Genomic DNA, 56,768 nt, shown 5'->3' with positions numbered 1-56,768 from the left:
CCTGTTCGGTGAGGACAATTTCCTTGGGGCCGTCGGCAACCACCCTGCCGTTCTTGAGCAGGACGATGCGCTTCATTTCCGGGGGAATTTCGTGGATGTGATGGGTGACCAGGATCACGGTTTTCTCCTGGCGCATCAGTTCGCGAATCGTATCCAGGTAGAAGAAGCAGGCCTTGATATCCAAACCGGACGTCGGTTCATCCAGGAGCAGGGCCTGGGGATCGTTCACCAGGGCCCGCGCCAGCAGCAGTCGGCGTTGCTGACCGGTGGACATGGAACGGAATGATTTCCCCGCCAGTTCAGTAACGGAAAGGGCTTGCAGAAGCTGATCGGTCCGCAGCACCTCCTCCCGGCTGAAATGGTGATGAGCATAGGTGCCGATGGAGGATCTGAAGCCGGAAAGAACCACTTCACGTCCCGAAACATTGCCCGGATACTCCTGCTGCAAGTCCTGTGACACCATGCCGAGGCGGGAGCGCAGATCCCAGACGTTCCACCGCTCCTGGCCAAAAAGGCGCAGAACCGTGTCCGTTCCCGGCATGGGATAAATTTCCCGGGCCAACAATTTGAGGAGCGTGGTCTTCCCGGCGCCGTTGGGGCCGAGTAGGGCGGTGTGCTGCCCCCTGTCGATGTTCAGGCACAGGTTCTGGAAAACCCGGTTTCGTTCCCTGTATACCGTGGCGTTGTGGATGTGTAATATGTTTTGCATATTCCCGGCACCCTAGCTTCATGATGCAATTTTGACAAATTCGAGGCCTTGTTGCCATTTCTCGGGATATGATGGCAAATCGACTGCAGGCTTCCACCATTATTTTTTCAACAGGAGTTGTCATGAGAAACGTGAGTCTGGTCATCATCGGTCAGGGACCGGCAGGCTTGTCCGCCGCCATTTATACAGCCAGAGCAGGAATCGGAACGCTTGTGCTCGGATGCGCTCCGAAAATTGCAGGGGATTATGATATCGACAATTATTTCGGCTTTGCGGAAACCATTTCCGGCATGGAGTTAATCCAGCGCGGGATCAGGCAGGCTGAGCGTTTCGGGGCCGAAGTGCGTAACGAACGCGTGCTCTCCATCCATGCGGTGGCGGAAGGGCGCTTCCATGTACGGACGGAGCAGGAGGAGTATGAAACCTGCGCGGTGATCCTGGCCACCGGCGTTTCCCGTGTCCGCCCGGGGATTGACAATCTTCAGGATTATGAAGGCAAAGGAGTTTCGTATTGCGTGAGTTGCGATGGATTTTTCGTCCGGCAGAAAAAGGTGATGGTTCTGGGCGAAGGAAATTTCGCCGCGAACCAGGCTCTTGAATTGCTGCACTACACCCCCTTTGTGCGGATCTGCACCCAGGGCAAGACCCTGGATATGGCCCAGGAATTTCAAGACAAACTGCTGCGCTCCGGAATCACGATCGTCCAGGATAAGATCCTGTCCCTCGGAGGCAGCGACGGCCTGGCCACGGTTCATTATGCCGGAGGCGAACAGGAGGAGGTAGATGGGCTGTTTATCGCCATGGGACAGGCCAGTTCCTCAGATTTCGCCGCCAGTCTGGGATTGGTGAAACGCAAACAATTCATCGCCGTGAACGAGCAGCAGCAAACGAACATTCCAGGAATCTATGCCGCCGGCGACTGCGTCGGCAGGTTCCTCCAGATCAGCGTGGCCGTAGGGGAAGGCGCATTGGCAGCCCGCTCGGCCATCGAATACGTAAAGAAGGAATGCGCCAAAGAATAACGGGAATTGCTTTGACTTTCGTCCCCAACCCTCCTTCACCCTAATCGAAATCGAAATCGAAATCGAAACCGTCCTTGTCATTTTCGAAAACATTCGACTTGACAGGGGCCATCGGTGAAAGGTAATTATATCCTCTTTTGCAATTTCAAAAGGGCCTATAGCTCAGTTGGTAGAGCCACCGGCTCATAACCGGCAGGTCCCAGGTTCAAGTCCTGGTAGGCCCACCAAAGAGGAAACTGGTGCCTCAGGCGCATATCTACTTAAACCGCATCGCTGAAAACATGTTCGCCGTTCTTATGAGAGGTGTTTCTTGGAAAAGTTTATCCGGGAAACACCTTTTTTTGTTATTTTGTAACTTTTCTGCACATCTTTACTGCGAGACAAGTCGGACAGCAGGTGAGGAGTTACGTTCTTGCGGAATGCGCGACAACTCAGAATGTCTTGATGCCCGCGGCCCGAACAACGAATGATTTCGGATTATGATATGCATGTCCACGATTTGATAGCAAAAATTGAAATGGAGGCGCCGCCGGAGTGCGCGGCCTCCTGGGACAAGGGCGGTGTTCAGGTTGCGGGTGGTCGGTCGCAGGTTCACAAACTGGCCGTCGGGCTGGATCCGACACCGGGGCTGATTGACCAAGCCCTGGAGTGGGGCGCTGATTTTATCCTGGTGCACCATCCATTGGCCATGAAGCCTGATTTTCCGTCCCGACCGGACAGCAGGTATCACCATGTACTCGGAGCTCTTTTTCGCCATGATGCCTGGCTCTATGCGGCTCATACCAGTCTGGACACGCAGCCTGACGGCCCGGTGCAGTGGCTGGCCAGAGCGCTGATCCTTCAACATGTCCGCGTTCTGGAGCAGACAGGAAAACAGGTCGGGCGTTGGTTCAGGATTCTTGGAGCAACGGATGCCGTTGCCGGAGTCGGGCGGGCACTTGCGGTCCAGTCGGGAATCGAAATCTTCCAGCAGCATGCCCAGACCTTGGAGGTCGTTTGCGGTCCGGCGCAGAGTGCGCTGGTCCGGAAGGCAGTTGATGATGACGCGAGCGGTACGCTGCGCATGATTTCCCAGGAACTGGACACCCCTTCCAAAAATGTCGGTTTCGGCTTTGTCGGCGAATTGCCGTCGGCATTGTCATGGTCTCAGTTTGTCCAAACTGTTGAAGGGCTTATCGAAGAGCCTTTGCGGACCGTAGCCGGTGTTGTTCCGGACCAGGTACGCAGGGTGGCCTGCTGCCCGGGCTCCGGAGCGTCATTGCTTGATCGGGCCGCGAAGTCAGGCGCCCAGGTCTACATTACCGGTGATTTCAAGTACCATGATGCTCAGATGGCTGAAGAGCTTGGTCTTCTGGTCGCGGATGTGGGCCATTTCCGTCTCGAAGAACGGATGATGGCTTTTTTTGCCAAGGATTTGCGGCTCAAACTGGAAGAATTTGCAATTGAAGTGGCTTTTATTCCCGGACACGACGCATTCACGCATCGTTTCCTCGAGGAACGCCCGGCGTGATGTTGCTGCCGCGGCAACGAAAAATGGATCAAGTTGAACATGGGTTTTTGCCTGCAAGGAGGGGAAGACATTGAGCTTGTATATGAAACAGATCGAGCAGTTGGTCGCTCTGCAGATGATCGACGACGAAATGATGCATTTGAACGGATTCTTGAAAAATGCTCCCGCTGAACTGGAGCGGATGGAGGCCCGGCACCTTGAACTCAAGGACGCGGTGGCCCAGGTGAATGCAAAGATCGCTATCATCACTAAACAACGGGATGATCTGGGCCGGGAGATTGAAGATACCGCCATGAAGATCAAAAAAAGCAAGAACAAGTTGATGATGGTCAGCAATTCCAAAGAACATCAGGCCATGATGCGGGAAATCGACAACCTGGAAAAAACGAATCGCAGCCGGGAAGAGGAGAAGGTTTCCCTGCTGGAAGAGTTGGCCCGCCAGGAGGAAAGACTGGACATGGCACAAGGGGAATTGAAGTCCCTGCAACAGGAGATTTCCCAGAAAAAGAAACAGATCAACCAGAAACTGCAAGCATCCAAAGCCCGCCTGGAGGTTTTGCAGAACCTGCGCGGCGATGCCGAGGAAGTGATTCCCAAGCCGATCCTGAGCCGGTATCAATTCATCCGCTCACGGTTGTCCCAGCCTGTCGTGGTGTCCGTCGGCGAAGGAGTCTGCAAGGGGTGCAACATCAGCATTCCGCCGCAGACCTACAACGTTCTCCAGAAAGGCGAACAGATCCTGAGCTGCCCGAACTGCCAACGCATCATTTACTGGTCTGAACATTTCGCGACAGAGGAAGAGGAAGCGGAAGCCGTATAATTGACCACGGATGATTTTGTGAGCGGAGCTTAATCATCCGGCGAATGCTGGTTTTCAAGTTTCAGTGCTGCTTTGACCTTCATCGGACACTGTCATATATAACGTTCGTGCGGGAGTTGGGCAGGCTGTCGCTCCGCGCTTACTTTGCCCTGGAAGATGAGACTCTTGGGGTTGATTTTTCTGGGCAAAGCGAGTGCGGGGAGGAAAGTCCGGGCTCCACAGGGCGGGACGCTGGATAACGTCCAGCGGGGGCGACCCCGGGAAAGTGCCACAGAAAGCAAACCGCCCCGCGCTCACTTTGTCCTGAAATCCATCTGGTAGAGATGCGTTTTCAGGGCAAAGTGAGCACGGGGTAAGGGTGAAACGGTGGGGTAAGAGCCCACCAGTTGCCGCGGTGACGCGGCAAGCTCGGCAAACCCCGTTCGGAGCAAGACCAAATAGGAGGACGCTTGAGGCCGGCCCGGTCGAAGTCCTCGGGTAGGTTGCTTGAGGCAGGGAGTAATCCCTGTCCCAGAGGAATGACAGCCGCCCCGCGCTCATTTTTCATGCGACTTAAGCCTCCTTGAGGTTCGGGTCTGATGAAAAATGAGCGCGGGGAGACAGAACCCGGCTTATCGCCCGACTCCCGCATATTCATTCAACACATACTCATGTCATCCACTTCCGAATCCCCCCAAAAATCTCTCCCGCTCCGGTCTGCCTGGGCCATTGTCGCGGCGGCCGGTCAAAGCTCGCGCTTGGGTCAGGCCGGACTTCCCACCAAGAAACAATTCCTGATCTGGCAGGATGTGCCGCTGTTCTGGCACAGCGTGCGCGTTTTTGCGCGCGTACCCGCCATGCGCGGAGTGGTCGTGGTCTTTCCGGAGGCGGAACTTGAGGCGGGAAAACAGTGGGTGCAGCGACTCATGGCCGAGGATGATCCCGGCGTGCCGGTGCTGGCCGTCCAGGGCGGAGCGCTGCGCCAGGATTCAGTGCGCCTCGGTTTGGCCGTCATCCCGCGTGAATGCGGTGCGGTCCTGGTCCATGATGCAGCCAGGCCGTTTTTGAGCCCGACCCTGGTCCAGGCAATGCTGGAGGCGCTGCGGGAGCATGCCGCCGCGGGAACCGCGGGAGTTGTTCCGGGAATTCCCGTGACGGACACGATCAAAGAGGTCGCGGACGGACAGGTAATGGGAACCCCGGACCGTGGATCGCTTGTGGCGGTACAGACTCCCCAGGCTTTTGTCCGGTCGATCCTGGAACAGGCACATCAGCATTGTGTCCGGGAGCAGTGGGCCGTGACGGACGATGCTTCGCTGCTGGAACGCCTGGGTTTTATCGTCCGCATCGCGCCCGGCGATCCGTGCAACACCAAGATCACTAATCCGGACGATCTCAAATTTCTCAAGGATTCTTCCGCCATGAACGTTCCTGTGCCCTGTGTCGGTTTCGGTTATGACGTGCATCGTTTCGGTCCGGGGCGGCCCATGAAGCTGGGCGGGATCTCCTTTCCCGGTGGGCCGGAGATTATTGCCCATTCCGATGGCGATGTCCTGTTGCACGCCCTGGCCGATGCCCTGCTGGGATGCCTGGGCCGAGGGGACATCGGCGACCTTTTTCCGGACACGGACCCGCGGTTCGAGGGCATCGACAGCGCGATTCTCCTGTCCGAGGTTCTTGAGCTGGTTCATCAAGGCGGACTGACCCTGACCCATGTGGACGTGAACATCATTACCCAGATTCCCAAAATAGCACCGAGGCGAGAGGAAATCCGGCGCAACCTTGCCCGCTTGCTTCAGCTGGACCCGTCTCAGGTCGGCGTCAAGGCCGGTACCGAGGAAGGGATGGGCTTCACCGGCGCAAAGCAGGGAATCAAGGCCATGGCCGTGGTCACGGCATTGAAGTCTCCTGTCAACTGTCCAGTTGATCCATGTCAAAGATACTGAACCCGATGACCGTCTTATAGCTAAAGTGAGAACGTATGCTTTTATACAACAGCCTGCACGGCAAGAAAGAAGAGTTCCAGCCCCTGCGTGACAACCATGTCCGTCTCTATGTCTGCGGAATCACGGCCTACGACTACTGCCATATCGGCCACGCCAGATCCGCCGTGGTTTTTGATGTTCTGGTCCGGTATCTGCGCCATCGGGGATGGGAGGTCACTTTTGTCCGCAACTTCACGGACATCGACGACAAGATCATCAAGCGGGCCGCCACCGAGGGACTGAGCTCCGCCGAGGTGGCCGAGAAGTATATTGCCGCCTTCTATGAGGATATGGACCGGCTGGGAATCCTGCGCGCCGACTACGAACCTCGGGCCACGGAACACATTCCGGGGATGATCCGGCTCAACGAGTCGCTGATTGAGCGGGGCTATGCGTATGCCACGGATCAGGGCGACGTCTATTTCCGGGTCCGGGCCTTCGAGGGCTACGGACGTCTGTCCGGCCGCAACATTGAAGAACTTCGTTCCGGCGCCAGGGTCGAACCGGGAGAAAGCAAGGAGGATCCGCTGGATTTCGCCTTGTGGAAGTCCGCCAAGCCTGGAGAGCCGTCCTGGCCCAGCCCCTGGGGACCGGGCCGGCCGGGCTGGCACCTGGAGTGCTCGGTGATGAGCGAACAACTGTTGGGCCTCCCCCTGGATATTCATGGCGGGGGCCAGGATCTGTCATTTCCGCATCATGAAAACGAAATGGCCCAGTCCATGGCCGCAACGGGCGGCGAGTTCGTCCGGTTCTGGGTCCATAACGGATTTGTCCAGGTCAATGCCGAAAAGATGTCCAAGTCTTTGGGAAATTTCGTGACCATCCGGGATATTCTGGCGAAATTCAACGCCGAAGTGTTGCGGTTTTTTCTGCTGACCAAGCATTACCGCAGTCCTTTGGATTTTTCCTTCTCCTCCATGGAAGAGGCGGAAAAGGCTTTGCAACGAATCTATCAGACCATGGCCCTGCTTTCCGAGCACGTCTCCGGCGGCAAGTGGAACGACACGGCCCTGCCGGCGGAGCTGGAGACCGAGCTGGCCGCAATGGAAGACGATTGGATCAGATCCATGGAGGATGACCTGAACACCGCCGGTGCCCTGGGGCATGTTTTTGGGGTGGTCAGACTGGGCAACAGGATGCTGGAGAACAAGGCCTGGCGGAAAAGCGCCGCAAGCAGGAATCTGGGCAATCGAATTCTTGAGGATTTGCAACGCTGGGGGCAGGCCATGGGTCTATTCCAGGCGGAGCCGGCCTCATGGCTGGCGGCGCTGAAGGACATCCGGGTTCAGCGCAGGGAACTGAGCGTGGAGCGCATCAATGAACTTCTCGCCGCCCGCCAAGATGCCCGTCAAGCCAAGGATTTCCAACGTGCCGATGCCGTGCGTCACGAATTGGCGGAACTGGGCGTTGAAGTACGGGATACGCCCGGTGGCCAGGTTTGGGATGTGGGGTAGCGAAACCGGATGAGCCGGAACATGTCACGAAGTTTATTTACACTTGGCTCCGCAAGGCCGGGGTGGCCCCATTTGTTGAACCATTGCCTTTCCATGCGGTAAAGGTTACGCAATTTCTATTACGTCCCGGTGATATTGTACCCGCTGGATGCATCCCCTGCATACCCTACAAAACGGAATTGACCTGAAGCCAATTCGGAATGATCCTAATCCATGGATGAAGATCAACGCGGTGCACCCCGAGTGGATGTCGTACCGGACTTTTGCATCCTCCAGACCTCCAGTGGCGAGCGATTCTATGGTATTGTCTACAACATCAGCAGGATGGGAGTTTTGCTGGATGTTTCCCAGAATGATGCAAAACAGCTGCAGCTCACGGAGAAAGACACCCTGGAGTTTTTGAAAACTCCTGATTTCCTGCGCCCGGCACTAGACGGTGTTCGGGGCAGGATCGTGCGGCGGAACTCCGGACATTGGGGGGTGCAGTTCGAGGAACCGCTATCGCTGTCCCAGGATGAACTGGATCGGCTCCGGGATTACCTGGAAATGCCTGAAGGCGGAGAATGGAGCAAATATTAACCTGAAGTAACCAATATTCCGGCCTCCTGCCTGATTGTCGTGATTTCAGATCCCCGGCAGCCGGTGCACGGCCCAATCAGCATTGAAGTCATAAATTCAGATATGAACAGGCATGTTTGGTCAACAGGCCGGATACCCAAACATCAAGACAATCAGGTCTCGAAGGCATCGGACAAGTGGTTACTCATTGAATCTACGCCATGAACCAACGACGTATTTTTTTTCTCTCTCCTCGCTTCCCTTGGTGGGGCTGGATCTTATTGCTGCCCCTGGCGATCCTCGGAATATTTCTGGGGGCGATCTTTTTTCTGGTGTTCATCTCCTTCGTGTTTACCGCTGCTTTGGTGATGTGGATACGCTGGAAATGGATGCTGCGGAAAATGGGCAAGCAGGGACAAGAAACCGTACACAGGGAATTTGAGGCTCGAAAAACCTACGACTATGAGATCAAGCGGTTGGATGATTCGCGAGACCATCGCGACTCGTGATCTTCCTTCGCGTTTGTTGTTTGCCTTGATTTCTACATCGTAACTACCCAGTTAAGGTCCGGCTTGCCTTGATTTTGCGGCCTCGCAAACTCCTTCGCCGGCTTCGTAACATCGAACCATTGCTTTGAATAAACTTCATTTTGTGCTCCAAATGTACGGCAATGGTTCGATGAACGAATCCTGGCTCAGTCAAACTTGCGAGATCCGCAAATCAAGCAAGCCGGACCAATCCCGTGTACGATTAGAATTTGCTGAATTGTTGCTCTACATCTTGTTTTTCATGGAAGCTAGCCAGACCGCCGATGAGCCAGTCACTACGTTCACGGTGTGATCCCGACAACATCTACCAACTTTAAAACATGAAAGATCGATACGAAAGGCTGTACCATATTTCCTGGGAGCAACTGCACCGGGATTCCAAGGCACTGGCGTGGCGGTTGCTGGACATCGGCCCCTGGAGCAAAATCGTGACCATCACCAGGGGCGGACTGGTGCCCGCGGCGGTGATCGCCAGGGAGTTGGAAATTCGGGTCATAGATACGGTTTGCGTGTCCAGCTATGCTTGGCAGGATCAAGGCCAGAGCAATGTGCTCAAAAGCTTTCAGCCCATTACGGACGAGGACGCTACCCGGACCTTGATCATTGATGATCTCGTGGACACCGGCCGCACCGCTCGTATTGTCCGGGACATGCTGCCGAAGGCTCATTTCGCCACGGTTTACGCCAAGCCGGACGGCCGTCCCATGGTGGATACCTACATCACTGAAGTCAGCCAGGACACCTGGATTCTCTTCCCCTGGGACGCCGAATCCCGCTTTGTCGAGCCGATGGTGGATCAACGGAGCAAATCGTCGACTTGATTGCGGTGTCCTTTTATGGGGCTTTTTTTCTTGCAAGTTCACTGTTGCTGGACTATTTCCGCTGAATAAATTTTCGCCAACCATTTGGAGGATCCCAGAATGAAACGCAATTTGACAGGTCTTGTGCTGTTATGCCTGATGCTGATCAGCATGCCGGCAGCGGTCGCGGCCAAAGAGATCAGGGCCGGTTTCGTGTACGTATCACCCATCGGCGATGCCGGCTGGTCCCATGCGCATGATCAGGGCCGTCTGGCCATTGAGGCGCTGGAGGGCGTGGAAACCACGTTTGTCGAATCCGTTGCTGAAGGTCCGGATGCGGAGCGGGTGCTGCTGAACATGGCCCGGCGCGGGCACAACCTGATCTTTGCCACCAGCTTCGGCTACATGGACCCGGTGCTCAAGGTCGCCGCCCAGTTCCCGAACGTGGTGTTCATGCACTGCTCCGGCTACAAACAGGCGGAAAACGTCGGCACGTATTTCGGCCGGATGTATCAGCCCCGATACCTTTCCGGAATGGTCGCCGGCTCGATGACGAAATCGAACATTCTTGGATACGTGGCCGCGTTCCCCATTCCCGAAGTCATTCGAGGCATCAATGCCTTCGCTCTGGGCGCCCAGGCCGTGAATCCGGATGTCCAGGTTCGTGTTGTCTGGAGTTCCACCTGGTATGATCCCGCCCTGGAAAAAGAAGCGGCCAACAGTCTGCTGGACGTGGGAGCCGATGTCATCGCCATGCACCAGGACTCTCCCGGTCCCCAGGTCGCGGCGCAGGAGCGCGGCGTCTATTCCGTGGGCTACAATTCGGACATGAGTTCCTTTGCTCCCCGCGCCCACCTTACCGCTCCGGTCTGGAACTGGGCCGAGGTGTACAAGCATGTCGTGCAGGCCGTGCGGGAAGGCACCTGGGAAAGCGAGAGCATCTGGTGGGGCTTGGATCGGGGTCTGGTGGACCTGGCGCCCTTCGGCCCCATGGTGCCCCAGGAGGTTCAGGACAGGGTCCTTGCCAAGAAGGAAGAAATTCGCTCCGGTGAAACCGATGTTTTCGTTGGCCCCGTGCTGGACCAGAAAGGTGAAGTTCGCATTCCGGAAGGCGTTCGGGCCACGGATGAGGAAATGCTGTCCATGAACTGGTTCGTGAACGGAGTGGTGGGAACCACGCAGTAAAATGCATTTCAGAGCAAGCTCTGCTTCCTGAACTGTTTCCATTGACGGCATGAGGTTATTTCGCGTCAAGAAAAGGACCGAGCCCCTGTACTGGGGCTCGGTCCTTGTTTTTTTAACTGCCCTGGCTTTTTCACTGGGACTGGCATGCTTGGCGCTGCTGGTGCAGGGCATTCCTCCCTTGCGGGCCATGGCCCTGCTCTGGGAAGGCGGCTTCGGCCATACATGGTCCCTGGAAGACTCGCTGCTCAAGGCGATTCCCATTTACCTCTGCGCTCTCGGCGTCTCCTTCACCTTCCGGATGCAGATCTGGAACATCGGGGCGGAGGGACAGTTCGCCCTGGGCGCCATCGGAGCCGCCTGGGCCGTGCTGACCTTCCCAACCTTGCCCGGATATGTTCTGCTGCCCTTGATGATGCTCTGTTCCGGCGCGGCAGGCGCAGCGTGGGCCCTGCTTCCGGCCTGGACCAAGGTGCGCCTGGGCGTGAACGAGATCATCTCCACCCTGATGCTGAACTATATCGGCATCCTGCTGCTGAGTTATCTGGTTTACGGCCCCTGGAAGGATCCGCGGGGAATGGGTTTTCCCATGACCATGGAATACCCGGCGGCAGCGCAGATCGGCATGATCGGCGCCGGTCGGCTGCATTGGGGCCTGGTGTTGTGCGTAGTCCTGAGCATTCTGGCCTGGGTTTTTCTGAACAAAACCCGATTGGGATACGAGATCAAGGCCAGCGGGGAGAGCCTGCGCACGGCCCGCTATGCCTTCATGCCCTACGGCTTTCTTGTTTTTCTGGTCATGGGCATCTGCGGCATGATCGTCGGATGGGCCGGGTTCGTGGAGACGTCGGCGGTGGCCCATCGCCTTCAGCCCAGCGTGATGGTCGGCTACGGCTACACCGCCATCGTCGTGGCCTGGGTCGCCCGCCTCAAAATCGGCCCAATGGCCCTGGCCGCCTTTCTGCTCGCCGGTTTGCGGGTCGGGGTCGAGGTTCTCCAACTTGAACTCCGGGTCCCCGCCGCCTTCGGGTTCATCCTGGAAGGATTGATCCTGCTCACCGTCCTTTCCGGCCAGTTCTTCACAACGTACACTCTGCGCATCGAAAGACGCACAACAAATTGATGATCAATACATCTCAATCAAAATCGAAATCGTAATCGCAATCGCAATCGAAAATATCGTGTTTACCGATGGCTTATTTGATCGACTGGATGATTTGGCTGAGTCTTCCCCGTTACGGATTGATGGCGATGAGGCGTGCGCTTACAATTTGGTTCTGATCGATTTCGATTTCGGTGGCGATTTTGATTGCGAGGGGAGAATTAGTTGCTGTTAATCGAGGATACAGTTCATGCCCATTGAACTCATCATCGCTTTGCTTGCCGCGGCCGTGCAGTCCGGGACGCCGATTCTGTATGCGACGCTGGGAGAGATGGTTACGGAGAAATCCGGCGTGCTCAACCTGGGCGTCGAGGGGATGATGATGGTCGGGGCGTTGGGTGCGTTCTGGTTCAGTCTGACCACCGGCAGCCCCTGGCTGGGGTTCTTGATGGGCGGTTTTTGCGCCGCGATGTTGGCCGCGTTGCACGGCATGGTCTGCTTGGGGTTCCAGGGCAACCAGGTGGTTTCCGGCCTGGCCCTGACTATCCTAGGAACAGGCTTGGCCAATTTCTTGGGCACGCCCCTGATCGGATCCCAGGGCATCGGTTTTTTCAGGGTCCCGTTGCCCGTATTGTCGGACATTCCCGTTCTGGGACCGATTCTTTTCAACCACGACGTCCTGGTCTACCTTTCCTTCGGGTTGCCGGTACTGATCTGGCTGTTCTTTCGCCATACCCGGCTGGGGTTGCATCTGCGCTCCGTGGGCGAAAACCCGGCAGCCGCGGCCACGGCCGGATTGAACGTGATCGGCCTGCGCTGGCTGGGGATCATCATGGGTGGGTTTCTGGTCGGATTGGGGGGAGCCTATCTGTCCCTGGCCTACATTCATCTCTGGACCAGCGGGTTGACCGCCGGGCGGGGATGGATCGCCGTGGCCCTGGTCATATTTTCATTCTGGCGACCGGGGCGGGCCGTATTCGGCGCCTATCTCTTCGGCGGCGTGATGGCCTTTCAATTGCGCCTGCAAGCCACGGGAACGGATATTCCGTCCTCATTCCTGCTGATGCTTCCCTATGCCTTGACCATTCTGGTGCTGGTCGCCTCCACCATGACCGGCCGGGGCAGCGCGGCTCCTGCTGCCCTGGGCGTGAACATCCCACCTGAGGAATAAATTTGTGACCTCCACCGCGGAAATCCCTTTGATACGCCTGGAAGGCCTGACCAAGTCCTTCGGGCCGGTGCGGGCCAACAACAACATCAGTTTCGACATCCATGGCGGTCGAATCCTGGCTTTGCTCGGCGAGAACGGGGCGGGCAAAAGCACGCTGATGAGTATTCTGGCCGGACGCCTGCACCCGGATGCCGGTCGGATTCTTGTCCGGGGCCGGGAGACCCGGTTCGCCTCGCCCAAGGACTCCATCGCGGCGGGCATCGGCATGGTGTACCAGAGCTTCATGCTGGTCAATGCGATGACCGTGGCCGAGAATGTGCTTTTGGGCCAGGAGAAATCGTTCTGGCTTTCCCGCCGGGCCATGGAGCGAGAAGTGGGTGATCTGGCCAGCCGGTTCAACCTGGCCATTGATCCCGGCTCCAGAATCGCGGATCTGTCCATGGGCGAGCGGCAGTTGGTGGAAATTCTGAAGCTGCTGTACCGTCAAAGCCAGATCTTGATTTTCGACGAACCCACGGCGGTTCTCACTCCGGTGGAGGCGGCGCATCTCTTTGAAGCTTTGAGGAACATGGCTGAGCAGGGCAAGGCCATCATTTTCATCAGCCACAAGATGGAGGAAGTGATCGCTGTCGCCGACGACGTGGCTGTGTTGCGCGGCGGAGAAGTGGTCGGCCAGTGGGAAGCCGATGAAATTCAGTCCAAGGAAGAGCTGGCCAGTCGGATGATGGGGCGCAGCGTCTCACTGGACATTGACCGGACGGAATCGATTCCCGGTGAGGAAGTCCTGCGCATCGAGCATCTCAGTGGTCCTCGCCTGGATGACGTGAACCTGGTTGTGCGCGAGGGAGAGGTCATGGCCCTGGTGGGCGTGGCGGGAAACGGGCAAAAGGAACTGGTGGAAACCGTGGCCGGACTGCGTCCGCCGGGAGCAGGGCGGGTGGAGGTCCTGGGCAAGGAATGGGCTGATTTTTTCGCCAATCCCTCTTGGAAGGAGACCTTGAGCTATATCCCCGAAGACCGTCTGGGCCTGGCTGTCTGTCGGGAAATGACCCTGACGGACAATTTTTTATTGACGACCCGCCAGGGATTCTGCAGGGGAATGTGGCTGCAACGTAGGGCGGCCAGGGAGACAGTTGTCCAGAAGGTCAAGGAATTCAACGTACAGCCCGGCAGGCCGGATATGACCGCGGGCCGGTTGTCCGGCGGGAATCTGCAAAAGCTGGTCCTGGCCCGGGAATTCTATCGCAACTCCCGGCTAATCGTGGCCGAACAACCCACCCAAGGTCTGGATATCTCTTCCACCGAGGAAGTGTGGCGTCAGCTTCTGCAGGCCCGCGCCCATGCCGGAATTCTCCTGGTCACCGGAGATTTGCGCGAAGCCGTGACTCTGGCCGACCGCATCGCAGTCATTTTTCGAGGCCGGATCATGGATGACTTTTCCGTGGACGACAAGGAACGTATGAAACGCATCGGCATGCTCATGGCTGGAGCGCAGTAGCGGTTGCATGGGAGATCTTACGGACCAGCGATCGTTTGGTCGTCCTCCAGTCTTTTTCAGGAATGAAAGACTTCTGCGGGAAAATATTGTGCAGTAGATCATAAACGTAGAAGCCCCCGTCGTTGTCGCAGTGCATTCAAGTCTTGTTGTGTTGCTTTATGTGGGCCGATTTACGCCAAGTTCTTGTCAGGCATTGCGGAAATAGTTATGGTCCAATCTTCATCAATCAATACATGAGGTGAAAGGTCCATGAGAAAAGCAAAAAATTCGCGAATGGTGTATGCCGTCGCTTTGGTTCTGTTTATTGCTGGTTTCGGGACGTTGCTGATGACTGGTTTGAAGCAAAACAGTATCTATTTTCTTAATGTTTCCGAGGCATTGGCGATGCCTGTCGAGGATATTCGACAGATCCGCCTCTTTGGCACCGTGGCCAAGGAGGGACTGGCGTACGACGCGGATTCCATGGGTGTGCAGTTTCTTCTGGAGGACAGCGACGATCCTTCTAAGCGAATTCCCGTACAGTTTCGCGGCGTCGTGCCGGATCTCTTCGAGCCCGGGGCCGAGGTGATCCTGGAGGGCGGGTACCAGGCCCAGGCCGAGTACTTCCATGCCAAGACCCTGATGACCAAGTGTCCGTCCAAGTATGAAGCGGAGAACCGTTCCGGCTGATATCTTTCCCCATTCTTTTGCAGAAGCGGTCCGCGGATGAGATGAGCGGGCCGTTTTTTTTGGAGATTGTTCATGCACATCATTCCGTATTTTTCTTTGCTGGCAGCTTTGCTGATCTCTTTACTGGGAGCCGCGGCCTGTATTTATCAGGCATGGGAAGGCAGATCGCGCCTTCTGTCCTGGGTGGAGAACTCCCAGATCGTCGTCTGCACCCTGGTGACCATCAGTTCGTTGTTTCTGTTCTATGCATTCTACAGCCGTGATTTTTCGCTGGTCTACGTCAGCCGCTATTCCGATCTGACCCTGCCGATGTTCTACACCCTGACCGCCTTCTGGGCCGGCCAGGCCGGTTCCATGCTGTTCTGGGCCTGGATGGTGGTCATTTTCGGTACGGTGTGGGTCTTCTCTCCCAAGTACCAGGGGCTGGGGAGCCAGACCAAGGTCTTTTTCTGGATTTTTTTTCTCGGCGTCCAGACCTTCTTCATGTACCTGCTCACCGGGGTCCAAAACCCGTTCATTGAAATTTCTCCCGCTCCCCTGGACGGCCAGGGGTTGAACCCTCTGCTCCAGCATCCGGGGATGATCATTCACCCGCCCACGCTGTTTCTGGGATACGCCGGGTTTACTATTCCGGCCTGTCTGGCCCTGGCCAGCTGGATTGCCGGAGAAAAACAATCCTGGATTCAGGTCGGCCACAACTGGACCCTGACTTCCTGGATCTTTCTCTCCATGGGCATCATCCTCGGCGGATGGTGGGCGTACCTGGAATTGGGCTGGGGCGGCTACTGGGCCTGGGATCCCGTAGAAAACGCTTCCCTGATTCCCTGGCTCAGCGCTACGGCCTTCCTGCACACCGCCATCGTTGGCCAGGGCCGCAAAGCCCTGGGCAAGACGAACGTGCTCCTGATGGTCCTGACTCTGGTCTTGTGCTTCATGGCCACCTATCTGGTGCGCAGCGGAGTAATCGATTCCCTGCATGCCTTCGGCGACGGCGGCGTGGGAACCCCGCTGATGCTGTTTATGATTTTCAGCATGATGCTCACGGGTTTGATCCTCTTTTTCGGACCCAGTCGTGATAATCAGGAGCTGAGCGGCCTGCTCAGCCGACAAGGTCTGCTCGTGATCACGGCCTGGATCCTGCTGACTCTGGGTCTGGTGGTCATGATGGGAACCTTCTGGCCGGTGATCAGTTCCCTGTGGAGTGAAAATCCCATGGGTCTGGATGCAGGCTTCTACAACCGTGTCTGCCTGCCGCTCTTCGCGCTGATCGCCGTCATCCTGATGATTTGCCCTTGGGTGCAGTGGAAAGAGGGCGTTCGCCACGGCAAGTGGTTGGCGGCATTGATCGGAATCTGGGTGGCTCTGGGCGTGGTGCTCTGGTTCGGCGGCATCCGCATGCCCCTGGCGCTGATCGGAGCAAGCGCCGGTCTGGGAATTCTGGTCAGCATCGTGATGCTGTTTGTTCTGGAGCCCGGGCTGCGCCGGCGACGTACCGCGTGGGGCGCATACGGAGTGCACTTCGGACTGGCGCTGATGGTTTTGGGCATTGCCGTTTCCGGACCCTACAAGACCGAGGTCGATGCGATCCTGTCTCCCGGCGAATCCATGACCATCAGGGATTACACCATAACCTACCAGGGCATGGAGACGTGGAGCACTCCGGCGATGATGGTTTTTGCCGCACGACTGGAAATTTCCAGGGACGGCGAAGTCATCGGCGAGATCAGGCCGCAGCGGCGCAGCTACCGCACCTGGGATCGTCCCCATGCGAAAATCGCCACCCGGTTCAGCCTAGGCGAGGAACTCTATGCAACCCTGCTGGGCTTTACCGAGGATGACATCATCAGCCTGAGGATGAGCACGCATCCGCTGGTGAACTGGGTCTGGATCGGCGGGACCTTGCTGTGTCTGGTGGGGTTTGTCGCATTACGCACATCTCGAGGCGTGCGGCGGGAAACCGAAACAGCCACCGCCTGATCAGGCCGGCGGCCATCACGTCATGACATCGGACCAGGGCATGGAGCGCGAAGACACAGGGCTGGTCGATCTGCGTAAGGTAAGCCATTTTTTCGGCTCCCGACTTGTGTTCCGGCACGTCAGCCTGCGCATCGCCCCCGGGGAGGTGCTGCTGGTTCTGGGCCCCAACGGGGCAGGGAAATCCACGCTCCTGCAGATTATCGCCGGCCTGCTGACGCCCACCGGAGGCGAGATCGACTGGTCCATGGAAAGCGGTGAAATCGGCTATCTGGGACACGGCACCTGCGTTTACCCGTTCCTGACGGCCATGGACAACCTTCAGTTTTGGGGACGCATGCACGGCCTATCGCCGACTTCGGACGCCATCATCGGCGTCCTGGACCGGGTCGGGCTGAAAGTCGCGGCCCTGGAGCGGGCGGGAACCTTTTCGCGGGGTATGGCCCAGCGGTTGAGTCTGGCGCGAATACTGCTGCTGAACTCCCGGCTGTTGCTCCTGGACGAGCCGGCCACGGGGCTGGATACCGCCTCCCGGGACATCCTGGACCGCGAGATCAGTCAGGCCAAGTCCCGCGGAGCGGCCGTGGCCTGGGTCAGCCATGACGCTCAGCGCGATCTTCGGTTGGCGGATCGGGTGCTGGTCCTGGAAAACAAGGGGCAGGCGTTCTTGGGAAGCACTGCGAACTACTCCGAATGGGTCGCCAATGCCTAGATTTTTGATCCTGACCTTCAAGGATCTGCGACTGATGCTCGGATTGGGGCTGGGGCTGGTGCAGACCGTTTTACTGGGGCTGTTGATCATTTTCGTCTTCAGCCTCTCCCTGCCCATCGGAGAGACCATGAGCGGGCAGGCCGCCGCGTCCATCTTTTGGCTGGCTTCGGTTTTCGGTCTGGTCCTGCTGTTCAACGCGCTGTACCACATTGAAGAGGGAAACAGCGTCCGCCTGGGTTTGCTGCTGGCGCCCATCGCTCCGGGAACCGTGTTCCTGGGCAAGGCCCTGGCCGGGGCCGTACTTCTCTTTCTGGCCCAGATCTTTTTCCTGCTTGGACTCGTGGTCTTTCTCGGCCAATCCCTGCACGGGCAATGGCTCTGGGCTCTTGGTCTCGTCGCGGCCATGAATCTGGGCCTCGTGGTCATGGGATCGTTGTTGGGCGCGTTAAGCCAGGGGCAGGCCGCCAGGGAATCCCTGCTCAGCGTGATCCTTTTTCCACTTCTGGTTCCCCTGCTTCTCGGCGGGGTGAAAGTCGGCGGCAGCCTGCTCGCCGGCGTGGGTATCCAGGACGAAACCCAGTGGATGGTCCTGATTCTGGCTTTTGACGCACTGTTTACCGCTGTGGCGCTGATTCTTTTTCCCCTGGTTTTTCGGGAAGGTTGACGGTTGTCCGGTTTGAGCCGTAATGCCGTTCACCGATCAATAATATGAAAAAAACTCCTTATCTCCCGTATCTGGCCGTGATCGCCGCGCTTCTTCTGGTGATCGCCCATCTGGTCATCTGGCTGCATGCGCCCGTGGAACTCACCATGGGCCTGGTGCAGAAGATTTTTTATCTGCACCTGCCCATGGCGTGGTGGGCGCTGCTCAGCTTCTTTCTGGTCTTTGTGGGCAGTGTCGGAGTGCTTCTGCGCAAAACCGACTTCTGGGATGCCCTGGCCGGTTCGGCAGCGGAACTGGGTGTCCTGTTCAGCGGCCTGGCCCTGATCACCGGCTCCCTGTGGGCCCGCCCGATCTGGAACGTCTGGTGGACCTGGGATCCGCGCCTGACCACGGCCCTGATCATGTGGTTCGTGTACACAGGTTATCTGGTTCTCCGAACGTCGCCGCTGCCCCACATCAAACGCCGCACCCTGTGCGCGGTTTTGGGGATCGTGGCTTTCGTGGACATTCCGCTGGTGTTTTTTTCCACCCGCTTGTGGCGCAGTATTCATCCGTCCGTGATCTCCTCCTCCGGCGGGGGCATGGAGCCGGAGATGTGGCACGCCATGGGAGCGTCCCTTGCCGCCATGGGCGTGCTCTGGCTGGTCCTGCTGATCGTCCGTACCCGTCAGATTACCGCTACCCAACGGCTGGACAGTCTCTGGTCGGCGCGACTTTGATTTCTTGGTTGTCGGCATCAGCAGTGTTCTTTCTTGTGAAATATCTCCTCACCTCCGTTCACTCCTTTAGTTTAGAGAGTTTTTCATGTTATTTCCCACCATGGACGGTTCAGCCGGTACCTGAGGTCGGCTCTACAACCGGTCTCCGCGTTTTCGGGCTATCTGGAACGGCCGTCACCTCCATGAAATCAGCCGCCCGCAGCCAGGATGCCAAAGCTGTCGAGGATGTCCTGCGGCGTATGGGACCGGAGTACAATGTTCAGGATACAAAGCGTCTACTGGATGAACAAGGGAGCGGTTGCAGCGCAGAAACAACGAAAACACTGAACGCTGCTTCGCGACAAATACCAGAGGAGGCGGCATGAGCGGGAACACGTTCGGGCGGGTGTTTCGCCTGACCACCTTCGGCGAATCCCATGGCCCCGGATTGGGCGGCGTTGTGGATGGTTGTCCCGCGGGCATTGCCCTGGACGAAGACGTGATCCAGCATGAGCTGGATCGCCGCAAGCCCGGCCAGGGATTGGGGACCACCAGCCGCAGCGAATCGGACCGGGTTCGGATATTGTCCGGTGTTTACCAGGGCAGAACCACGGGCACGTCCATCGGTTTTTCCATTCCCAACGAGGACCAGCGTTCCCGGGACTATGGTCGTCTGGAGACCGTATATCGGCCCGGCCATGCCGATTTCACCTATCAGGCCAAGTACGGTATTCGCGATCATCGCGGCGGCGGGCGCTCCTCCGGGCGGGAAACCGTCTGCCGGGTGGCGGGCGGCGCCATTGCCGGCGCATTGCTGGCGACCATGGGCATTGCCGTGACGGCCTACACCGTCGAACTCGGCGGGATTGCCGCCGGTTCCGTGGATATGGAGGCCGCAGCAAATCGACCCTTCTTTGCCGCGAACAGGGACGTTGTTCCCTTATGGGAAGAACGGATCAAGGCCGTCCGGGACGCGAGCGACACGCTGGGCGGGGTGGTGGAGATTGTTGCCCGGGGCGTACCCGCGGGACTTGGCGAGCCGGTGCTGGACAAGCTGGACGCCCGCCTGGCCTTCGCCCTGATGGGCGTGGGCGCGATCAAAGGCGTGGAGATCGGTTCCGGTTTCCAGGCCGCCCGCATGCTGGGCAGCGAGAACAATGATCCGATCCTGGCCCAGGGATTTGCATCGAATAATGCCGGCGGCATTCTCGGCGGCATCAGCACGGGGCAAACCGTGCTGATCCGGGCCTCGGTCAAGCCCATTCCCTCCATCGCCAAGCCCCAGACCACCATCGACACCCAGGGCCGGGAGCAGGAACTGCGTATCGGAGGCCGCCACGACATCTGCGCCATCCCCCGAATCGTCCCCGTGCTCAAGGCGATGGTCTGTCTGACCCTGGCGGACATGCTGCTCCTGCAACGCATGCAACAGCACCCATGAGGTGGGCTATGCCGGGTCTGGTTACCCCTCGCTGAAATCCCTCGCTTGAACCGTTTCTGAGACCCACAACGAAACGCCTTCCCGCTCATGAAGCAGGAAGGCGTTTTTTCGTGATCATGTCGATCACCGGGTTGTCAGCGGATAATTCGCGGCATCTTCACGCCGCCTGGCCTTCCTCCTCGCCAACATCTTGAACCACGCTCAGTTCCTCCGCGGAAAAGATCTTGTCGATGTTCAGGATAATGATGAATTGGTCTCCGCTTTTGCCCATGCCCTCGATGAATTCGGTCTTGATCCTGGTGCCCAGACGGGGCGCGGGCTCTATCTGGTCTGGCTCCAGGTCGATCACTTCCTGAACCGAGTCGGAGAGAGCTCCCAGAATGGTCGATTCACCATCCACGTCCACTTCCACGATGATGATGCAGGTGTTCACGGTTTGAGTGGTCTTGCTCAACCCGAACTTGAGGCGCATGTCCACCACCGGAACGGCCCGGCCGCGGACATTGATCACTCCGCGCAAAAATTCCGGCGTTCTCGGTACGCGGGTAATTTCCGTATATTCAAGAACTTCGCGCACCTTGGCGATGTCCATGGCATACAGCTCCCTGTCCAGCGTAAAGGTCAGATATTGACTCAACATCTTGCCGATTTTTTCGTTCATTTCATGCCTCCCGAATAAATATCAACGCATAACTCAGAATGTAACTGCTTTACACATTTTATGGCAAGACAAGCCGGAACACGCAGCTGGGGCAGTTACTTAGAATTTTTTTCGTAACTACTCAGCTCATCCGAGTAAAAACGGAGTGGATACGCCCTCGCGGGTATGACTGACTCGGAGACGGGATTGGAAAAATCAAGTCATTCCCGCGAAGGCCTGGAATCCAGGTCATGCTTGCCACAAGTTTTTAAAAGCCGCCATTTTTACGCTCAAGCTGAGTACTTAGAATTTTCAAATTCTTCGTCCTTCTCAGAAGCCATGTCCAACGCAAATCCGGCATTATTTGACTGCTTGATCGCGGGTGGTTTTGCCGGAAGGATGTTTCGAGCCGACCTGGTGACGCTTCGCGCATGCTGGGAGCGGCCGCGGTTTCCAAGATCTCCGCGCATTTTGAAGAAGGCCATTGTGGTTTGCAGTTCTTCGGCCTGACTGGAAAGTTCCTCGGAGGTGGAGGCCATTTCCTCGGCTGCGGAGGCGTTCTGCTGGCTGACCTGATCCAGCTGCTGCACGGCCTTGTTGATCTGTTCCACACCGATGCTCTGCTCCCGGCTGGCGGCATTGATCTCCTGGATCAGTTCGGCCGTGCGCTGGATGTCCGGGACGATCTTGACCAACATTTCTCCGGCCTGCTCGGCCACCTGTACGCTGGACGTGGACAGCTCGCTGATTTCCGTGGCTGCCGTGCCGCTGCGCTCGGCCAGTTTGCGAACTTCCGCGGCGACCACGGCAAAGCCTTTGCCCGCGTCTCCGGCCCGAGCCGCCTCGATGGCCGCGTTCAGGGCCAGGAGGTTGGTCTGGCGGGCGATCTCCTCAATGATGGAAATCTTGTCCGCGATCTGCTTCATGGCCGTGACGGTCTGGGCCACGGCCTTGCCACCGCTTTCCGCGTCCTTGGCCGCCTGCAGGGCGATTTTTTCGGTCTGGGCCGCATTATCTGCGTTCTGCCTGATGTTGGCGGTCATCTCTTCCATGCTCGAGGAAACTTCTTCCACGGCCGCGGCCTGTTCCGTGGCGCCCTGGGACATCTGTTCGGCCGAGGCGGAGAGCTGCTCGCTTCCCGAGGCCACGTTCTCCGAGGCCGATTTGACCTCGCCAACGATCTCCCGCAACTTGTTCTGCATATCCTGCATTGCCTTGCCAAGGATGCCGATTTCATCGTTCTGGTTCACGGCCAGCTTGGCGTCCAGCTCGCCCTGGGCGAGTTCCTTGGAAAAGAAAACACCCAGCCCCACGGGCAAGGTTATGGCCCGGGTCAGGAATATGGCGATGATGATTCCTAAAACAAGAGCAATGCCCAGGCCGATCAGCATCATGAAAGAGGCCTGCCCGAGGTTGGTAACGGCATTGTTGGCAATACCTTGGGTCTGGTCCATCCCCAGTTGGGCGGTTTCCTGAGCCACTGTCAAAACTTGGTAACCCACCTCAGTGCGTCTGGTCCCAAGCTGGTCCAGAGCTTGCCAGTTTTTGATCAGAGAGGCCATGGCATTGCGATAGATATTGGCCGCTTCACGGATCATGGCCAGCTGGCGAAGATTGGCTTCCTGACGGGTTGTGGTCTGGATGGCCTCCAGATGACGTTCAATGACACCAAATTGGTCCATGGCCTGTTCCACCTGGGTCACGTTGCGCTCGGCCTGAGCTCTCCAGACCTGGATTCGCAAAGCATTGCCGGCGTCAATGATTTCGTTGATCTGGTTTATCTTGTCCAGACGCTCGCGCAGGGCCGCGGGAGTTGCTTCCTGGGTAATTTCACGGACCATGGCCTCATTCTGGGAGTTCAGAAAGTCCTCGGCGCTCTGCATGAATTGGGCAGCTCCGGTGTTCAGGGCCTGCCGGTCGGCATTCATGGCCTGAATGGTGGACGCTGTCTGCTCCACCAGCCCGGCATATTCCTTGACCCGCTCCTCCGCGGTCCGGGCTTTGTCACGCAGGGCAGGCAAGTTTTGCTGTTCGGACAGCGTCAGGGCGTCAGCCAGGGTCTGACGCAGTTCCTCCAATTCCCTGCGTCCCTCATCCAGATAGTTCGTTTGCTCGGTGAAACCGTAGCCGCGGATAGCGTACATGACTTGCTGCGCGTTGCGCTCCAACTCGTTGGCCACAGCCACTTCCGGCACATAGGCATTGGCCAGTCGCTCGGCTTCATGCTCCACGCTGTTCATGTTCCAAACAGCCATGCCGCCCAATAAACAAGATATCAGGATCAACAAGCCGAACCCCATGCCAATCTTCAGCCCAAGCTTCATGTTTTTCATGCCACCTTCTCCTGTTAGACGTGTTTACGGCAAAGAAACCGGGTATTCGCCCCCACTCAAGGCAGAGGCAACTTCACGCAACAACTCGTCCGCATCAAAGGGCTTGTTAATGATTTTCCAACAGCCCATGGCTCGCATTTTCGGCGCATATTCATTGTGGTCATAACCGGTCATGACGATAATTTTGGGTGCGACGGCTTTCCGGGACAGGGCTTCCATCAGTTCGATGCCGCTCATCCGCGGCATTCTGATATCCGTGATGACCAGATCAACGTTTCGATTGCTTTTCGACAGTTCACCCAGGATTGCCATGGCTTCCATTCCGTGTCCGGCCTCGTAAACGGCATATCCCTGCTGACGGAGAACAAGGCTCAAGGAAAAACGAAACTTCGGTTCGTCTTCGACAATCAGGATGCACTTTGAAGCCATGGCCACTCTTTGGGATTGGAGAAAGCTGTCACGATTTGGAAAGGTACTGGTCCGCTTTCAGGCACGATCTGCATTGCAGGTACTTGAGTGCGGGGCGACCAGGATAGGATCTCTTGAGCATGGATTGTACCAATCATGCATGCTTGCCTATCATTCTGAAATTATGTGCTATTTTTGTGGAGGCTGGGGGGGGAGGAAGGGATGCTGTCAATCTATGTTGACGGATGAGAGAGGATACAGCTGATTCGGAAACGGCATAGAACAACAAGTTCATTCCCGTGAGGCAGGCACGTTGCTACAATCAGATGAGGATGTCCGAGTTGTTGAAAGAATACGGCTGGTCGTCAGTCTATGTTGACAGAGGGTTTGTCAATATGAGTTGACTGGAGGCTGTTCGGCTGATTTTCCAGCGTTACCTAGTGTACGCGCTTGTGCATGGCTTGGCGGGATATGCCGAGCATGCGCGCTGCCGCGGCCTGATTTCCGTGAGCACGGCGCATGGCTTCCCGGACCAGCAATTCTATGGCTTGATCCATGGTCGGCAGAGGATCGGGAAACAACATGATTTTTTCGGAAGGGGGATTGTCCTGCAGGACGGGAGGGTGAGAGGTTTTGAGGAGTCGGGACAGACTGCGGATCAGGATTTCCTGTCCACCGTGGGCCACGGCGTTGAAGATCAGGGCGCGCAGCTCTCTGACGTTGCCCGGGAAATTGTAGGCCTGAAGAAAATTACTTAGTTGCGGTTCAATATGCCGGAACGAGCTTTTGAATTCTTCGGCAGCCTGGGCGAGGTAATAATTGGCCAGCAAGGGGATGTCTTCAGGGCGTTCCCGAAGCGGGGGCAGATGCACGTGATAGGTGTTGATTCTGTAGAAAAGGTCCTTGCGAAACCGGTTGCGGCGGACTTCATCTTCCAGGTTCCGGTTCGTGGCCAGGACGATCCGGGCCCTGCTTTGGCGGGGATTGTCAGCTCCCAGGGGATAGAACTCACGATCCTGGATCAGCTTGAGTAGCTTGATTTGGGAGGATAATGTCAAGTCCCCGATTTCGTCCAGAAACAAGGTGCCGTTTCGGGCCTGTTCCACCATGCCCTGACGTGCGACAGCGGCATCGGTGAATGCGCCCTTGACATGGCCGAACAGCGTGTCCGCAAAGATGTTGTCGTCCAAGCCGGCCGCGTTCAAGGCGACCAACGGACCGTCCCGGCCGCTGATCTGATGCAGGGCTGAAACGATCAGATCCTTGCCCGTTCCGGTTTCTCCAGTGACCAAAACCGGATCCGATGCCGGAGCGACGACTTCCAGGTACTGGAAAATCGTGTTCATTTTCCGATTTGCGGTAATGATTCCGGCAAAGGCTTCGGGATGATCCAGTTTGCCTGTAAGAAGTCGTTGGCGCAGATTAAAATTCTGGCGAATCAACACGGCATGGCTCAGCGCACGACGGACCGTGGCGATAAGCTGCTCCGGTTCCACGGGGTTGACAAGGTAGTCGAATGCTCCGGCCTTCATGCAACGTACGGCGGTTTCCGTTTCGTCCACCCCGGTGATGACCACCACCACGACATGTGGACACTCTTCGCGAAGTCTCAGCAGTACTTCCTCTCCGGAAACGTCCGGCATGTACAAGTCCAGCAGGACCAGAGAGCATTCGAGATCGGGAAGAAAGGACAGGATGTCCCGCCCGTTGTTGAATGTCGCAACGTCGTCATATCCGGCGGAACGCAGCGTATAGTTCACTCCTTCCAGGAGCCGCTGTTCATCGTCGACGATAAATATGGGATGCTTGGAGGGGATATGAGGCATTATTCGAGAACGTTCAGGTAGACGGTGACGGTTGTGCCCAGATCCGGTGCTGAATGCAAAAAGCATCTGACCTCCATGGTCCTGGACCACGGCCATGGAAATGGTCAGGCCCAGCCCGACGCCGCCGTGGTCCTGCTTGGTGCTGAAAAAAGGGTCGCAGATTCGGCCGACGATTTCCTGAGGGATGCCGCAGCCGTTGTCGGTGATGCGCATCGCGATTTTACTCCTTTTGGTGCAAGGAAAGGTTTCCAAGGCAATCCGGTGATCTTTATTCGGCAGGGCTTGGCATGCGTTGATCAGCAGATTGACGACCACTTGTTCCAGCTTCTGAAAGTCTCCCCGGATCAACGGCAGATTTGGGGCCAATGAAAACAGTGAAATGATGCGTATGCTGGGTGATGGTTTTGCGAAGCATGACCAGGGCGGCTTCGATCACCTGATTCAGTTGGATTTCCTGATGCATATCAGGGGGGGATTGCCTTGCGAAATTTTTCAGCTCGGACACAATGCGTTTGATTCGTTTGCTGCCTTCGTTAATTCCGGAAAAAGTTCCGTTACATATTCCCGCATCTGTAAAAAGGGAATTCCGGCCAAGGTGAATTCCGGGTGTCGTTTCTGATGCGCCTCCAGAACGGGCACGGCGTCATGCCAGGATTTTTCCAGGAGAGGGGAGTTGAGCATGATGAAATTGTTGGGATTGTTCACCTCATGGGCCATGCCGGCCACAAGTGTGCCCAGCGCGGTCATTTTCGCGGCCTGAAGCAGTTGTTCCTGTTGCTCGCCGGCTTTCAACACAGCTGTCTTGTGCTGGGTGATATCCTTGGCAAAGCCGATGATTCCTGCTGGAGAATTATTATGATTCCGAAAAATCATGCGATCCGTGAGCCTCCAGCCGTGCACGCCTGATATCGAGGCGTACTGTTCCTCCATGCCCATCTGCTCCGTGCCCGTACGCAGCACTTCCAGGTCAAGTTCACGAAATTTGTCGGCAATCTTTCTCGGAAAGATGTCATGGTCGGTTTTGCCCAGGATGTGATCCTGAGAGATTCCGAGCGTCTTACAAAAGGTTTGGTTCACCTGGAGGTATGTTCCGTCATGGTCCTTTTGCCAGATCAGAGCTGGAACCGTATCCACGATCAGGCTGAGATGGCGCTGCGTCTCCCGCAACATAGCCTTCTCACGCTCCAGTTCCCGGAACAGAAGATCATAAGGATTGGTCAGTCCGCACCTGATCAGGGCCAGGTAGATGAACATGTAGGAGATGATTTTCAGGAAATGGCCGACGATATTGGAAATATCAAAGACCCCAGGTAGGTGGTGAACGTCAGTTCCGCGGCGACGCTCGCGGCCATGGATCCTGCCATGAGCCTGTAGACCTTCGCGTCCAGCATGGCGCGCTTGCGATACAGAATGCCAAAGGCAGCCAGCAGTACAAGGCAGATGACGTACTCGCTCCAGATTTTGAAGGGCGTCAGACCGATGCTCTCCAGATGGCAATCGGGAAAAATGCACCAGAAAAAAATCATGCCCATCAAGATCGCAGCCAGGCCGGCCCAGAAGGTCAATCCGATCAATGGGTGAATCCTGCGTCCCAACAGGAGTGAGAAGAGCAGCAGGGCGAGGCCTTCCATGTATCGCCCCGCAATCCAGAGCTGGGTAGGAAGGTTGGTGCTCCATGCATCGGGAAAGAAGCCCATGTCCTTGAAGGCCAGGGTATGCAGAAGGTCCATGAACCCGATAAACAAATAGGCGGATCCGAGCAGAAGCAGGGCATCATTGTTGATGTAGCTCCGAGCGTTCCAGACCAGCATGAACACGGCCCAGGCAACGGCAATGGAGAACAATTCGGCCATGCCGTGGAAAAGCAGAAAATTGTGCCTGCTGACGATGAACAGCATGGCCAGCGTCGCCGCTCCGAGACCATACCAGATGAAATCGGATGACTTGAAGATCGTCCGCGGAATGGTTTGCGGCGCAATGCCTTGGATACTATTCATGGGGACAATTGAATTGCTGATTGGATTGCTTTCGGTTGTCGTGGAGATTGGAAACTACCCGCCTGTCTCGATTTGTCCTGAGATGAACATGACCGGAACACGCTGCGCAGGGCCAAAGTCGGGTCATAATCTTGAATGCAGGCAGTACGACACTATTGAAAGCCTGACAATGCAGCGTCTGGTCGAAGGCAAAATTGGCCTACTTGTTATTGGATATGCAAATACCGCCCCCCCATCGCTAACGCAATCGCAATCGCAATCGAAATCGATAAAATGACAATGGACTACTGCGATACCGGTTCGGTTCCGATTTCGTTTTCGATTGCGATTTTGTAAGAATGTAAGTTGAATTGATCAGTATCTTCCTGGAAGCAACTTGGAATACCCACTCGCCGAGGTCCGGCTTGCGATGCGTGCCGGTTCATGAAAATATCTCTTCCAATTCCAACCAAAACCAAGGAGGCAGCCATGGATCTTTTCGAAGCGTTGCATACCAGGCGGAGCATCCGCAAATTCGATCCGAACAAGCAGGTGAGCGATGAGGATCTGAACAAGATTCTCGGTGCCGCCATGATCGCACCCAGTGCGGGAAACGCCCAGCCATGGCATTTCGTGGTGGTCACGGACCTGGTCCTGAAGGAGGAGCTGAGTCGGATTCATCCGTATATCGGCATGCTGCGAGACGCACCGATGGGGATCGTGGTGTGCGCTGAACTGGCTTTGGAGAAGTATCCCGGGTATTGGGTGCAGGATTTGGCCGCCGCTGTTCAGAATCTGCTCCTGGCTGCGCGCGGCTTGGGGCTGGGAACGGTCTGGACCGGGGTCTGCCCAATCCAGGAGCGTATGGATGCCGTGCGCCGGATACTCCAACTGCCGGCCGGGATCGAACCCCATGCCGTCGTTCCCTTGGGATGGCCGCTACAGGAATTCAAACTCCAGGACCGATTCAAGGAAGAGCGGGTGCACCGCAATGGTTGGTAGGGTTTTTCTTGTATCATGATTTGAGAGCGAGTAGAGGCAGATGGATTCATCTCGGGATGCATCTGCCGAGATGAAAACCGGCTGAGGACCAGCTTTCACACTTTGCGATGGCCGTGAACACGAAGGACATGCCTATGTTGACCTTTGCTGAAGAAATCCTGCTTTTGGCTCTGGATGACCAGAATGGAAAAATCAAGCCCCTGCCGCCTCAGGCCCTGCGCTACGCCCTGGTCGGGGCTCTGCTCACGGAATTGGCCCTGCTGGACCGAATCGACACGGATCTTGATGCACTCAAGGTGATCAATACCGAGCCCACGGGCGATGAACTGCTGGACCTTGTTCTGGAGCGGCTGGCGTCTTCGCGTACGGAGTGCGGCACCACCTATTGGCTGACGGAGCTTGCCTGGCATATGCGGGATTTGCAGGATCATGTTCTGCAACAGCTTGTGAACAAAAGCGTGCTGAAGATTGAGGATCGCAAAATCCTGTGGGTTTTTGCCGTTCGTCGCTACCCGCTGATGGATGATCGCGAAGTCAAGGAAGTGAAAAGCCGCCTGCGCGAATTGATCATGAGCGACAACATACCTGACCCGCGGGAGGCGGTGCTGGTCAGCCTCGTCAGCGCGTGTCAATTGTTTGATGAAATCTTTACCCCGGAAGAGTTGAACCGCCTGCGGCCTCGTATCGCTGAACTGGCCAAGCTGGATCTGATTGGCCGTGAAGTATCACGTTCCATCAATGAAATCTCCCTGGCAGTAGCCGCATCCATGCCGGCAATGATGTAACACTATCATTCCTATATTTGATAATCGCCCTTTTTGGCCTTGCTCTTGCAATTATCCGACTGAATGCGTCGAGATTCCAAACCAGGAGAGGCGATTATCATGCAAGGGAATCAATCCCATAGCCGGACCGAAGTTTTGGCCATAGGGCTTGGTCCACGTGAAGAAGAGGAAATGCAGGGAATTCTGGGACCGGAATTCTCTCTGGAACGTTTTGTGTTTCCCTGTTCCGGGAACGGTCGTCCAGAAATGGACAACAAGTTGATGGCACTTGTTTCCTGGCGCGGAGTGAACGGACAGATCGCCAGATTGACCCGATATTCTTTCTCTGATGAGAATTTTCCTCCACGTGTGCTGGTCCTGGATGCGCCTGTTGCCCAGTGCGACCTGGAACGTGTCGTGGATGCCGGCTTTTCCAGCGTACTCCGTTATCCCTTTGAGCCGGAGAAGGTGAAGGCGCTTGTGGACCAGCTTATGGAGTCTCAGGGACTCTATAAGGACTTGTATCACATGGCCAGGGAGATATGCCTGGAGCGGGAAATTCTTTCACGTCAGGCGGATCTGCTGCAGTTCTTCAACAAGATCCTCACCAATGCCAGTTTTTCTTTGGATACAATTGAAATTCTGCACCAGGCCCATGAAGATTTGCGCATCCTCTTGCCAGTCAAAAGCGTGGATGCAATCTTCTGGCAAAGCAATCAGAACCAGGAATTGGAGTCGGAAATCTTCATACATGAGCATTCAGGCAAGCAGATCCAGGATAGAATGATCCAGTTTCTGCTCGAACATGCCGAAAAACATGCTGATCAGAAGATCATCGGCTACCATGTTAATTTCATGTCCAAAGTCGAGAGCATGGAAGTCATCGAAGATGTCCGCGAGGATGATGTTCTCGTCCTTCCGTTACGTTTCGGCGGAAAAAGTTATGGATGCATCAGCATCGCCTCGGAAAAAATTTCCCGCTTGGGCCGCGACCGGTTGCAGACCATCCTGGCCGCGGTGAACCATCTGGCCTTGGCATTGCGCAACGCCTTGCTCTTCCAGCAAATGCGCACTCGGGCTGACAGGGACGCCTTGACCCGTTTACCCAATCGTCACTATTTTGACGAGCGGATGATCCAGGAGGTGAAGCGCCATCAACGCTACCGGATTCCGCTCAGCCTGATGATGATGGATCTGGATTTTTTCAAAAGCATCAACGACAACTATGGTCACCAGGCCGGGGACATGGTTTTGCAGGATATCGGGCGACTGCTCCGGGACATTCTGCGTAGTTCAGATATTCCGGCCCGGTTTGGCGGAGAAGAGTTCGTGGTTTTGCTCCCCCACACTACGCAGGAGCAGGCGGGCATCCTGGCGGGGCGAATCCTTGAATCCATTGCCAAGCGTCGCTTTCACTTCAAGGGAAAATTTTTCAAGGTGACGGCGAGTATCGGCGTTGCATCAATGGAAACCGGTTTTTTTGCAAAAAATGAGGACTTGCTGGGCGAGGCGGATGCCGCGTTGTACAGGGCCAAGGCAAGCGGCCGCAATATGGTCTGTCTGGCTGGTGAGGAGGATGCGGAGGAGAGCCGCCGGCAGTATGCGTAAGCACGTGCATGGTCTTTGAACGACTCCAAAGCATATGTCTGGTAGTGAGCATGCTCGGCTTTAGCCGGCATGCTTTTTTTTTCGTAATTTCTCAGTGCGGTCCGGCTTGATGCAACCTGGAAAGGTTGTCCAAAGTGAGCCTGCTTGTTAGAGTGTGCGTTTATCTTCATGGACATCTTTAACCTCAGTCTGAAAATGATCATCCTTTTGGAGGAAAATATGGAAGTGTGCAGTGTCTATCCTGAAAAACGACTGAGCTTTCCCGATGCCGAAGCAAAGCTCACCTGGCTGTCCCGACTGTTGGACGCCTACTCCATTGTGGATCAGGGGGTAGACGAGGGAATTTCGAAGGAGATTTCCACGAACGCAAGGGCGCTGGCATGCAAAAAAGGTTGTGCCAGCTGTTGCCGCATCCATGCCGCTGTCCCGATTTATCCCTTGGAAATGGCGGGAATGGCTTGGTACTGCACGGAACAGGTTGACGGTGAGGAGCGGGAGTTGCTGGCAGCCCAGCTGGAAAATTTTCAGGAAGGGCAGCCTTGCCCGTTTCTGGTGCATGACGTTTGCGGCATCCACGCTTTGCGTCCCATGGCCTGCCGCCAATTCAACGTCTTCGACACCCCCTGCGCTGAAGACGAAGATCCTTTTTACAATCGGCGTGAGGATGTCTTCACTCCTCTGGATTCCTACAAGAACAAGGCCTTCTGGGTGACGTTGCCTTTCTATGGAATCACTGATGAACGGGACAAGGAGATCGCCATCAACGAGAACCATATCCATCGTCAGGTCCGGGTGCTGCAGCAGTGCAACTGGAAGGAGTTGGCCAAGAAAATGCGACTGTTCGATGCGCAAAGAAAATTGGGCTAAGCCCATTGCATGAATGAGCAGCATGGCGCGAGGCACCCAAGGTGCTGAAGCCATGCGTTTCGCTTATGGAAGGGAATGACGAGATATGCTGGATCTGAACGCGGTACTGAATGATTTCTGGGAAGTGGACTGGTGGGGGCTGGGCGTAGCCGTAACCACCATTCTTGTTGCCCTGTCAATCGGGTTGTTCCTGCACGGGGTGCTGTTCCACATGCTGCACCGCCTCTTTCCCGAAGCTTCGGACAAGCTCCTGGCGCTTGTGCCCAAGCATTTGACCGCGCCCTCGCGATTGCTTTTCCCGCTCCTGGTATTGATGGTGATTGCACCGAACCTGGTCATGCCGGAGGAAATGCTGGAAACGTTCCGGCATGTGCTGAGCATCCTGTTCATCCTGGCCATTGCCTGGTCCTTGATCCGCTTCACGTCGCTGCTGCAGGAAGCGGCCTTACGGGGCTTTCAGATCAATACAAAGAACAATCTGGCCGCCCGAAAGATGCACACGCAGATCGGCATCCTGCGTCGGATACTGATCTTCATCATTTCGGTGATCGCCATTTCATCAATGCTGATGACCCTGGATAATGTCCGCCAGATCGGGGTCAGCCTGCTTGCTTCCGCCGGCGTTATCGGCATCATTGCCGGTTTTGCGGCCCAGCGCAGCATTTCCACCTTGTTCGCCGGGGTCCAGGTCGCCCTGACTCAGCCCATTCGGCTGGACGACGTGGTCATCGTGGAGGGGGAGTGGGGTCGGATCGAGGAGATCACCCTGACCTACGTGGTGGTCCGCATCTGGGATCAGCGACGGTTGATCGTGCCCATAACCTTTTTCATGGAGCAGCCGTTCCAGAACTGGACCCGGGTTACCTCGGAAATATTGGGCACGGTTTTCTTGTACACGGATTATACAGTTCCGGTGGATGTCCTGCGGGCCGAATTGCACAGGATACTCAAGGAGAGTCCGAACTGGGACGGGCGGGTCTGGGGCCTGCAGGTCACGGATGCCACAGATCGGACCCTGGAACTGCGTGCCTTGATGAGTGCCGAGGATGCCGGAGCGGCATGGGATCTGCGCTGCCATGTTCGCGAGAAACTGCTGGAATACGTCCAGCGTGAACATCCCCAAGCTCTGCCAAGAGTACGGGCCGAAATGGATAAAGGTTTGCATGATAAACCCGAATTGTCTGCCTGAGATTGCTTGTCTCGTCTCCTCGCCGGATGGCGATTTGCCGGTGACGGAGGACAATCTGCGCATTCCTCTGGAAGGCTGCGATCAGGGCACGAGCTATGGTGAATACTTTGCGTTCATCCGGCAGGCTCTGCTCCGCGACGACTGTCGGCTTCTGCGGTCCCTCGGAACTTTCCTGGAAGTTGAAGGCGAGCCGGCGATCGTTTCGGTCCGGGCGGAAAAGCATGGCGCATTGTACCATCCGGCTAGCCTGAGCATAACATGGCGTGGTGGCGCTGCCGCCAAATTCGCTCTGCTGGTGGCCATTTCAAAGCGTGGCAAGCAGGCGTTGCGGCACGAATCGAGGGTGCTCAGCATTCTCCAGGACAAACCCGGTACTCCCTTTTTGCCCCGGCCGCAGTATGCCATGGCCGACGAGACCGCATCGCTTCTGGTCGTGCCCTGGTTTTCCGGGTTTCACGAGTTTCATGTCTGCGGCGACGGAAGCTTTTTACTGTGGGACCACGACCAGGGGATTCGCCGCCTGGGTCAATCGGAGCTGGAAAAGGTATTCTTTCAGGTCGGACGCATTCTGACGCTTTGCCTCGACCCAAAGACCGGGGCCGGTATTCATCCCTGGAGCCATGCGGCCGGAGATTTTATTGTCCGCTGGGAAGGACAGGACGTGGATGTCAGATTGACCACGGCCCGGGACTATGGCCCCCTGGTTGAGACGGACAACCTCCTGTCGTCCCTGTTTGCTTTTGTTCTTGACCTGGCCCTGCGGGTACGCCTGGACAGGGAGGACGGAGTCGGCGAGTGGGTCTGGATGGATCGAAATGTGATGGAAAGCGCGGTTCGGGGATTCTCTGCCGCGCTGGGGGAACATGGGGCCGAAGGTGAAGCCCTGACCGCATTGGGACGTCTGCTGCCGTCGTTTTCCCCGGATGAACTTCTGGACGGCTACGAACCGCTTCTGGACAGATTTTCCCGTGCGGAATTGATGATCATTCTCCCGCGCCTGGAAGAACATTGCCGGGAGCTGAGCATGGCGCTGGGGGCGGTTTCGGAGCGATGAAGTCCTGGTAAGCCAGCGAATCGTTCATGTCTTGATTTCGTCAGCGTGAATTGAACCGCCCGCTTCGCTTAAGGCACGAATGACGCCAAGAAAACATTTTGGAAAGCAGGGAAAGGGCTGCTTTCCAAAAGGATTGCCGCTCCCTGCGGGAGTGAAAGAACTTCTTCTTGGGCGAACTCTGTGCCTTCCATGAGCGACCAACGGGAGCGGGCGGTTCATATCAAAGCATGATCCAACCGAATGAACAACCTTTTTCGATTGTTAACCAACGCGCTGAACAATTTACCGGACCTCAGCAAATTCGCGGAAGCTGCTCTCCCTCAAGCATGTCCAGGAGCCGGTGGCCGCCCAGGGGCGTCCGCAGGACGACCCGGCCCGGATGCTCGTCGGTGATGTCGCCGATGTGTGCTGCGTTCCGGCCGAATTCATCCTCGCGCATGATGGAGAGCGCCTGTTCAGCGTAGCGGGCGGGCAGGATGCAGATCAGCTTGCCCTCATTGGCCAGATACAGGGGATCCAGGCCGAGAAAGGAACAACCGGCGGAGACCACCGGGTTCACGGGCACGGCGTCCTCGCGGATCAGACATTGGACCCCGGATTGTCCGGCAATTTCATTGAGCGTGGTGGCCAGTCCGCCGCGGGTGGGATCGCGCAGGACGTGTATCTCCGGAATGGCCTGCAGCAGCTTGGCGATCAGGTGTCCGAGTCCGGCACAGTCGCTCTGGATCGGAGCCTCGAAGCTCAATCCCTCCCGTGTGGCCAAGATGGTCAGGCCGTGATCTCCCATGGTCCCGCTGACCAGAATCGCATCGCCCGGTGCGGCCCGGTGTCCCTGGGGGCAGGGCTGGACCATGATTTCACCGATGCCCGTGGTGTTGATGAACATTTTGTCCACGGCTCCCCTGGGCACGACCTTGGTATCCCCGGTCACGATCTTCACTCCGGCCTTGGCCGCGGCCTGGGCGGTGGACTGCACGATTCGCTCCAGATCCGACATTTCCAGGCCTTCCTCCAGAATAAAGGCACAGCTCAGATAGAGCGGCCTGGCTCCGAGCATGGCCACGTCGTTGACGGTCCCGTTCACGGCCAGCGATCCAATGTCCCCGCCGGGAAAAAACAGCGGCGTCACGGTAAATGTGTCCGTGCTCATGGCCAGCGGTCCGGTCACGTTGATCAGGGCTGCGTCGTCCATTTTGTCCAGCACGTCGTTGCTGAAGTGCTTCACGAACAAGTCCTTGATCAGGCGATGCGAGGCCTTGCCACCGCTGCCGGTGTCCAGAAGAAGTCGCGTTGTTTGCATAGGAAGTAGAGGTAGAGGAGAGTGTTGTTTATTCCCGCCGGAGACGCGAAGTGGCGGAAGGTTGATTACAGTGCGTATTTGTAATACGCCGCGCAGCTTCCTTCCGTGGAAACCATGCATGGCCCGACCGGACTGGCGGGAGTGCAGGCTTTGCTGAACAGGGGACAGGCGCTGGGTTTCATTTTGCCCTTGAGCACGTCCCCGCATCTGCAGCCGGGCAGAGGAGGCAGGTCTTGGACTTCCACGCCGAGGACCTCGCGGGCGTCGTAGCGCCGGTAGTCGCCGTGAAAGGTCAATCCACTATGCGGAATGGTGCCCAGGCCGCGCCACAGGGCATCGGATACGGCGAACACCTCGGACATGATTTTCCTGGCCTGGGGATTGCCCGCATCCGCGACGGCCCGGGAATACTGATTGACCACGGTCGGTTGGTTGGTCTTGCGCTGCTCAATGATCAGCAGAAGAGCCTGGAGAATGTCCAGGGGCTCGAACCCGGTGATGATGGACGGCACGCCGTGATCGGTTGCCAAGAATTGATAGGGCTCGGTGCCGATGATCGTCGAGACATGGCCGGGCAGGAGCAGGGCGTCGACCTTGACGTCCGGGTCCTGAAGCAAAGCGGACAGGGCAGGGGGGACCAGCTTGTGCATGGCGAAGACAAAAAAATTGTTCAACCCTTGTTCGGCGGCAATCTTCACCGTTGCGGCCACTGTCGGCGCGGTGGTCTCAAAACCGACTCCCAGAAAAACGATCTTGGCCGTGGGATGTTTTTGGGCCAGGGCCAAGGCGTCAAAGGCGGAATAGACGACCTCGATCCGGCAACCCTCGGCTTGGGCGAGCTTGAGACTGGTTCCCCGTGGTCCGGGGACGCGCATCAGGTCGCCGAAAGTGGCGATGATCACGTCGTCCTTGCCGGCCATTTCCAGAAAAGCCGCCACCTCGCCCTCGTGGGTCACGCAGACCGGGCAGCCGGGGCCGGACAGATGCCGGATTTCCGGCGGCAGCAGGGAGTGCAGGCCGCTTTGGAAAATGGCCATGGTGTGCGTTCCGCAAACTTCCATGAACGCCAGGGGGCCGTCCAGTTCAGCCCGGATCCGGTCCAAAAGATTTCCGCACAGAGCCGGATCCTTGAACCTTGCCAGGGTATCAGTTGGTTTCAAAGTTAAAACCTTCCTGAAAGAGCTTGATGGTTTCAAGGGCATCCTCCCTGTCCAGTCGGCGCAATGCGAAACCGGCATGGATGATGACGTAATCGCCCACCTTGGCCGGGTAGTCGATGATGTCCAGGCGTACCTTGCGGTTGATCCCGGAGATTTCCACGTAGGCTATATTCAGATCTTGATCGATGGACTTGATTTCCATGGGTACGGCTAAACACATGAGGCAGCTCCTTTTGCATTTTCATTGCGCTGTTGATAAGCATGTTGGCTTTGGGTGTCAAACGAGCAAGCTCCGGAACGATCATGAATCCAAGCCAGATCGAAATATCCATCAATCCTCTCGAGGACGAACGATTGGGTGCGACACCTGGCTGGACTCCGACCGTGGCCGAATGCCGGAAGATGTGGGAGCTCTGGGATATGCCGGAGCACATTCAAAGCCACAGTCTGACGGTGACCAGGGTGTCGCAGTGCATTGCCGAACTGATGAAAAAGACCCTGCTGCCCGATCTCGATGTTCAGGTCGTGACCGCGGCGGCCATGCTTCATGATCTGGCCAAGTTCTACACCATTCTTCACGGCGGCAGCCACAGCCAGATTGGAGCGGCATGGGTTCAGGAACAAACCCGCAATCCTGTCCTGACGCGGGCCGTGCTGCATCATGTGCATTGGCCGTTTGCAATGAATTTACGAAGTTACCCGGTATCCTTGATTGTTTGTTACAGCGACAAGCGGGTCATGCACACGGAAATCGTCACCCTTGAAGAACGATTTGCTGATCTGCAAACCCGTTATGGAATGAACGCCACGGCAATAAAACATATCCAGGAATCCCTGGAGCAGGGGCAGTCCATTGAACGACTGCTCTCCGCGGAAATGAAGGTGGAATTCAATGCGTATTCTTTTGATTGCCGGCGGATGGTCTGACGAGCGACAGGTCTCCTTGGCCGGAGCCGGGCCCATTGAAGTCTCCCTGCGCCGCCAGGGTCACTCCGTGGCCATGTTCGACCCTTTGGCCGGCCTAGGCAAGCTGCCGCATCTTGTCGAGGATTTCGACTTTGTCTTCATCAACCTGCATGGGGCTCCCGGTGAGGACGGCCTGATCCAGGCCATGCTGGATCGATTGGGAAAGCCATACCAGGGCAGCGGCCCGGCGGGCTCCATGCTGGCCCTGAACAAGGCTGCCTCCAAGTCGCTGTTTCATCAGAACAATCTGAGCACCCCCCCATGGTTCTTCATTCCTCAAGGCCCCTCGGCTGAAGAAATCCTACCCTTCAAGCCCCCGTACGTGGTCAAGCCGAATCTGGGCGGCTCCAGCCTGGGCATCGAGGTGGTGCGGCTCCAAAGCGAGTTCATGCCGGCCGTGGAACGGATTCTGGCGCAGGGGCGGGAAGTTCTGGTGGAACAGTATCAGCCCGGCCTGGAGGTCACCTGTGGGATTCTGGGCGATGAAGCCCTGCCGTTGATCCTGATCCGACCGGGAGAAGAGTCGTCCTTTTTCGACTACAAGAGCAAATACGTGCCCGGGCAGGCCGAGGAGGTTTGCCCTGCGCCCCTGGCGGGGGACATCTGCCGGGGCATCCAGGCCATGGCCTTGCATGCCCACCGCATCCTCGGACTGCATGGCTACAGCCGGGCGGATTTTATCCTCCATGAAGGGCAAGCCTATCTCCTGGAAGTGAACACCCTGCCCGGAATGACCGCCACCAGCCTCCTGCCCCAGGCCGCTGCCGTCCATGGGCTGGACTTTGACCATCTTCTCGCCCGGTTGATCGAGCTGGGCCTGGAAAAAAAGCCGAAAGAACAACTCTCTTGATTTTCGAGAAAGCAACAAAACGCACCAACCCCGGCCGTAAGGCGCGGGGCCAAGGAAGCGACGCATGAGCGCAAGCAAACTAGTATTTTTGATCGCGGACGGCATGGGCGACTGGCCCGTGGATGAACTGGGAGGCATGACACCCCTGGACGCCGCGTCAACCCCGCATATGGACGCACTGGCCCGCGAAGGCGCTGTCGGCCTGTGCCGAACGATTCCAGACGGCATGCCTCCAGGCTCTGACATTGCCAACATGGCCCTGCTGGGCTGTGATCCCGCGCAATTCCACACCGGCCGGGGGCCCATCGAGGCCGCGGCCCAGGGGCTTGCACTCCAGACCGAAGATCTCGTCTGGCGCTGCAACCTGGTTCGCGTCTCCGCCCTGGAGCCGGATGGTATCATGCTGGACTACTCCGCGGGCCATATCGATACGCCCACGGCAACCCAACTGATCAGACTGCTACAGGATCGTCTCGGCGGCAAGGGCGCGGACTTTCATCCCGGAGTCCAGTACCGGCACCTGGTGGTGCAGCCGGGAAAGGTTTCCGCCCCGGAAGCCACGCTGGGCATTCGACCTCCCCATGACATTCTGGATCAGCAACTGGGGCCGGACATTCAGGCCTATCAGCAGTGCCCGGAGTTGTGGCGTCTGGTTCAAGAAGCGGCCGAACTGCTGGACAACGGCGTGAACAACAGCTCCCAGGCCAATGCCATCTGGCTGTGGGGCCAGGGCCGTCCCCTGCACCTGCCGCACTTCACAGAGCGCTTCGGCCGGACCGGAGCGGTCATTTCCGCGGTGGATCTGGTCAAAGGGCTGGGACGGGCCATGGGCATGGCGGTTCTGGAGGTGCCCGGGGCCACCGGCTACCTGGATACGAACTATGCCGGCAAGGTGGCCGCGGCCCTGCAATTCCTGGAGCAGGGCGATTTCGTCTTCCTGCATGTCGAGGCGCCTGATGAATGCGGCCACCAGGGCAGCCTGGAAAACAAGGTCCGGGCCATTGCCGATTTTGACGCCCAGGTCGTCGGACCGGTTCTTTCCGGCCTGCAGGGTCGGGACGTGGCGGTTCTGGTCGCCTGCGACCACCTGACCCCGCTGGTGAAGCGGACCCACGTTTCCGATCCCGTGCCGTTTCTGTTTCGGCATCCGGCAACAGTCGGACCGTCCACCCCCCGGTTCACCGAAAACCTTGCCGCATCCACCGGGCTGATTCTGGAGCGCGGAGAAGATTTGCTGCCCTGGGCCTTGCGCCAGTCGGCGGGAAAGCCATGACGGACATGCCTGCTTTGGGCATGGAGCACGCAAAGACAATCCTTGCCGCTGGTTGCCGGGAAAACCGCTCCACCATTTCGCTTTGCAAGAGGCTTCCGTCGGATATCCATGCGGCGATTACGTCTCACGCCATGGTGGAAGTTGCACTTCCAGTCCTCTCTACCTCAATGAACCATGCTTTTTGATCAACTTCCCCAGTTCCTGCTGTCCGGGCTGACCTCGGGCAGCATCTACGCCCTGGTGGCCGTGGGATTCTGCATCATTTACAACGCTACGGGCATCGTTAATTTTGCCCAGGGCGAATTCGTGATGCTCGGCGCAATGATTATGATCGGCCTGACCCAGGACATGGGCATTTCCTTGCCCTTGTCCTTTGGAACGAGCATCGTCGCCGCCATGCTGCTGGGCGTTTTTCTGGAACGCGTGCCCCTGGGACTGGCCAGGTCGCGGCATGTGCTCATCCTGGTGCTGATTACCGTGGGTTTTTCCATTGCCGCCCGAGGCGCCGCCTCCCTGATCTGGGGCAAGACGGCTCGCGCCCTGCCGGCATTTTCCACGGAAGGCCCGCTGCTTCTGGCTGGCGCGGTGATTTCCCGGCAGGCGCTCTGGATCCTCGTGGTGACCATGATCTGCGTAGCCCTGCTGCACCTGTTTTTCCAACGCACCGTCGTGGGGCAGGCCATTCGGGCGGTGGCCGACAACCGGCACGGCGCGGTTCTGGTGGGCATCCCCGTGGCCCAAATGGTCATGGTCTCCTTCGCCTTGAGCGCGGGGTTGGGCGCCACGGCGGGAATCCTCATCGCGCCCATCACCGGAATGCACTACAGCGCCGGAGTGATGCTCGGACTGAAGGGATTCGCCGCGGCCATTCTCGGGGGGTATGGTCATGTCTGGGGCGCGGTGGCCGGCGGGCTGCTTCTGGGGGTGCTGGAATCCCTGGCCGCGGGCTTCATCTCCTCGGCCTACAAGGACGCCCTGGCCTTTCTGATCCTGCTCTGCGTGCTGTGGATTCGCCCCTCGGGGTTGTTCGGTCAGGCGAAAACGAGGCGGGTATGAATACGCACCTTTCAGGAACAACAGGGGCAACAGGTTCCCCGCGGCCGTTTCTTGCGCGGATTTGGCCTTTCGTTCCGTATGTAGCTCTGGCCCTGGCGGTTCTGGCAACTCCGTGGCTGGTGACGGACACGTACCTGCTGTCCATGGGCAGCCTGATCGGAATTTTCGCTTTGGCCGTGACCGGCTTGAATCTGTTGATTGGCATGGCCGGACAGGTTTCCCTGGGGCAGGCCGCTTTTTTCGGCATGGGCGCGTATGCTTCCGGCATTCTCAGCGTGCATTTCGGCGTTCCCGTGGGGCTGGCCATGCTCGCCGGCGTGTCTTTGTCCTGCATGGTCGCCTTGTTGCTGGCCATTCCGACACTGAAGCTGGAAGGGCATTATCTGGTCATGGCCACCCTGGGCTTCAACATTATTTTCACCATCATCTGCATCCAATGGGAGCCCATGACCGGTGGAACCTCCGGCCTGTTCGGCATTCCTGGCATGCAAGTGGGCGGCCTGAACCTGAGCGAGGACCGCAATTTTTTCTATCTGGTCTGGGCAGTGGTGCTGCTGGTTCTCTGGCTGTGCGCCAACTTCCTGCGCACCCGTCCGGGCAGGGCCCTGCGCAGTCTGCACCAGGGGGACCTGCTGCCCGCCTCCCTGGGCGTCCCGGTGACGCGCTACAAGGTCGGTCTTTTCGTGGCCGCGGCTCTGCTCGCGGCTCTTGCCGGAAGTCTCTACGCCCATTATCTGCAGTTCATCAGCCCGCACAGTTTCGACATGTTCGTCTCCCTGCAACTGGTGACCATGACCGCCATCGGCGGCCTGGGAAACCTCTGGGGCGGCATATTCGGCGCGGCCTTCCTCCTGCTCCTGCCCGAATGGCTGCACGCCTGGCCGGATCTGATGATCCTCCTGCATGGCCTGATTCTCATGGTCGTCCTGATGTTCTGTCCCAAAGGACTGCTTCCGGCGGCATGGGAGGGGATAAGGAAGGTGTATCATCAGGTTTGGAACAAGAGAATTGGAAAATGATCGTGTTAATGCAGCATACCCTTCCGATGTCGACGGATACTGATCCTGATCGCCTTGATTTTGAAAAAAAGGATGAGCAGCACCTGCTTTCCCTGCGGCAAATTTCGTTGACCTTCGGCGGATTGCAGGCCTTGACCGATATTTCCGTCGGCGTGTCCAGGGGGTTGTGGACGGCGTTGATCGGACCCAACGGGGCGGGCAAGACGTCCCTGCTGAACGTGATCTGCGGGCTGTACGTGCCTCAGCGTGGAGAAGTCCTTCTGGGCGAACGCCGACTGGATGGTCTGGCCGTGCATCAGCGCGCCGCTCTTGGCCTGGCCCGCACGTTCCAGGCCGTGCAGTTGGTTCTGGAGATGAATGTTCTGGACAACCTGCTGTTGGGTTTGCATTGCCGGGGCCGGGTGGGAATGTTGGGGCATCTTGTGCGCAGTCCGGGCAGCCGTCGAGAAGAAGGGCTGGTACGCGAGAAGGGGATGGAAGTCTTGCAACGGTATTCGCTGGATGATGTCTGGAACAGCCCGGTGGGGGAACTTTCCTTGTGGCAGCGCAAACTCCTGGAACTGGCCAGGTCTGTGGTCGGCGACCCCAGACTGCTGCTGCTGGATGAACCCATGGGCGGACTGACCATGAGCGAGCGCGAAGCCATGGCCGAACTGCTCCATGATCTGCGCAGCCGGGGGTTGAGCATGATCATGGTGGAACATGACATGGACATGGTCATGACCCATACGGATCATGTCCTGGTTCTGCATCACGGCCGACTGCTGGCCCAGGGTTCGCCGCAGGAGATCCAGGCGAATCCGGAAGTAATCACGGCCTACCTGGGGGAGTGAAGCAAGGCATGCTGCGTATTCGCAATCTGCACGCCGGATACTCCGGCATTTCCGTCCTGCACGGGGTCAGTCTGCATGTGGCCCAGGGCGAGACGGTCTGCCTGGTGGGAGCCAACGGCGCCGGCAAGAGCACTCTGTTGCAGGCGGTCAGCGGCTTGATTCGTCCTATTTCCGGGGAACTGCGGTTTGAAGGGCAGGATCTGTCGCGCATGGCCTCGCACCGGATCGTGGCCGCCGGACTGGTCCAGGTTCCGGAGGCCAGGGAGCTGTTTCCCTCCATGACGGTCCGCGAGAATCTCGACCTGGGCGCTTTTGCCCTGCGCAACCGCCTGGCCGCAGCGGACATCCGGAACAACCGGGCCAGGTTGCTGGAATTGTTTCCGGTGCTGGGCCAACGTCTGGAGCAAAAGGCCGGGACCCTGAGCGGCGGAGAGCAGCAGATGCTGGCCATTGCCAGGGCCCTGATGGCCCGCCCGCGGCTTCTGGTGCTGGACGAACCTTCCCTGGGGCTGGCGCCGCTGGTGATCAAGGAGATATTCCGGACCTTGCAGGAACTCCAGGCAGAGGGCCTGACCATTCTTCTGGTGGAGCAGAACGCCCTGGCGGCCATGCGCATCAGCACGCGGGCCTATGTGCTGCAGGCCGGTCGGCTGCTGCTCAGCGGCACGGCCGAGGAACTGCAGGCCAACGATGAATTTCGCCGGGCCTATCTGGGCCGGGACTACAAGGCAAAGTGGGAGCGATGACCATGGATCATACCATCTGGAATCCCCAGGCAGAGTGCATGGGTCGCGAGGAACTGGAACAGATCCAGCTGGAACGGTTGCAGATGACCCTCAACCTGACCGCCCGCAACGTGGATTTGTATGCCAAAAGGTTCCGGAAACTGGGGCTGCTGCCCGAGGATGTCCGGGACATGAGCGATCTGGCCAAGGTCCCGCCCACGACCCGGGAGGATCTGATCCAGGCCTATCCCTACGGCCTGTTTGCCGTGCCGTTGCGCAGCGTGGTCCAATTGCGTCTGGCAGCATCCAGCGCAGAACCGATTGTCGTCGGATATACCCGACAGGATCTGCGCATGTGGACTGAACTGATGTGCCGGGCCATGACCGCTGCCGGAGTCGGCCGGACGGACATCATTCAGGTGGCCTTCAACTACAGCCAGTTCCCCGGGGCGTTCACGTTCAACCAGGGCGCGGAATCCCTGGGCGCGGTGCTCACGCCCGCGGCCACGGTCTCCGCGGCCTTGCAGATCAAGATGATGCAGGACTTCCGGTCCACGGTCCTGGCCGGCACTCCGGCCTTCGCGCTCAGTCTGATCCGGTCCATGAACGAAAATGCATCGCCGGATAACGACCTTTCCAGGCTGCATCTGCGGGTCGGCATGTTCGGGCCGGAGGCCCTGCAGCCCCAGGTGCGGGGAGTTCTGGAACGTGGACTGGGGCTGAAAGCCTACACCATCTACGGCGTCTCGGAAATGATCGAGCCGGCCCTGGCCGCGGAATGCACACAGCAAAGCGGCATGCATGTGGCCGAGGATCATTTTCTCGTGGAGATCATCGACCCGGATACCGGGGCTTCCAAAGCTCCGGGCGAGGAGGGGGAGGTCGTGGTGACCAGCCTCTCAACCCAGGGGTATCCGCTGATCCGCTTTCGGACCGGGGATATCAGTCGTCTCCATCTGGCCCCGTGTCCCTGCGGGCGGACCTCGGCCCGCCTTTCTCCGGTGCACAAGCGCAGCGACGATGCCGTTTCCGTACGCGGCATCCGGATCTCACCGCACATCGTGGAGCGGATACTTAATGAAGTCGCTCCGGATGTGGCGGACTTTCGGCTTGTCGTTCAGACAGTGCACGGCCTGGGCGATCAGGTAGAACTGGTGGTGGCGCAGCCGGAGGGATCGGCGTTGACCGGAACTGTTCTGGAAAACCTGCGCAGCCGGTTGCGCCGTGTCTTCGGGCTGGGATTGCGCCTGCGCCAGGCGCCGCTGAACCGGTTGCCTTTAGCCGGTCTCACCTACAAGACCACATTTCAGGAAAAAGAAATACCGGCAACGGAGTTGCCGTTTTAATCGAATTGCCGTTCAAGGATTTTTTTCATGGCCAAGCCTCCGATATATTTTTCTCTGGTTCTGCATTTCCACCAACCCGTGGGTAACTTTGATCACGTCTTCGCCAGGGCGTACGATCTGGCCTACAAGCCCCTGCTGGACCACCTCTGGTCCTATCCGGACATCCGGGTGGGAATGCATTTTTCCGGATGTCTTCTGGACTGGCTTCTGGAGCACCGGCCTCAGGTTCATGACTTGGTGGATCGGCTGGTTCGCCGGGGGCAGGTGGAAATCCTGACCGGGGGATACTACGAACCCGTGCTGCCCATGCTCCGGCGGGAAGACGCTCAGGGGCAGGTCCGGATGCATATCCAAGGCATGCAGAATCTCTGGTCCGTCACGCCCACGGGGCTTTGGCTCACGGAACGGGTCTGGGAACCGCATCTGCCGTCCTGGCTCGCGCCACTGGGCATCAATTACAGCCTGGTGGACGACAACCATCTGCATCGGGCCGGAGTGCGCTGCCTTTCGGGAACCTGGCGAACCGAGGATTGCGGGAATCCGCTGCGTTTGCTGGTCAATCTCAAGCCCCTGCGCCGTTTGATCCCCTGGCAGCCCCTGGACGCGGTCTGGAACATGCTGGGCGATCTGGCCGAGCAGGGCCGGAAATTGGGGATCGCTCCCCTGGCCTGCCTCGGCGATGATGCCGAGCGTTTCGGCTTGTGGCCCAGGACCCATGAACATTGCTGGGAGCAGGGGTACATGCGGCGGTTTTTCGATGGACTCCTGGAACGCAAGGACTGGATTCGGGTGGTCACGCCCGCGGAATACATGGACCGCCACGGGGATCAGGGCCGGATCTATCTGCCCACGGCGTCCTACCTGGAAATGATGGATTGGGCCATGCCCTCGGAGGAAGCAGCGGCCCTTGGACAATGTCGTCTGACCAGCGAAAACCAGGATGCGTCCCGATTTCTTTCCGGCGGTTTCTGGCGTAATTTCCTCGTCAAATACCCGGAAGTGAACTGGCTGCAAAAACGCGGCATGGACCTGTCCCGGGCCCTGGATGCTCTGGCGGATGAACAGGAAAACGGCGCAGCCGGCGGCCAGGTTCCATCCGACCTGACGGCAGTTGAGCGGGGCCGGCGGCGGGTCTGGGCCAGTCAATGCAACTGCGCCTACTGGCACGGTGTCTTTGGCGGCGTCTACCTGACCCATCTGCGCCAAGCCAATGCATCCAACCTGCTGGCAGCCCAGGAAGAATCCGGTTTGTGGCCTTCTCCGCACTGCTCCAGCCGCGACATTGACGTGGACGGCACCGAGGAAGTGCACCTGCGATACGGTCCGTGGCAGATGTTTCTCAATCCGCACACCGGCGGCGCGGCCAAAGAGCTGGACTATCTTCCCAGGCGTCTCAACCTGGCCACGGCATTTTCGCGGCACCCCGAGCCCTACCATCAGGCTCTGCGCAAGGCGGCCCAAATGGGTGAAGTGATCACGCCGGATCATCCGCAATGGAAGGAGTTTTTTCATATCCACTCCGCGGAAGTGCGGGCCAAGGAGCCGGGGCTGGAGCAATATTTGGATTATGATCGCTTCGATCACCTGCCTTTCGCGGATTATCTCCTGACGGCGCAGACCTCGCTGGACGACTTGGTCCACGGCAGCTTTCAGCCCTTGGGCAGTTCCTGGAAAACCAGGATGGAGTGGCGGGTTCGGGAGGGCGAAAGCTCTCTGAACGCTGAATTTGAAGGCAGGATGCCGTTCGGCGGAGATGATTCCGGCAAGCTGCATGTTGAGAAATCATATCGCCTTTCCGACGATTGCCTGGAGATCAGCTATGTTCTGACCCTGGAGCAGGGGGCCGATTTGAATGCGCTCTGGGCCACGGAACTGGCCTTGGGATTGACGTCGCAGTGTACGGGCAGTTGGAATGGGAACGGCGGCGGACAGGAGGAAAAGGATCTGGACCTGCCCTGGAGTATGGACGATCTCGTGGACGTCGTGTTTGCCTGCCCGTATACTAAAGGACGGCTTTTGGTCGATGCGACTCCGCGGGTCACCCTGCGCCATGTACCGCTGTGGGCCGTGACCAAATCCGAAAACGGCTTTGAACGAACTCCGCAGGGTTCCGCGTTCTATTTCTGTCGACCCCTGCGCCTTGGCCTCGGACAAACCGAGCGTTTTCTGCTCAGGTTGCGATTTGAAGACGGATCGTGTCGGATTTCCTGATCTACTCGTCTAACTGATCGAATCGCGAAATCGAAATCGGAATCGAAATCGGATTTCATGCTTCTTCCAGACCATCTTCTTTCCGGCACCCTGGTTCGGCGCTACAACCGTTTCCTGGCCGACGTGCAACTGGATGACGACCGGATCATCACCGCGCACACGCCGAACACCGGCTCCATGCTCGGATGCTCCACTCCTGGAATGCGGGTCTGGCTGAGCAGGGCGGAAAATCCCAAACGCAAGTACGGCTGGACCTGGGAGATCACCGAGGCCTGTCCGGGAACCCTAGTGGGAATCCATACCGGGCGGAGCAACTCCCTGGTCTGGGAGGCGCTGGCCGCGGGCAAGGTTACCGAACTGTCGGGATATGCACCTGTGCGCCGGGAGGTTGTGGTGCCCCTTGGCCGGTTGGACATGCTTCTTGAAGACTCCCGGGGACATACCTGCTATCTGGAAGTCAAGAACGTGACCGCCGTGGATGGTCACCATGCGGCGATCTTCCCGGATGCAGTCAGCGCGCGGGCTTCCCGGCACCTGGAAGCATTGGCAGGGATGGCTCTGACCGGACACCGGGCAGTGATATTTTTCTGCGTCCAGCGCGGGGATGCCCGATGCCTGTCTCCCGCGGACGCCATTGATCCCTTCTACGGACAGACGCTGCGGCGGGTCGTGCAACAGGGCGTCGAGGCTTTAGCCTGGCAGGCCAGGGTTGAAGAGCGGGAGATTTTTCTGGAAAAACCGCTGCCGGTGGTCCTGTAGAGCCAGGCTGCCGCGCTCCAGTCGCAGTGCGTCTTCTGAAACGAGCATCTGGAAACATTGTCCATTGTCTCGGCACATTTCTTTGCGGCCTTGTATTTATTGATGATTCTTTTTCCCCTGTCGGAGCTCTTTTGCCGCTGGAGTGCTTTGCATGAACGAAAAAATACCTATGTTCCATAAAGGGTCGGTGAATGAATACTTTTTCAAGGAGCGTTGTTTCATCACCGAATGGTGGAATGCCTCCGAGGATGATGCCGTGTCCGTTGCCAGAGTGCGGGTTCTGCCCCAGGTAACCACGAGGTTGCACAGGCTGCGAGGCATCATGGAGCGTTACATCATCCTTGAGGGGCAGGGCTTGATGGAGATTGACGGAGGGCAGCCCAAAGTAGTGGCTCCCGGAGATGTGGTTCTGATCCCCCCGGGAGTGCCGCAACGCATCAACAATCCCGGCGTATCCGACCTCCTCTTTCTGGCCGTCTGCACTCCCAGGTTCATTCCGGATGCGTATGAGGATATGGAGGAAGGATGGAGACAGGCATCCTGCCCCGCGAGGAAAATTCAGTTCATGTCCGCCGACGTTTCGGAAACGTGAATCAACATCTAAAATCAAATTGAGCAAAAGGATACCGACATGTCGATCAGCAGCTTTGAAGAATTGGGTCTTTCCCAGGAAATCATGAAGTCCATTCAGGACATGGGGTTCGAGGAGCCGTCTCCGATCCAGTCCTTGGCCATCCCCATGCTCCTGGAAGGTCGGGACGTGGTCGGGCAGGCCCAGACCGGGACCGGCAAGACCGTGGCCTTCGGTATTCCCATCCTGGAGAAAATCGAGGCGTCCAACCGGAACATTCAGGCCATCGTACTTTGCCCGACCAGGGAACTTGCCATTCAGGTCGCCGAGGAGTTGAACTCTCTGGCCAAGTATTGCCGGGGAATTTCCGTGCTGCCGGTCTATGGCGGGCAGCCCATCGATCGTCAGTTCCGGGCCTTACGTCAGGGAGTGCAAGTGGTCATCGGCACGCCGGGCCGTGTTCTGGACCACATTCAGCGGGGAACCATCAAGCTGGATCAGATCCGGATCGCTGTTCTGGATGAGGCCGACGAGATGCTGGACATGGGCTTTCGAGAGGATATCGAACTGATCCTGCAGGGCGCACCGGATGAGCGCCAGACCGTGCTCTTTTCCGCGACAATGCCTCAGGAAATTCTGCGTCTCGCGGACACCTATCTCAAGGATCGGGTCCTGGCCAAGGTATCCCAGAAAATGCTCACGGTCCCCAATATTGAGCAATTGTTCTACGAGGTGCCGCGGGGGTTGCGTCTGGAAGCCATGTGCCGGATCATTGACGTCTACAACCCCAAGCTGAGCATTGTCTTTTCCAACACCAAGCGCAGCGTGGATCAGATCGTGGAGCATCTGCAGGCCCGGGGGTACTTGGCCGAGGGCCTGCACGGGGATATGAACCAGAACCAGCGGGACCGGGTCATGGCCAAGTTCCGGACCGGCAATGTCGAGATCCTCGTGGCCACGGACGTTGCCGCCAGGGGCATTGATGTGGATGACGTGGAAGCGGTTTTCAATTTCGATATTCCCAGCGACGTTGAATACTACGTTCACCGCATCGGCCGCACCGGCCGCGCCGGACGGACCGGCCGGGCCTTCACCTTTGCCTCGGGCCGTGAATTCTACAAGCTGAAGGACATTCAACGGTTCACCAAATCCAAGATGGTCCAGCGCAGCGTGCCGAGCGTGGGGGACGTGGAGCAGGCCAAGACGGAAAAATTTCTGAATCAGGTCAAGGAAACCATGGCCCAGGGCGGTTTAGAAAAGCAGGTGCGCGCCGTGGAACATTTTCTGGAGATCGATCAGGTTTCATCCCTGGATATGGCCGCGGCTCTGCTGAAGATGCTCATGGGGCCGTCAAGGACCAGCGAGGAGGAACTCATTTCAATCAATGAACCTTCACGTGGCCGGTTTGGTGATCGTTCCAGTGAACGGGGGGCGGGAGATCGATTCGGTGGTCGCCCCAGGGACACCGGCACGCAGCAGGGCATGACCCGGCTCGTGATCAACGTGGGTCGCAATCAGAACGTGGAGGTCCGGGACGTGGTCGGCGCCATTGCCGGAGAAACAGGCCTTTCCGGCCGACAGATCGGAAAGATCCTGATGCAGGACCGGCAATGTTTTGTCGAAGTGCCTTCCGAATTTGCCGGAGAGGTGATTCGGGTAATGGACGACAACCAGATCCGGGGCCTGCGAATCAAGGTGCAGCCAGCGCCTGCCGGAGGAGCGGCCGGCGATGACCAGGGCCCAGGCCGTGTCCGGACCATTGCCGCACGTCCTTTCCGGACCAAGAAACCGGGAACGGGCTGGAGAAAAGGGGAGTGAGATTGGTTGGCGGAAGCCGTACCTCTTACGGCTTCCGCCAAAGCCAGCCGATTTTTGGGCGGTGACGAAGGTCGGCTAGGACGATCCGGGGGGACTTTGTTCCACTGCTTTTTGGAAAGCTTCAGCAGCCGCGTCTGCGCAAGGCTGTCATAAGCAAGAGAAACGTAGATAAGCGAGGCCAAAAATCGAGACAAGTCGGAATATCAGATATCTTATCATTAAATGGTTCTGAATTGTTACAGAACTTTTCCGAAAAAGCTCCACATCTTCAGGATGAATCCCTGTTTGCGCAAAACAAAACAACGTTGAATTGAAACATAGTAATATCAAATTGACCAATGCCGGTTGTTATTGTCAGCTTCACCCTCTTACACTACTCATACCACACAGAAATTTGACCATAAAAAAGGGTTTACAGTCTTATCTGTAAACCCTTGATTTTATTGGTGCCGGGGGTCGGAATCGAACCGACACGAGGTTGCCCTCGCTGGATTTTGAGTCCAGTGCGTCTACCAGTTTCACCACCCCGGCCAAAGAGCGATTCTATACTCCGTGTGAAAGTTTGCTGTCAAGGACTAATAAACCCTTTCCTGAGATTTCCGCGATGTTTTGTTTCGAATCGGCATTTGTGCCAAGCGAAGTCGGCCAGCCAGTGGGGAAGGGGCTTGGTGCAATCGAGTTTTCGGGCACTGGCGGAAGGGAAGGGCCATGTTGGCTATTAATGCTGTGAGACCAGGGACTCCAGTTGGTCTATGCGCCGTTGATGGCGCTGGCCTTCGAATTGAGTTGTCAGAAAAACGGAAACAATGCTTTTGGCCAGTTCACTTCCCAAGACCCTGGAGCCGAGGCAGAGCACGTTGGCGTTGTTGTGGGCCCTGGCCATTCGGGCCAGAAATTCATTAGTGCACAGGGATGCGCGGATACCCGGAAACCGATTGGCGGCCATGCTCATGCCCAGCCCGGTTCCGCAAATCAGGATGCCGGGATTGTGCGTGGCGAGCACCACACGGCACAGTTCGCCGGCCATGAGAGGGTAATCGCAGGAATCGGTTGAGGTCGGCCCGATGTCGTGCACGTCATACCCCAGATCTCGAATATGACCCGTCATAATTTTTTTGAAATCAAAACCGGCATGGTCTGAGCCGATGACGACGGTGCGGATGTCCATATGTTACGACCTTATGTGATTTTTCAGGTTTAGTGATGAAGGGGGACGGTTCCGCCGGTGGAAATGAACCAGACTGTTTCAGAGTGGCTTTATGTACCGGAAGTGAATTCACTGCCCCTTATCATGTCAGCTTCCACTTTTGAACACGACGACGGACATACTCCTGGCGTTCGTCTCGGAGCTGATCCGTCAGGAAGGAGATTTCATCCAGCAAAAAAGAGATCTGCTTGATGGCCAGTTCCTTTTCATCAAAAATATCCAGGGCGTCTCCGGCCTTGGCAATTTCCAGGTCCGAGGCGGCCGCCTCGATCATGCCCAGGGTGTGGTATTCCTGGTGCAGTCGCTTGCGAAGCTGCGAGATTTCCCAGTTGCGCAACGAGCGAATGAAAATCCATTTAAATTCACTGCCAAGGACCCTGAACCCGAGCAAGAGGTCGGTATGTACTGAAATATTGTAAAAATGCGACGTGGCAAGGTGGTTCATGCATCCTCTCCGTTCGTTATTTCGTCGAGACAATCTTGTTGAAGGGTGAAGCTCGAGTATCAGCGGGATAAATTGATAAATCTCGTCCCGGGGGGCAATTCCAGGCGAAGGTCGTGGTCCTGCCAGGGGTCGACATCGAGATCCAGGCGCTGAACGCGAACCACGGCGGACTGATCTCCCTGGTACAGGCTGATGCGTCTCGGAATGCGACGGGCTTCATCCGTCCACTGATCAATATCAACAACCCAACCAGCCGGGGTTTCCTGCCGGATGGACAGGGGGTGGCCATCCGGAGTGAGGTGGATGGATATGTTCATGCCATTGATGGAATAGGAGAACTTCAGGCTCCCGCCGGTACTCTGGACATGCTGGTAGTTTGGAGAAACGACGGTTTGCCAGCAACCGACGAGCAACTGGGCCAGCGCGTTCAGGCGCAGGGGCATGAACAAGCCCATTTCCTGGGCACCTTCCTGGACGGAGTCGGCAAAATAGGCCGCATTATCGGTGGGCGAGTATCCTACCCAGCCTGAATCGCCCTCTCGCCAGTGAGCCAGCATCGCGCCAACGCCGGCCCGGATATCAAGCCGGACCGGAAAATCCGTGCGGCCCCACATGGCGAGCACGATTCGGGACTGCTGATCCGGAGAAGCATAATTGACGCTGGCCCGCAATGAAAAGTCCAGCGGGGTGCAGTTCGCGGCGTATTGTTGATGGAATCGATTCCAGACCAGATCAGCCTGTTCAGGAGCGATATCCAAGGGGATCAGGGTCTTGGGCGCACATCCGCCTGTCAGTGCGCCGAGCAGGACACAGCACCCGAGAAAGCAACGAAGCCATAAGCTAGGACAAAAATTGGCCGCGATCATAATTCCTTCAGCTTGCGCTGGACCTCGTTCGGGTGTTTTGTCTGAAAAAGCAGGGCGTTGTTGTAGCCTTTGCGGGCCTGATCCTTCTTGCCCTTGGCCGCGGCAATGTCCCCGTAATGTTCCCATATCGTCGGATCATCGGCCATGATTTCCACCGCGGAGCGTATATGCCGCCACGCCTCTTCCAAGTTTCCCAGCTTGTAGTGTACCCAAGCGAGGGAGTCGATGATGTGCCCGCTGCCGGGCTTGAGTTTCAGCGCGTTTTCGATGAGCACCAGGGCTCGTTCAAGCTCGCGGCCTTCTTCGGTCAGGGTATAGCCGATAAAGTTCAAGGCCTCGGCATGATCCGGATCCAAGGCGACGATTTCCTCCATGGTCCGCAAGGCTTCCTCCCGATGCCCCACCTGTTCCTGAAGATATCCCAGGCGATAGAGAACATCCGTATCCCCGGGCCATTTCCGCCGGGCTTCTTCCAGCAACTTGGAAGCCTGGACCATATTGTCTTCACCAAGGAAGATTTCCGCTTCCAACAGGAGAAAGTCGCTCAAATTCGGGAAAAGCACCCGGCCCTCCCGAGCCAGTTGATGGGCTTCGTCGATGCGTTCCATTTGCAGAAGCAGATAGCCCTGAAAACTGAGAGCCCTGGAATAATGCAAATGATCGTCCGGAATCCTGCCAAGATAGACCAGAGCCTGCTCCGGATCTCCCTCGCCCTCATAAGCGATCAAGGCGCGGTAGAAGTCCGCTTCCGGCGGCCCCTCATCGGGGTGCTGCGTATCGAGCAGGATCTTGGCTTCCTGGAACAGGTTTTCGCCGATAAAAATCAAGGCCGCATCCAGGACAAACGACTCTCGATCGAACTGGCTCAGGGCCAGGGAGAGGGCTTGTTCCGGCTGGTTCAGAGTCACATTGACCTGGACCATACGCAGCAAAATGTCGTCCGCGTCCGGGCGCAGTTCAAGAATACGCCGATACGTCTCCTCGGCACGAACGAGATCGCCCTCGGTCTCATACAGGAACGCCAGTTCCGCCAAGGCCTCGAGAAAATACGGATCCTGCTCCAGAGCCAGCAGGAGTTGTTCTTCGGTCTGGCGGGTCAAGCCAAGTCCGGCATTGCTCTTGGCCAATAGAAAGCGGATCTCGGCCGTGCGCTCGGATTCCGGAATGGCCGACAAAATGTCCGCGGCATGGGCATACCGGGCATACTGCAGCAGCAGGGCCGCCATGTTCCGGCGCATCTGCCAGTCATGGGGGGAACGTTGCAGATATTGCTCCATGATTGAGATGGCTTCGTCGGACATGTTGTCGGCAAGATAGGCGTTGACCAGTGCCGAAGACAGGATCTGGTCACCCGGAAAAATCTGCAGGGCGCCGCGCAAGACCTGTCTGGCCTCGGTGGTTTTGCCTTCCCGCCAGTAGGAATTTGCCAGTTCCATGGTCAAAAAAGGATTCGGTTCCAGGGCCATGGCCAGTTGAAGAGCGTGTCTTGCATCTTCCTGATCTCCCCGGCGTTCCAGTTCCTGTGCCCGCAGGTAAGCGAAAGCAGCCTGGGCGGAAGGGGTCAACTGGAGTTCCGGCTCCGATATCTGCGCTTTCAGTACTGGTTCGGGGGAATAGTCAAGCTTGGGAGCGCAGGCAGCCATGGAAACGAAGAAGGCGAGGCACACCAGAACCCGGAAAGGGCGGAGCATGGGAAGCGTGTTGAACACCGAAAAAAATCCTTGTTGAAGAAGGAGCTGAATGGGATTGCGGGGCAAGTTGTTTGCGCCGGCTCCTGGTCTGTTTATGACCGCGCCGTCGTTTCGCCCCTGTCAGGGGAAGGAACATGTTGCTGCAGTATGGTGTAAAGACGGTTCCCGAGTTGAATTCCTAGCTCGATGAATTCGGGGCCGAAGGTTCGTCCGACTTCGCTGCGAAAGGTGTTGGCTATCGCGCGGATTCGTTCCACTCCTGCTGGGAATTTGCTAAGAATTTCTCGCATGCACCATTCTTCATAATCGCAAATCTCCCACAAAGTCGTCCCGAAATTATCGGGACCCCAACGAAACTTGTCCGCGTCATACAATGCTGAAGCAACAATTTCCTCCATGGGATCATCCGTGACTTCCTTGGGGCGAAAGGCCTCATGGCTGCGGATGGAGAACGCGACCATGCTCTTGTCCCTGTCCGTCAACGGATAATCGTGCAGGATCTGCAGCGACAGTTCCCCCCCACGAAGAGCATGTTCCGGTTCAAGGCGGCAAATATCGTGCATCAAGCCGCTGAGTTGCGACAACATGCAAAGATGGCGGGCCTGGTTCATGCCAAAGGGTTGGGCTTCGGCCAGGGAGATGGCGCCTGCCTCAAGGGCTACTTTCTTGGCATGATCGATTCCGTGGCCGTACTCGTCGCTGAGAAAGGGCAATACGTCCTCGCAACAACGGACGACCAACGGATGATCGAAGAAGAGTTCCTTGGAAAATGCCAGCTCGGCTGAGAATCGTTCATAAAATAGTGGTTGCGATTGTATGCCGACCAAGTTTTTCGCTTCCTGCCTGACAAGTTCAAGTTCTTTCAACATGTTCTCCCGATCCTTTCCTGGTGGGAATTTCCAGTTTTTGGGAAAAATTGTCCCGAATCTTTTCGATCAGCCGGGCTTCGATCTGGCGCACTCGTTCCCGCGTGATGCTGTACTTTTCTCCGATTTCCCGAAGCGTCACCGGTTCCTCGTTCATCAACCGCTGCTCCAGGACATCGCGTTCCTTGGCGTTGAGCTGGGGAATCATTTCCTTGATCTGGTCTTTGAGGATGTGGATCATTTCCTCCTCCGCCAGAAGATCGTCCACAGGAGTGGTCAACGCCGGGAGCATGTCCATCCGGGACATGCTCGTATCCTCCGAGAAAGGGGCGTCCAGGGAGAGGTCCGAGCTTCCGAGTCGCTGATCCATCTCCGTAATATCCTGTTCGCTGACATTGAGGCTTTTGGAGAGGGAACTGACGTTGACGTCGAAGCCCTGGTTTTGCAGTCGCTGACGTTCCTTGCTCAGGTTGTAAAAGAGCTTGCGCTGAGCCTGGGTCGTGCCGACCTTGACCATGCGCCAGTTGTCCATAATGAATTTGAGGATGTAGGCCTTTATCCAGAAGGATGCATAGTAAGAAAACTTGATCCCGCGTTCTGGATCAAATTTTTGGACGGCCTTCATCAGGCCGACATTACCTTCCTGGATCAGGTCCAGGATGTTCTGCATCCAGCCTCGCTGGAAATCCATGGCAATCCGGACCACCAAGCGTAGGTGCGAGGAGATGAGCCGGAATGCGGCCTTGGTGTCGTTGTTCTCTCGGTACTGGTGGATCAACGTGAATTCTTCATTCGGCTTGAGCATCGGAAATTTATTGACTTCGCGCAGGTACAACTGCAAAGAGTCACGAATAGCCGGTGAAGAGGTCTTGGAAAGATCGATGGGCCCGGGGACGTCGACGGGTTCATTGTCCGTGTCCGGAGATTCATCCGCATCTTCGGCCAGGATATCATCAGATTCCTCTTGCAAGAATTCTTCTGAACTTTCAGTGAAAAGTTCTTTCGAATCCTGGCTGGAGGAGCGTATATTTTTTTTTTCATCAACCATGACGTGTACCGTTTTTTCCTTCATGAAGCTGAGTCGGTTGCTTGCGGTGTTGTCTCGGTGGATGCAGTCTCATACGAACCTCACCCGGGGGCTGCCGCGAGTGCCGATTGCTCGGATCAACCCGTATCTCGACAGGGAATAAGCTTCTCGGCGAGGCTGACCCTCCAAATGATCGATGCATTCATAAGCCACGGTGAGTTGCTCGGCGGGCTGCCGTGCGAACGGTATTCGTGCATGTCGAATCGACGTGCGGCGAGCATGTGGCAGGAGTGCGGCGGACAAAGTCTCGCGGGTATGATCATGGATCTTATATTTTTTATTTGTCCTTTTCAATGTTTTTCAGTAAGTCCTCGTTTTGCAGGTTATCCTGTGTTTTGGCACCTTTCAGTGTAGATGGGCAGAGGCGGCCCATTTGGTTGGCAATCTCAAAATATTGTTGAAAGCGAATCGTTTCTGATCTTTATTGAATAATTCTCCACGTGTAACCACCAGCGTGGCTGGAGCAAGACAACATGAACGACAAGGTCCGGTCCTTAATCCGGGAAAACAACATTCTTTTGTTTGACGGCGCCATGGGGACCCAGTTGCAGGATCG

At 57.3% G+C, this 56,768-nt stretch carries 55 protein-coding genes, 2 tRNA genes and 1 other RNA gene (2 of these 58 cut by a window edge); 40 read left to right on the top strand and 18 right to left on the bottom strand.

Annotated elements, in window-relative coordinates:
* Positions 1 to 709, bottom strand: partial view of an ABC transporter ATP-binding protein gene (locus BLP93_RS01325; RefSeq protein WP_092116421.1) — the 5' portion only. 74 nt of this gene lie to the left of the window's left edge; the window shows 709 of its 783 coding nt (coding positions 1-709); the start codon lies at positions 707 to 709; its stop codon lies off the left edge, out of view.
* 122 nt (positions 710 to 831) lie between these two features.
* Here BLP93_RS01325 and BLP93_RS01320 point away from each other — a divergent pair, with 122 nt between their 5' ends.
* The 20 genes from BLP93_RS01320 to aroC all read left to right on the top strand — a co-directional run bounded on the left by BLP93_RS01320 (position 832) and on the right by aroC (position 20,496).
* Positions 832 to 1,731 (top strand): NAD(P)/FAD-dependent oxidoreductase, encoded by a 900-nt coding sequence (locus BLP93_RS01320; RefSeq protein WP_092116419.1) that lies wholly within the window; start codon positions 832 to 834, stop codon positions 1,729 to 1,731.
* Between the two features lie 151 nt (positions 1,732 to 1,882).
* Positions 1,883 to 1,958, top strand: a tRNA-Ile gene (locus BLP93_RS01315).
* Positions 1,959 to 2,215: 257 nt separating this feature from the next.
* Positions 2,216 to 3,241, top strand: coding sequence for a Nif3-like dinuclear metal center hexameric protein (locus BLP93_RS01310; protein WP_161946148.1), 1,026 nt, complete (start codon positions 2,216 to 2,218; stop codon positions 3,239 to 3,241).
* Positions 3,242 to 3,311: 70 nt separating this feature from the next.
* Positions 3,312 to 4,061, top strand: coding sequence for a zinc ribbon domain-containing protein (locus BLP93_RS01305; protein ID WP_341844723.1), 750 nt, complete (start codon positions 3,312 to 3,314; stop codon positions 4,059 to 4,061).
* A gap of 112 nt (positions 4,062 to 4,173) precedes the next feature.
* Positions 4,174 to 4,691, top strand: an RNA gene (rnpB, locus tag BLP93_RS01300) — RNase P RNA component class A.
* Between the two features lie 20 nt (positions 4,692 to 4,711).
* Complete coding sequence (gene ispD, locus BLP93_RS01295; RefSeq protein ID WP_092116413.1) at positions 4,712 to 5,986, top strand: 2-C-methyl-D-erythritol 4-phosphate cytidylyltransferase; 1,275 nt, start codon at positions 4,712 to 4,714, stop codon at positions 5,984 to 5,986.
* Between the two features lie 35 nt (positions 5,987 to 6,021).
* Positions 6,022 to 7,479, top strand: coding sequence for a cysteine--tRNA ligase (gene cysS, locus BLP93_RS01290; RefSeq protein ID WP_092116411.1), 1,458 nt, complete (start codon positions 6,022 to 6,024; stop codon positions 7,477 to 7,479).
* 213 nt (positions 7,480 to 7,692) lie between these two features.
* Entirely contained in the window at positions 7,693 to 8,058 is a 366-nt protein-coding gene (locus BLP93_RS01285) for a PilZ domain-containing protein (RefSeq protein ID WP_092116409.1), read from the top strand.
* Positions 8,059 to 8,258: 200 nt separating this feature from the next.
* Entirely contained in the window at positions 8,259 to 8,546 is a 288-nt protein-coding gene (locus BLP93_RS01280) for a hypothetical protein (protein ID WP_092116407.1), read from the top strand.
* 359 nt (positions 8,547 to 8,905) lie between these two features.
* Positions 8,906 to 9,406, top strand: coding sequence for a xanthine phosphoribosyltransferase (gene gpt / locus BLP93_RS01270; protein WP_092116403.1), 501 nt, complete (start codon positions 8,906 to 8,908; stop codon positions 9,404 to 9,406).
* A 99-nt stretch (positions 9,407 to 9,505) separates the two neighbouring features.
* On the top strand, positions 9,506 to 10,570 hold the full coding sequence (locus BLP93_RS01265) for a BMP family ABC transporter substrate-binding protein (RefSeq protein ID WP_092116401.1): 1,065 nt from the start codon (positions 9,506 to 9,508) through the stop codon (positions 10,568 to 10,570).
* Positions 10,571 to 10,619: 49 nt separating this feature from the next.
* On the top strand, positions 10,620 to 11,690 hold the full coding sequence (locus BLP93_RS01260) for an ABC transporter permease (protein ID WP_092116399.1): 1,071 nt from the start codon (positions 10,620 to 10,622) through the stop codon (positions 11,688 to 11,690).
* Between the two features lie 229 nt (positions 11,691 to 11,919).
* Entirely contained in the window at positions 11,920 to 12,840 is a 921-nt protein-coding gene (locus BLP93_RS01255; protein WP_092116397.1) for an ABC transporter permease, read from the top strand.
* A gap of 4 nt (positions 12,841 to 12,844) precedes the next feature.
* Positions 12,845 to 14,338, top strand: coding sequence for an ABC transporter ATP-binding protein (locus BLP93_RS01250; RefSeq protein WP_244148608.1), 1,494 nt, complete (start codon positions 12,845 to 12,847; stop codon positions 14,336 to 14,338).
* Positions 14,339 to 14,587: 249 nt separating this feature from the next.
* Positions 14,588 to 15,007: a cytochrome c maturation protein CcmE gene (locus BLP93_RS01245; protein ID WP_092116396.1), complete on the top strand. Its 420-nt coding sequence runs from the start codon at positions 14,588 to 14,590 to the stop codon at positions 15,005 to 15,007.
* 72 nt (positions 15,008 to 15,079) lie between these two features.
* Complete coding sequence (locus tag BLP93_RS01240) at positions 15,080 to 16,984, top strand: heme lyase CcmF/NrfE family subunit (protein WP_092116394.1); 1,905 nt, start codon at positions 15,080 to 15,082, stop codon at positions 16,982 to 16,984.
* A gap of 22 nt (positions 16,985 to 17,006) precedes the next feature.
* Positions 17,007 to 17,693 carry an ABC transporter ATP-binding protein gene (locus BLP93_RS01235; protein ID WP_244148607.1) on the top strand — a complete coding sequence of 229 codons (687 nt, stop codon included), beginning with the start codon at positions 17,007 to 17,009 and terminating at the stop codon, positions 17,691 to 17,693.
* Complete coding sequence (locus BLP93_RS01230; protein WP_092116392.1) at positions 17,686 to 18,357, top strand: heme exporter protein CcmB; 672 nt, start codon at positions 17,686 to 17,688, stop codon at positions 18,355 to 18,357. Before BLP93_RS01235 ends, BLP93_RS01230 begins: the two co-directional genes overlap by 8 nt.
* Before the next feature lie 44 nt (positions 18,358 to 18,401).
* The gene (ccsA, locus tag BLP93_RS01225) at positions 18,402 to 19,076 is read left to right on the top strand and encodes a cytochrome c biogenesis protein CcsA (protein ID WP_092116390.1); all 675 of its coding nucleotides are present in this window, start codon (positions 18,402 to 18,404) and stop codon (positions 19,074 to 19,076) included.
* A 361-nt stretch (positions 19,077 to 19,437) separates the two neighbouring features.
* Positions 19,438 to 20,496, top strand: a complete 1,059-nt coding sequence (gene aroC, locus BLP93_RS01215) for a chorismate synthase (protein WP_092116386.1) — start codon at positions 19,438 to 19,440, stop codon at positions 20,494 to 20,496.
* A gap of 157 nt (positions 20,497 to 20,653) precedes the next feature.
* On the opposite strand, the gene BLP93_RS01210 is transcribed toward aroC, so the two are convergent.
* The 7 genes from BLP93_RS01210 to BLP93_RS01185 form a co-directional block, all read right to left on the bottom strand.
* Positions 20,654 to 21,157, bottom strand: a complete 504-nt coding sequence (locus tag BLP93_RS01210) for a chemotaxis protein CheW (RefSeq protein WP_092116384.1) — start codon at positions 21,155 to 21,157, stop codon at positions 20,654 to 20,656.
* Between the two features lie 269 nt (positions 21,158 to 21,426).
* Entirely contained in the window at positions 21,427 to 23,469 is a 2,043-nt protein-coding gene (locus BLP93_RS01205; protein WP_092116382.1) for a methyl-accepting chemotaxis protein, read from the bottom strand.
* Between the two features lie 24 nt (positions 23,470 to 23,493).
* Positions 23,494 to 23,898 (bottom strand): response regulator, encoded by a 405-nt coding sequence (locus BLP93_RS01200; protein ID WP_092116380.1) that lies wholly within the window; start codon positions 23,896 to 23,898, stop codon positions 23,494 to 23,496.
* A gap of 416 nt (positions 23,899 to 24,314) precedes the next feature.
* Entirely contained in the window at positions 24,315 to 26,018 is a 1,704-nt protein-coding gene (locus tag BLP93_RS01195; protein WP_244148615.1) for a sigma 54-interacting transcriptional regulator, read from the bottom strand.
* Positions 25,972 to 26,166 (bottom strand): hypothetical protein, encoded by a 195-nt coding sequence (locus tag BLP93_RS17315; protein WP_244148616.1) that lies wholly within the window; start codon positions 26,164 to 26,166, stop codon positions 25,972 to 25,974. Before BLP93_RS17315 ends, BLP93_RS01195 begins: the two co-directional genes overlap by 47 nt.
* A gap of 29 nt (positions 26,167 to 26,195) precedes the next feature.
* Positions 26,196 to 26,957 (bottom strand): PAS domain S-box protein, encoded by a 762-nt coding sequence (locus BLP93_RS01190; RefSeq protein WP_092116376.1) that lies wholly within the window; start codon positions 26,955 to 26,957, stop codon positions 26,196 to 26,198.
* Between the two features lie 14 nt (positions 26,958 to 26,971).
* Positions 26,972 to 27,700 carry a membrane-associated sensor domain-containing protein gene (locus tag BLP93_RS01185; RefSeq protein ID WP_092116374.1) on the bottom strand — a complete coding sequence of 243 codons (729 nt, stop codon included), beginning with the start codon at positions 27,698 to 27,700 and terminating at the stop codon, positions 26,972 to 26,974.
* Between BLP93_RS01185 and BLP93_RS16510 the strand changes: the two genes are divergently transcribed.
* The 7 genes from BLP93_RS16510 to BLP93_RS01155 all read left to right on the top strand — a co-directional run bounded on the left by BLP93_RS16510 (position 27,699) and on the right by BLP93_RS01155 (position 34,163).
* Positions 27,699 to 27,977 carry a hypothetical protein gene (locus tag BLP93_RS16510; protein WP_139162876.1) on the top strand — a complete coding sequence of 93 codons (279 nt, stop codon included), beginning with the start codon at positions 27,699 to 27,701 and terminating at the stop codon, positions 27,975 to 27,977. The genes BLP93_RS01185 and BLP93_RS16510 overlap by 2 nt on opposite strands.
* 191 nt (positions 27,978 to 28,168) lie before the next feature.
* The gene (locus tag BLP93_RS01180; protein WP_092116372.1) at positions 28,169 to 28,681 is read left to right on the top strand and encodes a nitroreductase family protein; all 513 of its coding nucleotides are present in this window, start codon (positions 28,169 to 28,171) and stop codon (positions 28,679 to 28,681) included.
* Positions 28,682 to 28,809: 128 nt separating this feature from the next.
* Complete coding sequence (locus BLP93_RS01175) at positions 28,810 to 29,466, top strand: GOLPH3/VPS74 family protein (protein ID WP_161946147.1); 657 nt, start codon at positions 28,810 to 28,812, stop codon at positions 29,464 to 29,466.
* Positions 29,467 to 29,565: 99 nt separating this feature from the next.
* Entirely contained in the window at positions 29,566 to 31,053 is a 1,488-nt protein-coding gene (locus tag BLP93_RS01170; RefSeq protein ID WP_161946146.1) for a GGDEF domain-containing protein, read from the top strand.
* A gap of 219 nt (positions 31,054 to 31,272) precedes the next feature.
* A complete protein-coding gene (locus BLP93_RS01165) occupies positions 31,273 to 31,920 on the top strand; it encodes a YkgJ family cysteine cluster protein (RefSeq protein ID WP_161946145.1) in 648 nt (215 codons plus the stop codon).
* Between the two features lie 85 nt (positions 31,921 to 32,005).
* Entirely contained in the window at positions 32,006 to 33,109 is a 1,104-nt protein-coding gene (locus BLP93_RS01160; RefSeq protein ID WP_092116365.1) for a mechanosensitive ion channel family protein, read from the top strand.
* Entirely contained in the window at positions 33,084 to 34,163 is a 1,080-nt protein-coding gene (locus tag BLP93_RS01155) for a hypothetical protein (protein ID WP_139162875.1), read from the top strand. Before BLP93_RS01160 ends, BLP93_RS01155 begins: the two co-directional genes overlap by 26 nt.
* Before the next feature lie 292 nt (positions 34,164 to 34,455).
* Here the strand turns inward: BLP93_RS01155 and hypE are convergent, their stop codons facing one another.
* The 3 genes from hypE to BLP93_RS01140 all read right to left on the bottom strand — a co-directional run bounded on the left by hypE (position 34,456) and on the right by BLP93_RS01140 (position 36,843).
* Positions 34,456 to 35,463, bottom strand: a complete 1,008-nt coding sequence (hypE, locus tag BLP93_RS01150; protein ID WP_092116361.1) for a hydrogenase expression/formation protein HypE — start codon at positions 35,461 to 35,463, stop codon at positions 34,456 to 34,458.
* 65 nt (positions 35,464 to 35,528) lie between these two features.
* The gene (gene hypD / locus BLP93_RS01145; RefSeq protein WP_244148606.1) at positions 35,529 to 36,623 is read right to left on the bottom strand and encodes a hydrogenase formation protein HypD; all 1,095 of its coding nucleotides are present in this window, start codon (positions 36,621 to 36,623) and stop codon (positions 35,529 to 35,531) included.
* The gene (locus tag BLP93_RS01140) at positions 36,610 to 36,843 is read right to left on the bottom strand and encodes a HypC/HybG/HupF family hydrogenase formation chaperone (protein WP_092116530.1); all 234 of its coding nucleotides are present in this window, start codon (positions 36,841 to 36,843) and stop codon (positions 36,610 to 36,612) included. The genes hypD and BLP93_RS01140 overlap by 14 nt, the downstream gene beginning before the upstream one ends.
* A gap of 83 nt (positions 36,844 to 36,926) precedes the next feature.
* Between BLP93_RS01140 and BLP93_RS01135 the strand changes: the two genes are divergently transcribed.
* From BLP93_RS01135 to BLP93_RS01075, 12 genes are all read left to right on the top strand, one after another.
* Entirely contained in the window at positions 36,927 to 37,550 is a 624-nt protein-coding gene (locus BLP93_RS01135) for an HD domain-containing protein (RefSeq protein ID WP_161946144.1), read from the top strand.
* Entirely contained in the window at positions 37,516 to 38,439 is a 924-nt protein-coding gene (locus tag BLP93_RS01130) for a D-alanine--D-alanine ligase family protein (protein WP_092116355.1), read from the top strand. Before BLP93_RS01135 ends, BLP93_RS01130 begins: the two co-directional genes overlap by 35 nt.
* Before the next feature lie 64 nt (positions 38,440 to 38,503).
* Positions 38,504 to 39,712, top strand: coding sequence for a cofactor-independent phosphoglycerate mutase (locus BLP93_RS01125; protein ID WP_092116353.1), 1,209 nt, complete (start codon positions 38,504 to 38,506; stop codon positions 39,710 to 39,712).
* A 174-nt stretch (positions 39,713 to 39,886) separates the two neighbouring features.
* A complete protein-coding gene (locus BLP93_RS01115) occupies positions 39,887 to 40,768 on the top strand; it encodes a branched-chain amino acid ABC transporter permease (protein WP_092116349.1) in 882 nt (293 codons plus the stop codon).
* Positions 40,765 to 41,787 carry a branched-chain amino acid ABC transporter permease gene (locus tag BLP93_RS01110; RefSeq protein WP_092116347.1) on the top strand — a complete coding sequence of 341 codons (1,023 nt, stop codon included), beginning with the start codon at positions 40,765 to 40,767 and terminating at the stop codon, positions 41,785 to 41,787. The genes BLP93_RS01115 and BLP93_RS01110 overlap by 4 nt, the downstream gene beginning before the upstream one ends.
* Before the next feature lie 26 nt (positions 41,788 to 41,813).
* Positions 41,814 to 42,620, top strand: coding sequence for an ABC transporter ATP-binding protein (locus tag BLP93_RS01105; RefSeq protein ID WP_161946143.1), 807 nt, complete (start codon positions 41,814 to 41,816; stop codon positions 42,618 to 42,620).
* Between the two features lie 8 nt (positions 42,621 to 42,628).
* Entirely contained in the window at positions 42,629 to 43,366 is a 738-nt protein-coding gene (locus BLP93_RS01100; protein WP_092116345.1) for an ABC transporter ATP-binding protein, read from the top strand.
* Positions 43,367 to 43,368: 2 nt separating this feature from the next.
* Positions 43,369 to 44,691, top strand: a complete 1,323-nt coding sequence (locus BLP93_RS01095; protein ID WP_092116343.1) for a phenylacetate--CoA ligase family protein — start codon at positions 43,369 to 43,371, stop codon at positions 44,689 to 44,691.
* 27 nt (positions 44,692 to 44,718) lie between these two features.
* Complete coding sequence (locus BLP93_RS01090; protein ID WP_092116341.1) at positions 44,719 to 46,902, top strand: alpha-amylase/4-alpha-glucanotransferase domain-containing protein; 2,184 nt, start codon at positions 44,719 to 44,721, stop codon at positions 46,900 to 46,902.
* 57 nt (positions 46,903 to 46,959) lie between these two features.
* On the top strand, positions 46,960 to 47,661 hold the full coding sequence (sfsA, locus tag BLP93_RS01085) for a DNA/RNA nuclease SfsA (RefSeq protein WP_092116339.1): 702 nt from the start codon (positions 46,960 to 46,962) through the stop codon (positions 47,659 to 47,661).
* 151 nt (positions 47,662 to 47,812) lie between these two features.
* A complete protein-coding gene (locus tag BLP93_RS01080; RefSeq protein WP_244148605.1) occupies positions 47,813 to 48,253 on the top strand; it encodes a cupin domain-containing protein in 441 nt (146 codons plus the stop codon).
* A 39-nt stretch (positions 48,254 to 48,292) separates the two neighbouring features.
* Complete coding sequence (locus BLP93_RS01075; protein ID WP_092116337.1) at positions 48,293 to 50,050, top strand: DEAD/DEAH box helicase; 1,758 nt, start codon at positions 48,293 to 48,295, stop codon at positions 50,048 to 50,050.
* A 444-nt stretch (positions 50,051 to 50,494) separates the two neighbouring features.
* Here the strand turns inward: BLP93_RS01075 and BLP93_RS01070 are convergent.
* The 7 genes from BLP93_RS01070 to BLP93_RS01040 all read right to left on the bottom strand — a co-directional run bounded on the left by BLP93_RS01070 (position 50,495) and on the right by BLP93_RS01040 (position 56,173).
* A tRNA-Leu gene (locus tag BLP93_RS01070) sits at positions 50,495 to 50,581 on the bottom strand.
* Between the two features lie 187 nt (positions 50,582 to 50,768).
* Entirely contained in the window at positions 50,769 to 51,218 is a 450-nt protein-coding gene (gene rpiB / locus BLP93_RS01065; protein ID WP_092116335.1) for a ribose 5-phosphate isomerase B, read from the bottom strand.
* Between the two features lie 121 nt (positions 51,219 to 51,339).
* Positions 51,340 to 51,702 (bottom strand): hypothetical protein, encoded by a 363-nt coding sequence (locus BLP93_RS01060; protein ID WP_092116333.1) that lies wholly within the window; start codon positions 51,700 to 51,702, stop codon positions 51,340 to 51,342.
* A 59-nt stretch (positions 51,703 to 51,761) separates the two neighbouring features.
* Complete coding sequence (locus BLP93_RS01055; RefSeq protein WP_092116331.1) at positions 51,762 to 52,568, bottom strand: hypothetical protein; 807 nt, start codon at positions 52,566 to 52,568, stop codon at positions 51,762 to 51,764.
* Positions 52,565 to 54,277, bottom strand: coding sequence for a tetratricopeptide repeat protein (locus tag BLP93_RS01050; protein ID WP_139162873.1), 1,713 nt, complete (start codon positions 54,275 to 54,277; stop codon positions 52,565 to 52,567). Before BLP93_RS01050 ends, BLP93_RS01055 begins: the two co-directional genes overlap by 4 nt.
* A gap of 74 nt (positions 54,278 to 54,351) precedes the next feature.
* Positions 54,352 to 55,128: an HD domain-containing protein gene (locus BLP93_RS01045; protein ID WP_092116327.1), complete on the bottom strand. Its 777-nt coding sequence runs from the start codon at positions 55,126 to 55,128 to the stop codon at positions 54,352 to 54,354.
* Positions 55,112 to 56,173: an RNA polymerase factor sigma-32 gene (locus BLP93_RS01040; RefSeq protein ID WP_092116524.1), complete on the bottom strand. Its 1,062-nt coding sequence runs from the start codon at positions 56,171 to 56,173 to the stop codon at positions 55,112 to 55,114. The genes BLP93_RS01045 and BLP93_RS01040 overlap by 17 nt, the downstream gene beginning before the upstream one ends.
* A 512-nt stretch (positions 56,174 to 56,685) precedes the next feature.
* Between BLP93_RS01040 and BLP93_RS01035 the strand changes: the two genes are divergently transcribed.
* Positions 56,686 to 56,768, top strand: partial view of a homocysteine S-methyltransferase family protein gene (locus tag BLP93_RS01035; RefSeq protein WP_092116325.1) — the 5' end (the start) only. Its footprint extends 2,374 nt past the window's final position; 83 of the gene's 2,457 nt are visible here — the first part of the coding sequence; the start codon lies at positions 56,686 to 56,688; its stop codon lies beyond the right edge, outside the window.

The sequence above is a fragment of the Desulfonatronum thiosulfatophilum genome (assembly GCF_900104215.1).
GTDB lineage: Bacteria > Desulfobacterota > Desulfovibrionia > Desulfovibrionales > Desulfonatronaceae > Desulfonatronum > Desulfonatronum thiosulfatophilum.
Note: the sequence above shows the minus strand (reverse complement) of the source record. Positions and strands in the feature narration are given on the sequence as shown.

Excerpts from the sequence above, each read along its gene's own strand:
- BLP93_RS01320 (WP_092116419.1), top strand. The coding sequence starts at position 832 with ATGAGAAACGTGAGTCTGGTCATCATCGGTCAGGGACCGGCAGGCTTG.
- BLP93_RS01310 (WP_161946148.1), top strand. The coding sequence starts at position 2,216 with ATGCATGTCCACGATTTGATAGCAAAAATTGAAATGGAGGCGCCGCCG.
- ispD (WP_092116413.1), top strand. The coding sequence starts at position 4,712 with ATGTCATCCACTTCCGAATCCCCCCAAAAATCTCTCCCGCTCCGGTCT.
- cysS (WP_092116411.1), top strand. The coding sequence starts at position 6,022 with ATGCTTTTATACAACAGCCTGCACGGCAAGAAAGAAGAGTTCCAGCCC.
- BLP93_RS01285 (WP_092116409.1), top strand. The coding sequence starts at position 7,693 with ATGGATGAAGATCAACGCGGTGCACCCCGAGTGGATGTCGTACCGGAC.
- BLP93_RS01280 (WP_092116407.1), top strand. The coding sequence starts at position 8,259 with ATGAACCAACGACGTATTTTTTTTCTCTCTCCTCGCTTCCCTTGGTGG.
- gpt (WP_092116403.1), top strand. The coding sequence starts at position 8,906 with ATGAAAGATCGATACGAAAGGCTGTACCATATTTCCTGGGAGCAACTG.
- BLP93_RS01265 (WP_092116401.1), top strand. The coding sequence starts at position 9,506 with ATGAAACGCAATTTGACAGGTCTTGTGCTGTTATGCCTGATGCTGATC.
- BLP93_RS01260 (WP_092116399.1), top strand. The coding sequence starts at position 10,620 with ATGAGGTTATTTCGCGTCAAGAAAAGGACCGAGCCCCTGTACTGGGGC.
- BLP93_RS01255 (WP_092116397.1), top strand. The coding sequence starts at position 11,920 with ATGCCCATTGAACTCATCATCGCTTTGCTTGCCGCGGCCGTGCAGTCC.
- BLP93_RS01245 (WP_092116396.1), top strand. The coding sequence starts at position 14,588 with ATGAGAAAAGCAAAAAATTCGCGAATGGTGTATGCCGTCGCTTTGGTT.
- BLP93_RS01240 (WP_092116394.1), top strand. The coding sequence starts at position 15,080 with ATGCACATCATTCCGTATTTTTCTTTGCTGGCAGCTTTGCTGATCTCT.
- BLP93_RS01235 (WP_244148607.1), top strand. The coding sequence starts at position 17,007 with ATGACATCGGACCAGGGCATGGAGCGCGAAGACACAGGGCTGGTCGAT.
- BLP93_RS01230 (WP_092116392.1), top strand. The coding sequence starts at position 17,686 with ATGCCTAGATTTTTGATCCTGACCTTCAAGGATCTGCGACTGATGCTC.
- ccsA (WP_092116390.1), top strand. The coding sequence starts at position 18,402 with ATGAAAAAAACTCCTTATCTCCCGTATCTGGCCGTGATCGCCGCGCTT.
- aroC (WP_092116386.1), top strand. The coding sequence starts at position 19,438 with ATGAGCGGGAACACGTTCGGGCGGGTGTTTCGCCTGACCACCTTCGGC.
- BLP93_RS01210 (WP_092116384.1), bottom strand. The coding sequence starts at position 21,157 with ATGAACGAAAAAATCGGCAAGATGTTGAGTCAATATCTGACCTTTACG.
- BLP93_RS01205 (WP_092116382.1), bottom strand. The coding sequence starts at position 23,469 with ATGAAAAACATGAAGCTTGGGCTGAAGATTGGCATGGGGTTCGGCTTG.
- BLP93_RS01200 (WP_092116380.1), bottom strand. The coding sequence starts at position 23,898 with ATGGCTTCAAAGTGCATCCTGATTGTCGAAGACGAACCGAAGTTTCGT.
- BLP93_RS17315 (WP_244148616.1), bottom strand. The coding sequence starts at position 26,166 with ATGCATCAGGAAATCCAACTGAATCAGGTGATCGAAGCCGCCCTGGTC.
- BLP93_RS01190 (WP_092116376.1), bottom strand. The coding sequence starts at position 26,957 with ATGTTCATCTACCTGGCCCTGATCAGGTGCGGACTGACCAATCCTTAT.
- BLP93_RS16510 (WP_139162876.1), top strand. The coding sequence starts at position 27,699 with ATGGGGACAATTGAATTGCTGATTGGATTGCTTTCGGTTGTCGTGGAG.
- BLP93_RS01185 (WP_092116374.1), bottom strand. The coding sequence starts at position 27,700 with ATGAATAGTATCCAAGGCATTGCGCCGCAAACCATTCCGCGGACGATC.
- BLP93_RS01180 (WP_092116372.1), top strand. The coding sequence starts at position 28,169 with ATGGATCTTTTCGAAGCGTTGCATACCAGGCGGAGCATCCGCAAATTC.
- BLP93_RS01175 (WP_161946147.1), top strand. The coding sequence starts at position 28,810 with ATGCCTATGTTGACCTTTGCTGAAGAAATCCTGCTTTTGGCTCTGGAT.
- BLP93_RS01170 (WP_161946146.1), top strand. The coding sequence starts at position 29,566 with ATGCAAGGGAATCAATCCCATAGCCGGACCGAAGTTTTGGCCATAGGG.
- BLP93_RS01165 (WP_161946145.1), top strand. The coding sequence starts at position 31,273 with ATGGAAGTGTGCAGTGTCTATCCTGAAAAACGACTGAGCTTTCCCGAT.
- BLP93_RS01160 (WP_092116365.1), top strand. The coding sequence starts at position 32,006 with ATGCTGGATCTGAACGCGGTACTGAATGATTTCTGGGAAGTGGACTGG.
- BLP93_RS01155 (WP_139162875.1), top strand. The coding sequence starts at position 33,084 with ATGATAAACCCGAATTGTCTGCCTGAGATTGCTTGTCTCGTCTCCTCG.
- hypE (WP_092116361.1), bottom strand. The coding sequence starts at position 35,463 with ATGCAAACAACGCGACTTCTTCTGGACACCGGCAGCGGTGGCAAGGCC.
- BLP93_RS01140 (WP_092116530.1), bottom strand. The coding sequence starts at position 36,843 with ATGTGTTTAGCCGTACCCATGGAAATCAAGTCCATCGATCAAGATCTG.
- BLP93_RS01135 (WP_161946144.1), top strand. The coding sequence starts at position 36,927 with ATGAATCCAAGCCAGATCGAAATATCCATCAATCCTCTCGAGGACGAA.
- BLP93_RS01130 (WP_092116355.1), top strand. The coding sequence starts at position 37,516 with ATGCGTATTCTTTTGATTGCCGGCGGATGGTCTGACGAGCGACAGGTC.
- BLP93_RS01125 (WP_092116353.1), top strand. The coding sequence starts at position 38,504 with ATGAGCGCAAGCAAACTAGTATTTTTGATCGCGGACGGCATGGGCGAC.
- BLP93_RS01115 (WP_092116349.1), top strand. The coding sequence starts at position 39,887 with ATGCTTTTTGATCAACTTCCCCAGTTCCTGCTGTCCGGGCTGACCTCG.
- BLP93_RS01110 (WP_092116347.1), top strand. The coding sequence starts at position 40,765 with ATGAATACGCACCTTTCAGGAACAACAGGGGCAACAGGTTCCCCGCGG.
- BLP93_RS01105 (WP_161946143.1), top strand. The coding sequence starts at position 41,814 with ATGTCGACGGATACTGATCCTGATCGCCTTGATTTTGAAAAAAAGGAT.
- BLP93_RS01100 (WP_092116345.1), top strand. The coding sequence starts at position 42,629 with ATGCTGCGTATTCGCAATCTGCACGCCGGATACTCCGGCATTTCCGTC.
- BLP93_RS01095 (WP_092116343.1), top strand. The coding sequence starts at position 43,369 with ATGGATCATACCATCTGGAATCCCCAGGCAGAGTGCATGGGTCGCGAG.
- BLP93_RS01090 (WP_092116341.1), top strand. The coding sequence starts at position 44,719 with ATGGCCAAGCCTCCGATATATTTTTCTCTGGTTCTGCATTTCCACCAA.
- sfsA (WP_092116339.1), top strand. The coding sequence starts at position 46,960 with ATGCTTCTTCCAGACCATCTTCTTTCCGGCACCCTGGTTCGGCGCTAC.
- BLP93_RS01080 (WP_244148605.1), top strand. The coding sequence starts at position 47,813 with ATGAACGAAAAAATACCTATGTTCCATAAAGGGTCGGTGAATGAATAC.
- BLP93_RS01075 (WP_092116337.1), top strand. The coding sequence starts at position 48,293 with ATGTCGATCAGCAGCTTTGAAGAATTGGGTCTTTCCCAGGAAATCATG.
- rpiB (WP_092116335.1), bottom strand. The coding sequence starts at position 51,218 with ATGGACATCCGCACCGTCGTCATCGGCTCAGACCATGCCGGTTTTGAT.
- BLP93_RS01060 (WP_092116333.1), bottom strand. The coding sequence starts at position 51,702 with ATGAACCACCTTGCCACGTCGCATTTTTACAATATTTCAGTACATACC.
- BLP93_RS01055 (WP_092116331.1), bottom strand. The coding sequence starts at position 52,568 with ATGATCGCGGCCAATTTTTGTCCTAGCTTATGGCTTCGTTGCTTTCTC.
- BLP93_RS01045 (WP_092116327.1), bottom strand. The coding sequence starts at position 55,128 with ATGTTGAAAGAACTTGAACTTGTCAGGCAGGAAGCGAAAAACTTGGTC.
- BLP93_RS01040 (WP_092116524.1), bottom strand. The coding sequence starts at position 56,173 with ATGGTTGATGAAAAAAAAAATATACGCTCCTCCAGCCAGGATTCGAAA.